This window comes from Serratia sp. CY43202, from assembly GCF_052168755.1.
GTDB classification, from domain to species: Bacteria; Pseudomonadota; Gammaproteobacteria; order Enterobacterales; family Enterobacteriaceae; genus Serratia; species Serratia bockelmannii.
The window spans coordinates 168,803-223,555 of the sequence record NZ_JBJNMB010000009.1 but is presented as its reverse complement, the minus strand read 5'-3'; the positions used below and the strand labels follow the sequence as shown (position 1 = coordinate 223,555).

General features: G+C 60.6%; 56 protein-coding genes and 1 other RNA gene (2 of these 57 only partly in view). 39 read left to right on the top strand and 18 right to left on the bottom strand.

Annotated features, from left to right (window positions below):
* On the bottom strand, positions 1-55 hold the beginning of the coding sequence (locus ACJ8J5_RS19670) for a DoxX family protein (RefSeq protein ID WP_016929826.1). It extends 359 nt beyond the left edge of the window; the window shows 55 of its 414 coding nt (coding positions 1-55); it begins with the start codon at positions 53-55; the stop codon falls past the left edge of the window.
* A gap of 193 nt (positions 56-248) precedes the next feature.
* Between ACJ8J5_RS19670 and ACJ8J5_RS19665 the strand changes: the two genes are divergently transcribed.
* Positions 249-479: a (4Fe-4S)-binding protein gene (locus tag ACJ8J5_RS19665; RefSeq protein WP_115116547.1), complete on the top strand. Its 231-nt coding sequence runs from the start codon at positions 249-251 to the stop codon at positions 477-479.
* 1 nt (position 480) lies between these two features.
* The gene (locus tag ACJ8J5_RS19660) at positions 481-759 is read left to right on the top strand and encodes a GNAT family N-acetyltransferase (RefSeq protein WP_016929824.1); all 279 of its coding nucleotides are present in this window, start codon (positions 481-483) and stop codon (positions 757-759) included.
* A gap of 32 nt (positions 760-791) precedes the next feature.
* On the opposite strand, the gene ACJ8J5_RS19655 is transcribed toward ACJ8J5_RS19660, so the two are convergent.
* Positions 792-974 carry a YodC family protein gene (locus tag ACJ8J5_RS19655; RefSeq protein WP_016929823.1) on the bottom strand — a complete coding sequence of 61 codons (183 nt, stop codon included), beginning with the start codon at positions 972-974 and terminating at the stop codon, positions 792-794.
* Between the two features lie 120 nt (positions 975-1,094).
* Between ACJ8J5_RS19655 and ACJ8J5_RS19650 the strand changes: the two genes are divergently transcribed.
* Positions 1,095-1,610 carry a DUF1543 domain-containing protein gene (locus tag ACJ8J5_RS19650; protein WP_197811342.1) on the top strand — a complete coding sequence of 172 codons (516 nt, stop codon included), beginning with the start codon at positions 1,095-1,097 and terminating at the stop codon, positions 1,608-1,610.
* On the opposite strand, the gene ACJ8J5_RS19645 is transcribed toward ACJ8J5_RS19650, so the two are convergent.
* The gene (locus ACJ8J5_RS19645; RefSeq protein ID WP_060434308.1) at positions 1,605-2,531 is read right to left on the bottom strand and encodes a LysR substrate-binding domain-containing protein; all 927 of its coding nucleotides are present in this window, start codon (positions 2,529-2,531) and stop codon (positions 1,605-1,607) included. The genes ACJ8J5_RS19650 and ACJ8J5_RS19645 overlap by 6 nt on opposite strands.
* An 85-nt stretch (positions 2,532-2,616) precedes the next feature.
* Between ACJ8J5_RS19645 and ACJ8J5_RS19640 the strand changes: the two genes are divergently transcribed.
* Entirely contained in the window at positions 2,617-3,117 is a 501-nt protein-coding gene (locus tag ACJ8J5_RS19640; protein WP_025303970.1) for a GNAT family N-acetyltransferase, read from the top strand.
* 59 nt (positions 3,118-3,176) lie between these two features.
* Here the strand turns inward: ACJ8J5_RS19640 and ACJ8J5_RS19635 are convergent, their stop codons facing one another.
* A complete protein-coding gene (locus tag ACJ8J5_RS19635; protein ID WP_414104909.1) occupies positions 3,177-3,911 on the bottom strand; it encodes a class I SAM-dependent methyltransferase in 735 nt (244 codons plus the stop codon).
* A gap of 98 nt (positions 3,912-4,009) precedes the next feature.
* On the opposite strand from ACJ8J5_RS19635, the gene ACJ8J5_RS19630 reads away from it, so the two are divergent.
* The 4 genes from ACJ8J5_RS19630 (at position 4,010) to ACJ8J5_RS19615 (ending at position 7,175) form a co-directional block, all read left to right on the top strand.
* Positions 4,010-4,462 (top strand): GNAT family N-acetyltransferase, encoded by a 453-nt coding sequence (locus ACJ8J5_RS19630; protein ID WP_060434479.1) that lies wholly within the window; start codon positions 4,010-4,012, stop codon positions 4,460-4,462.
* Positions 4,463-4,574: 112 nt separating this feature from the next.
* Complete coding sequence (locus ACJ8J5_RS19625; RefSeq protein WP_212637294.1) at positions 4,575-4,991, top strand: DUF2946 domain-containing protein; 417 nt, start codon at positions 4,575-4,577, stop codon at positions 4,989-4,991.
* A 71-nt stretch (positions 4,992-5,062) separates the two neighbouring features.
* Entirely contained in the window at positions 5,063-6,724 is a 1,662-nt protein-coding gene (locus ACJ8J5_RS19620) for a DUF2534 family protein (RefSeq protein WP_414104908.1), read from the top strand.
* Positions 6,725-6,827: 103 nt separating this feature from the next.
* Positions 6,828-7,175, top strand: a complete 348-nt coding sequence (locus tag ACJ8J5_RS19615) for a DUF6404 family protein (RefSeq protein ID WP_043138333.1) — start codon at positions 6,828-6,830, stop codon at positions 7,173-7,175.
* Between the two features lie 97 nt (positions 7,176-7,272).
* On the opposite strand, the gene ssrA is transcribed toward ACJ8J5_RS19615, so the two are convergent.
* Together ssrA and smpB are read right to left on the bottom strand one after the other, a co-directional pair.
* Positions 7,273-7,636: a transfer-messenger RNA gene (gene ssrA, locus ACJ8J5_RS19610) on the bottom strand.
* Positions 7,637-7,685: 49 nt separating this feature from the next.
* Positions 7,686-8,168 (bottom strand): SsrA-binding protein SmpB, encoded by a 483-nt coding sequence (gene smpB / locus ACJ8J5_RS19605; RefSeq protein WP_016929804.1) that lies wholly within the window; start codon positions 8,166-8,168, stop codon positions 7,686-7,688.
* Between the two features lie 161 nt (positions 8,169-8,329).
* Here smpB and ACJ8J5_RS19600 point away from each other — a divergent pair, with 161 nt between their 5' ends.
* Both ACJ8J5_RS19600 and ACJ8J5_RS19595 read left to right on the top strand, forming a co-directional pair.
* A complete protein-coding gene (locus tag ACJ8J5_RS19600) occupies positions 8,330-8,764 on the top strand; it encodes a type II toxin-antitoxin system RatA family toxin (protein WP_004929096.1) in 435 nt (144 codons plus the stop codon).
* Positions 8,757-9,041 carry an RnfH family protein gene (locus ACJ8J5_RS19595; protein WP_004929098.1) on the top strand — a complete coding sequence of 95 codons (285 nt, stop codon included), beginning with the start codon at positions 8,757-8,759 and terminating at the stop codon, positions 9,039-9,041. The genes ACJ8J5_RS19600 and ACJ8J5_RS19595 overlap by 8 nt, the downstream gene beginning before the upstream one ends.
* Positions 9,042-9,158: 117 nt before the next feature.
* Here ACJ8J5_RS19595 and bamE read toward each other — a convergent pair whose 3' ends face one another.
* The 3 genes from bamE to nadK all read right to left on the bottom strand — a co-directional run bounded on the left by bamE (position 9,159) and on the right by nadK (position 12,364).
* A complete protein-coding gene (bamE, locus tag ACJ8J5_RS19590; RefSeq protein WP_004929101.1) occupies positions 9,159-9,497 on the bottom strand; it encodes an outer membrane protein assembly factor BamE in 339 nt (112 codons plus the stop codon).
* A gap of 240 nt (positions 9,498-9,737) precedes the next feature.
* Positions 9,738-11,399, bottom strand: coding sequence for a DNA repair protein RecN (recN, locus tag ACJ8J5_RS19585; protein WP_049296131.1), 1,662 nt, complete (start codon positions 11,397-11,399; stop codon positions 9,738-9,740).
* A gap of 86 nt (positions 11,400-11,485) precedes the next feature.
* On the bottom strand, positions 11,486-12,364 hold the full coding sequence (nadK, locus tag ACJ8J5_RS19580) for an NAD(+) kinase (RefSeq protein ID WP_019452304.1): 879 nt from the start codon (positions 12,362-12,364) through the stop codon (positions 11,486-11,488).
* 125 nt (positions 12,365-12,489) lie between these two features.
* Here nadK and grpE point away from each other — a divergent pair, with 125 nt between their 5' ends.
* On the top strand, positions 12,490-13,074 hold the full coding sequence (gene grpE / locus ACJ8J5_RS19575) for a nucleotide exchange factor GrpE (RefSeq protein WP_025303955.1): 585 nt from the start codon (positions 12,490-12,492) through the stop codon (positions 13,072-13,074).
* A 56-nt stretch (positions 13,075-13,130) separates the two neighbouring features.
* Here the strand turns inward: grpE and ung are convergent, their stop codons facing one another.
* Positions 13,131-13,814 (bottom strand): uracil-DNA glycosylase, encoded by a 684-nt coding sequence (gene ung, locus ACJ8J5_RS19570; protein ID WP_033635636.1) that lies wholly within the window; start codon positions 13,812-13,814, stop codon positions 13,131-13,133.
* A gap of 346 nt (positions 13,815-14,160) precedes the next feature.
* On the opposite strand from ung, the gene grcA reads away from it, so the two are divergent.
* From grcA to ACJ8J5_RS19555, 3 genes are all read left to right on the top strand, one after another.
* The gene (gene grcA / locus ACJ8J5_RS19565; RefSeq protein ID WP_004929114.1) at positions 14,161-14,544 is read left to right on the top strand and encodes an autonomous glycyl radical cofactor GrcA; all 384 of its coding nucleotides are present in this window, start codon (positions 14,161-14,163) and stop codon (positions 14,542-14,544) included.
* Between the two features lie 183 nt (positions 14,545-14,727).
* The gene (locus tag ACJ8J5_RS19560) at positions 14,728-15,690 is read left to right on the top strand and encodes a DUF2974 domain-containing protein (protein WP_147824182.1); all 963 of its coding nucleotides are present in this window, start codon (positions 14,728-14,730) and stop codon (positions 15,688-15,690) included.
* Complete coding sequence (locus tag ACJ8J5_RS19555; RefSeq protein WP_414104907.1) at positions 15,683-16,438, top strand: ankyrin repeat domain-containing protein; 756 nt, start codon at positions 15,683-15,685, stop codon at positions 16,436-16,438. The genes ACJ8J5_RS19560 and ACJ8J5_RS19555 overlap by 8 nt, the downstream gene beginning before the upstream one ends.
* A 52-nt stretch (positions 16,439-16,490) precedes the next feature.
* Here ACJ8J5_RS19555 and srmB read toward each other — a convergent pair whose 3' ends face one another.
* Positions 16,491-17,813 (bottom strand): ATP-dependent RNA helicase SrmB, encoded by a 1,323-nt coding sequence (gene srmB / locus ACJ8J5_RS19550; protein WP_025303951.1) that lies wholly within the window; start codon positions 17,811-17,813, stop codon positions 16,491-16,493.
* Between the two features lie 99 nt (positions 17,814-17,912).
* Here srmB and trmN point away from each other — a divergent pair, with 99 nt between their 5' ends.
* Positions 17,913-18,692 carry a tRNA(1)(Val) (adenine(37)-N(6))-methyltransferase TrmN gene (gene trmN, locus ACJ8J5_RS19545; RefSeq protein ID WP_025303950.1) on the top strand — a complete coding sequence of 260 codons (780 nt, stop codon included), beginning with the start codon at positions 17,913-17,915 and terminating at the stop codon, positions 18,690-18,692.
* Between the two features lie 38 nt (positions 18,693-18,730).
* Here trmN and nadB read toward each other — a convergent pair whose 3' ends face one another.
* The gene (nadB, locus tag ACJ8J5_RS19540; RefSeq protein ID WP_025303949.1) at positions 18,731-20,332 is read right to left on the bottom strand and encodes an L-aspartate oxidase; all 1,602 of its coding nucleotides are present in this window, start codon (positions 20,330-20,332) and stop codon (positions 18,731-18,733) included.
* Between the two features lie 214 nt (positions 20,333-20,546).
* Between nadB and rpoE the strand changes: the two genes are divergently transcribed.
* The 4 genes from rpoE to rseC are packed head-to-tail and all read left to right on the top strand — an operon-like array spanning position 20,547 to position 23,238.
* Positions 20,547-21,122 (top strand): RNA polymerase sigma factor RpoE, encoded by a 576-nt coding sequence (rpoE, locus tag ACJ8J5_RS19535; RefSeq protein ID WP_004929136.1) that lies wholly within the window; start codon positions 20,547-20,549, stop codon positions 21,120-21,122.
* 30 nt (positions 21,123-21,152) lie between these two features.
* Entirely contained in the window at positions 21,153-21,806 is a 654-nt protein-coding gene (gene rseA / locus ACJ8J5_RS19530; protein ID WP_016929795.1) for an anti-sigma-E factor RseA, read from the top strand.
* The gene (gene rseB, locus ACJ8J5_RS19525) at positions 21,806-22,762 is read left to right on the top strand and encodes a sigma-E factor regulatory protein RseB (RefSeq protein WP_141967088.1); all 957 of its coding nucleotides are present in this window, start codon (positions 21,806-21,808) and stop codon (positions 22,760-22,762) included. Before rseA ends, rseB begins: the two co-directional genes overlap by 1 nt.
* Complete coding sequence (gene rseC, locus ACJ8J5_RS19520) at positions 22,762-23,238, top strand: SoxR-reducing system protein RseC (protein ID WP_025303947.1); 477 nt, start codon at positions 22,762-22,764, stop codon at positions 23,236-23,238. The genes rseB and rseC overlap by 1 nt, the downstream gene beginning before the upstream one ends.
* Here rseC and ACJ8J5_RS19515 read toward each other — a convergent pair.
* Complete coding sequence (locus ACJ8J5_RS19515; RefSeq protein ID WP_025303946.1) at positions 23,235-24,071, bottom strand: hypothetical protein; 837 nt, start codon at positions 24,069-24,071, stop codon at positions 23,235-23,237. The two genes, rseC and ACJ8J5_RS19515, sit on opposite strands and share 4 nt — an antisense overlap.
* A gap of 519 nt (positions 24,072-24,590) precedes the next feature.
* On the opposite strand from ACJ8J5_RS19515, the gene lepA reads away from it, so the two are divergent.
* From lepA to acpS, 7 genes are all read left to right on the top strand, one after another.
* A complete protein-coding gene (lepA, locus tag ACJ8J5_RS19510; RefSeq protein ID WP_025303945.1) occupies positions 24,591-26,390 on the top strand; it encodes a translation elongation factor 4 in 1,800 nt (599 codons plus the stop codon).
* 32 nt (positions 26,391-26,422) lie between these two features.
* Entirely contained in the window at positions 26,423-27,400 is a 978-nt protein-coding gene (gene lepB / locus ACJ8J5_RS19505; RefSeq protein ID WP_442520488.1) for a signal peptidase I, read from the top strand.
* A gap of 235 nt (positions 27,401-27,635) precedes the next feature.
* On the top strand, positions 27,636-28,316 hold the full coding sequence (gene rnc, locus ACJ8J5_RS19500; RefSeq protein WP_004929158.1) for a ribonuclease III: 681 nt from the start codon (positions 27,636-27,638) through the stop codon (positions 28,314-28,316).
* Positions 28,313-29,221, top strand: a complete 909-nt coding sequence (era, locus tag ACJ8J5_RS19495) for a GTPase Era (RefSeq protein WP_025303944.1) — start codon at positions 28,313-28,315, stop codon at positions 29,219-29,221. Before rnc ends, era begins: the two co-directional genes overlap by 4 nt.
* Before the next feature lie 6 nt (positions 29,222-29,227).
* On the top strand, positions 29,228-29,959 hold the full coding sequence (recO, locus tag ACJ8J5_RS19490) for a DNA repair protein RecO (RefSeq protein WP_004929165.1): 732 nt from the start codon (positions 29,228-29,230) through the stop codon (positions 29,957-29,959).
* Positions 29,960-30,030: 71 nt separating this feature from the next.
* Positions 30,031-30,762: a pyridoxine 5'-phosphate synthase gene (pdxJ, locus tag ACJ8J5_RS19485; protein WP_025303943.1), complete on the top strand. Its 732-nt coding sequence runs from the start codon at positions 30,031-30,033 to the stop codon at positions 30,760-30,762.
* Entirely contained in the window at positions 30,762-31,142 is a 381-nt protein-coding gene (gene acpS / locus ACJ8J5_RS19480; protein ID WP_004929169.1) for a holo-ACP synthase, read from the top strand. Before pdxJ ends, acpS begins: the two co-directional genes overlap by 1 nt.
* Before the next feature lie 44 nt (positions 31,143-31,186).
* Here acpS and ACJ8J5_RS19475 read toward each other — a convergent pair whose 3' ends face one another.
* From ACJ8J5_RS19475 to ACJ8J5_RS19465, 3 genes are all read right to left on the bottom strand, one after another.
* Positions 31,187-31,447: a YfhL family 4Fe-4S dicluster ferredoxin gene (locus ACJ8J5_RS19475; protein WP_025303942.1), complete on the bottom strand. Its 261-nt coding sequence runs from the start codon at positions 31,445-31,447 to the stop codon at positions 31,187-31,189.
* 91 nt (positions 31,448-31,538) lie between these two features.
* Entirely contained in the window at positions 31,539-33,083 is a 1,545-nt protein-coding gene (locus tag ACJ8J5_RS19470) for a phosphoethanolamine transferase (protein ID WP_414104906.1), read from the bottom strand.
* A 143-nt stretch (positions 33,084-33,226) separates the two neighbouring features.
* A complete protein-coding gene (locus ACJ8J5_RS19465; RefSeq protein ID WP_016929788.1) occupies positions 33,227-34,075 on the bottom strand; it encodes a MurR/RpiR family transcriptional regulator in 849 nt (282 codons plus the stop codon).
* 167 nt (positions 34,076-34,242) lie between these two features.
* Between ACJ8J5_RS19465 and murQ the strand changes: the two genes are divergently transcribed.
* Genes murQ through yfhb form a run of 3 tightly spaced genes read left to right on the top strand, consistent with a single transcriptional unit; the run spans position 34,243 to position 37,182 of the window.
* A complete protein-coding gene (gene murQ, locus ACJ8J5_RS19460) occupies positions 34,243-35,136 on the top strand; it encodes an N-acetylmuramic acid 6-phosphate etherase (RefSeq protein ID WP_025303940.1) in 894 nt (297 codons plus the stop codon).
* A gap of 18 nt (positions 35,137-35,154) precedes the next feature.
* Positions 35,155-36,522 carry a PTS transporter subunit EIIC gene (locus ACJ8J5_RS19455; protein WP_164067822.1) on the top strand — a complete coding sequence of 456 codons (1,368 nt, stop codon included), beginning with the start codon at positions 35,155-35,157 and terminating at the stop codon, positions 36,520-36,522.
* Between the two features lie 3 nt (positions 36,523-36,525).
* Complete coding sequence (gene yfhb / locus ACJ8J5_RS19450) at positions 36,526-37,182, top strand: phosphatidylglycerophosphatase C (protein ID WP_197781154.1); 657 nt, start codon at positions 36,526-36,528, stop codon at positions 37,180-37,182.
* A 45-nt stretch (positions 37,183-37,227) separates the two neighbouring features.
* Here the strand turns inward: yfhb and ACJ8J5_RS19445 are convergent, their stop codons facing one another.
* Positions 37,228-38,280, bottom strand: a complete 1,053-nt coding sequence (locus ACJ8J5_RS19445) for a DUF2157 domain-containing protein (protein ID WP_414104905.1) — start codon at positions 38,278-38,280, stop codon at positions 37,228-37,230.
* 117 nt (positions 38,281-38,397) lie between these two features.
* On the opposite strand from ACJ8J5_RS19445, the gene tadA reads away from it, so the two are divergent.
* A complete protein-coding gene (gene tadA / locus ACJ8J5_RS19440; RefSeq protein ID WP_015378796.1) occupies positions 38,398-38,904 on the top strand; it encodes a tRNA adenosine(34) deaminase TadA in 507 nt (168 codons plus the stop codon).
* On the opposite strand, the gene mltF is transcribed toward tadA, so the two are convergent.
* Positions 38,905-40,365: a membrane-bound lytic murein transglycosylase MltF gene (gene mltF / locus ACJ8J5_RS19435; RefSeq protein ID WP_025303935.1), complete on the bottom strand. Its 1,461-nt coding sequence runs from the start codon at positions 40,363-40,365 to the stop codon at positions 38,905-38,907.
* A gap of 275 nt (positions 40,366-40,640) precedes the next feature.
* Here mltF and purL point away from each other — a divergent pair, with 275 nt between their 5' ends.
* From purL to ydcS, 9 genes are all read left to right on the top strand, one after another.
* Positions 40,641-44,534, top strand: a complete 3,894-nt coding sequence (gene purL, locus ACJ8J5_RS19430; RefSeq protein ID WP_169541087.1) for a phosphoribosylformylglycinamidine synthase — start codon at positions 40,641-40,643, stop codon at positions 44,532-44,534.
* Between the two features lie 885 nt (positions 44,535-45,419).
* Complete coding sequence (locus tag ACJ8J5_RS19425; RefSeq protein ID WP_025303933.1) at positions 45,420-46,856, top strand: sensor histidine kinase; 1,437 nt, start codon at positions 45,420-45,422, stop codon at positions 46,854-46,856.
* Between the two features lie 3 nt (positions 46,857-46,859).
* A complete protein-coding gene (gene qseG / locus ACJ8J5_RS19420; RefSeq protein WP_197811325.1) occupies positions 46,860-47,732 on the top strand; it encodes a two-component system QseEF-associated lipoprotein QseG in 873 nt (290 codons plus the stop codon).
* Positions 47,729-49,069 carry a two-component system response regulator GlrR gene (gene glrR / locus ACJ8J5_RS19415; protein ID WP_025303931.1) on the top strand — a complete coding sequence of 447 codons (1,341 nt, stop codon included), beginning with the start codon at positions 47,729-47,731 and terminating at the stop codon, positions 49,067-49,069. The genes qseG and glrR overlap by 4 nt, the downstream gene beginning before the upstream one ends.
* Before the next feature lie 130 nt (positions 49,070-49,199).
* Positions 49,200-50,822 (top strand): NAD+ synthase, encoded by a 1,623-nt coding sequence (locus tag ACJ8J5_RS19410; RefSeq protein WP_049204912.1) that lies wholly within the window; start codon positions 49,200-49,202, stop codon positions 50,820-50,822.
* An 11-nt stretch (positions 50,823-50,833) separates the two neighbouring features.
* Positions 50,834-51,172, top strand: a complete 339-nt coding sequence (gene glnB / locus ACJ8J5_RS19405; RefSeq protein ID WP_004847623.1) for a nitrogen regulatory protein P-II — start codon at positions 50,834-50,836, stop codon at positions 51,170-51,172.
* A 204-nt stretch (positions 51,173-51,376) separates the two neighbouring features.
* Positions 51,377-52,300 carry a LysR substrate-binding domain-containing protein gene (locus ACJ8J5_RS19400; protein WP_038874511.1) on the top strand — a complete coding sequence of 308 codons (924 nt, stop codon included), beginning with the start codon at positions 51,377-51,379 and terminating at the stop codon, positions 52,298-52,300.
* 115 nt (positions 52,301-52,415) lie between these two features.
* Positions 52,416-53,879, top strand: coding sequence for a gamma-aminobutyraldehyde dehydrogenase (locus tag ACJ8J5_RS19395; protein WP_141967186.1), 1,464 nt, complete (start codon positions 52,416-52,418; stop codon positions 53,877-53,879).
* Between the two features lie 73 nt (positions 53,880-53,952).
* Positions 53,953-54,753, top strand: the 5' portion of a protein-coding gene (gene ydcS, locus ACJ8J5_RS19390) for a putative ABC transporter substrate-binding protein YdcS (RefSeq protein ID WP_025303928.1). The gene runs 354 nt beyond the window's last position; 801 of the gene's 1,155 nt are visible here — the first part of the coding sequence; the start codon lies at positions 53,953-53,955; its stop codon lies off the right edge, out of view.

Here is a 54,753-nt window from a genome sequence, read left to right as displayed (position 1 = left end):
CCATCAGTAGAATACGGGACAGCAGAATTACGCCGTCTTTTGAGCTATCACCCATTTCGAACTCCTTAGCCACTGTCGGAATTATGTTGTCTTGCTGATTAAAGATTAGAACAATTTACGTTTTTTTCTAGCGGCGACGGGCGGTTGCGCCACTTTTTTCGTTGGGTGAGACGCGTGGTGAAGCCGACGGCATTGCCTATACTTGAGCCTGGAGCAAAAACAATTAAAACAGGCAATGTGAGGCCAAGATGGATGAGGAATTGACCGCCGACGGTTACCGCCGTTATTCCGGCGACAAGATTGACGTTTATTTTAACAGCGCGATATGCCGCCATTCCGCCAACTGCGTGCGTGGCAACGCGGCTATTTTTACCCTGAACCGCCGGCCGTGGATTATGCCGGACAATGCCGACGCGGCCGAAGTGAAACGCGTTATCGACACTTGCCCCAGCGGCGCACTGAAATATAGGGAGAAATAATATGGAACATAAAATACTGGCAGACGAGAAGCGTTTTTATATCAATGACGAGCATGGCAAGCTGATCGCCGAGATCTCTTTCGTGCCGAGCGGCGACAAGCTGACCATTATCGATCACACCTGGGTGGATGAGTCATTGAAGGGGCAGGGCGTCGGCAAAAAGCTGGTGGCGCTGGTGGTGGAGAAAATGCGCGCGGAGCAGCGTAAAATCATTCCGCTATGCCCGTTCGCCAAGCATGAGTTCGATACCACCCCAGCCTATCAGGACATTCGCGCCTGAGGCGATAACGGGGCGCGGCGCGCCCCGATCATTCAGCAGACGCCGAAATCGCCGTCCTCGTGGTACAGCGCCACCTCGTTGGCCTGCACCTCCGTACGCTGCTCTTTACCCAGTTCATTCCAGCTGCAAACCAGGGTTTCGCCGTCGATCGCCACCACGGTCATCTTCGGGCCGCCGGTGGTGCGTTGTACAAAATCACCGATATTGAATGCCATGCGTTCCTCCACAACAGATTAAACCTCATCTATTGATAACACAGAATGGCGCCGCCGTTGGCAGGTGTTTCGTTATGCATTAGATTATATAGCGATTATCACCAAGGAGAGCAGACTAACATGCCGGGATTATTGATGTTTTATGTGGGCGGTACGGCGCCGGGCGCCAATATTGAGTTGCACGACGTGCAGTTTGCGGCGGCGGATCGGCCGGAAGAGGCGTATCCGCTGCTGCGTGAAAAGTGGTTCGGCGATAAGCGCAAGGTGCATGTCGACGGCTATGCGCGCATCGACTGGGCGGACGGTTACGACGTGAGCCTGGAGCCCGCGCTGTTCGCCGGTGAAGAGAAGCTGTTTTTCGTCAACGTGGGCGGCTACCGCAGCGATGAGCTGGCGGAACTGCACCAGTTCGGCCTGTTCGTGGCGCGCTCCGCCGACGAGGCGAAAGACAAAGCCAAACGGGTACTGCTGACTGACAGCGCGCAGCAGCACAAGGATGACCTGGCCGAAGTGGACGACTGCCTGCTGCTGCAGGCGCTGCAGGGCTACCACGTTCATTTGCGCGCCAACCCGCACGGCAAACCGGCCCGGCCGCTGTGGCAGGGGTATCTGCCAATCGGCGAACCCGCGTTATAACGCCGCCAGCGCCTGCAGCTGTTGCCGCAACCAGCGGCAGGCCTCCGGCCGGCCGTTCTTGCGGTGCAGGTAGATTTTGATCTGATACGGCGGCACCGGAAACGGCAGGGGATGGATATCCAGCGCCGCCGCCTGCCGCAATTTTTGCGCGGCGTAACGCGGCATGCTCATCACCAGTTTGCTGTCGGCGACGATGAACGGCGCGCCCAGCAGCGAAGGCGTGCGGATGGCGATATCGCGCTGCAGCCCCAGTTTGTCGAGCTGGTAGTCAATGACGCCACGCTGTTCGTTCCACGGCGTCACCACCAGATGACGCGCCTGCAGGTAGTTTTCCAGCGTCAGCTCGCCGTATTTCGCGCTGAACGCGGGCGAACAGATCGCCACATACTCATCCTCTAGCCAGCTCACCTCGTCGATCTCCGGGTAGCTTTCGCCATCGGTTTCGGTAAAGCCCAGCGCGAAGTCGATGCGCCCCGCCAGCAGATCGTTCAGCGCCACCTTGCGCTCGGAATAGCGCAGCTGAAACGATAACCCCGGCGCCAGGCGCTGCATCTGCGCCATCAGCGCGGGAAACACCGCGAAAGCGGTGTAATCGGTAATGGCGAAGGTGAAGCTCTCCCGGCTTTCGGCGGGGACGAAGCGCGGGCGCGGATGCAGCCCTTTGGCCAGCAGCGCCAGACTTTCGCTGACGGTCGGGGCCAGGCTGTCGGCATACACCGTCGGGTGCATGTCGTTGCCGACCCGGTAGAACAGCTCGTCTGCCAGCGCCTTGCGCAGCCGGATCAGCGCGTGGCTCAACGCCGACGCACTGAGGGCCAGCTCTGCTGCGGCGCGCGTCACCGATCGCAGCCGATAGACCGCTTCGAACACCAGCAGCAGGTTGAGATCGAGGCGTTTCAAATCCAGATGCATGATATTCATTACCTGTTGATGAAAATGCAGTTCATACAGTATTGGAGGCGCGATATGCTGGCAAGCACAGTCATTAACACACTCAGGATTTGCCATGACCATTGAGATTTACCCGGCGCAAAAAAGCGACGCCAAACTGATTCTGGATATGATTATCGAGCTGGCGGTGTACGAAAAGGCGCGCGAGCAGGTGCTGGCCAGCGTGGAAGACATCGAACGCAGCCTGTTTGGGCCGGGCGCCTGTTCCGAAGCGCTGATTTGTACGGTGAACGGCGAGCCGGCGGGTTATGCGGTGTTCTTTATGAGTTACTCCACCTGGCTGGGTAAAAATGGCATCTATCTGGAAGACCTGTACGTGGCGCCGAAGCATCGCGGCGCGGGCGCCGGTAAAAAGCTGCTGCGACACATCGCCCAGTTGGCGTGCGAACGGCAGTGCGGCCGCCTGGAGTGGAGCGTGCTGGACTGGAACCAACCGGCCATCGATTTCTACCTCAGCATCGGCGCGCAGCCGCAGGGCGAGTGGGTGCGCTATCGTATGGAAGGCGAGGCGCTGACGCACTTCGCGGCGCACGGGGCGGCGTTACCGGCACAATAGCCGTTGGGGGGAGGCGGCCTCCCCAACTGTGGTGATGTGAACGGTTTACTGCGGATCAATCAGGCGGGTTTGCGGGCGGCGAGAATAAAGATCATCGGGCGCTCCTGCTCTTCGTCCAGCGCCGGATTAGCGGCAATTTGCTGCGCGCTGGGGCCCCATTCGTTCAAATGCTGGATGATAAACCCTTGCTGCGCCAGCGGGTTGATATAGCCGCCGAGCGTGCGGTGCTGCTTGATGACGCCTTCCGCCAGCCAGTTGGAAACGCGCTGGCCTTCTCGCTGGTAGCCGTTCACCGGCCAGGATTTCTGCCCGTTGCCGTCGGTCAGCCAGCCCTGCTGCGCCGGGGCGGTGTAGATCGGGTGCTCGGCGGTGAAGATGAACTGTCCGCCGGGTTTCAACGCGGCGTAAACCGTGGCGAACAGGGCGGGCAAATCCTCGAGGTAGTGCAGCGTCAGCGAGCTGTAGACCAGATCGTAACGGTTTACAGGCAGCTGCAGCTGCGCCAAATCCTGCCGACGATACTCAATGCCCGCGTCGGCGGTCATCTCCCGCGCCTTGGCCAGCATCTTTTCCGAGACGTCCAATCCCAGCACGTCGGCGGCGCCCTGTTCGCGCGCGCTGCGGCAAAACCAGCCGTAGCCGCAGCCGAGATCGACCACGCTTTTGCCCTGCAAATCCGGCAGGATGCGGCGGATGGCGGCCCATTCCGGCGCGCCGTCCAGGCCGTGCTGCGAGCGGCTGAGCTGCGCATAGCCGTCGAAGAAAGCCTGATTGTCATAGATGTTTTGCGTCATGATGACTCCTTAGTGAATGACGGCGGCGGAATGCCGCTGCCATACCCTGCATATTGCTGCATAATTCTACGCTGACAACATGAATAACGGGAATGACGATGGACATGATTTCGGTGCGGCAAGCGCCCGAGCTGGCGCCGCGCGCCATTGCGTATTTTCAGCGGCACTGGGCCACGGCAGAGACGCTGATGATGTATGAAGACGCCATCAACTGCAGCCTCGGCGCCGCCAACCCGCTGCCGCAGTGGTACCTGCTGATGGAAAATGACCAGATCCTCGGCTGTGCGGGGCTCATCACCAACGACTTTATCAGCCGTGGGGAGTTGTATCCCTGGCTGTGCGCGCTCTACGTAGAAGAGACGCAGCGCGGCAGGGGCTACGGCGCCAAACTGATTGAGCATGTAGCTGCGGAAACCCGCCGGCTGGGCTTCCCGCAGCTGCACCTGTGCACCGATCTGGAAGGGTATTACGAACGCAGCGGCTTCGTTTATAACGGGCTCGGGTATCACCCCTGGGGCGAAGCCTCACGGGTCTATTCACGGGCGCTGTGATCGCCCTCGCCGGGGGCGTGTAAGACAAACCTGACTTTTCTTTCACCTCATCGCGCAACGCGGGTTACACTGGCCGCTTGTTCGCCACCGACCGGGTTAATTCGCCGCCGCGATGAGAGTGCCACGTCAGCTACAGCAACGCGTTACCGCCTGCATCGCCATTATGGCGGTGCTGTTGCTGTTTGTGGCGCCGGTGGTGTCGAAATCGCTGATGCACCACCCGATGATGGGCGGCATGATGCAAACGGACGCCGCTATGCCGCACGACATGCACGGGATGGCGATGCCCGCCGCCGAGCATGCCGGCCACCACGGCATGGACCCGGCGGAGATGATTTTCTGCGGCTATTGCGAGCTGCTGATCCACGTGCCGCTGCTGCTGTGGGCATTCGTCCCGCTGCTGTGGCTGATGGCGCGCATCGCGCGCCTGCCTTGCGCGCCGCGCATCGTTTCTCCGCCCCTTCGGCGCCTGACTCTGCGGCCGAGCCCGCGCGGGCCGCCCGGCCAACCGTTTTTCCCTATTGCTTGATCATGGGTAACGCCGTCCGTATCGCTGCGGACGGTTTGCCTGCGCGCACAGTTTGAAAAACGAGAAAGGCCATGTCTTCAATAACCAAAACTCCACCTGCCGCATCGCCGCGTGGCGCGATGCTGAACCTGATCAGACGGCTGCATTTTTATATCGGCCTGCTGGTCGCTCCTTTTATTCTGGTCGCTGCACTGACCGGCACGCTGTATGTGCTGACGCCGCAGCTTGAAGAGGCGCTGTATCGCGATGCGCTTTTCACCGAACCGCACGGGCAGGCGAGATCGCTGGCTGACCAGATCGCCGCCGCCCGCCGCGCGGTGGGTGACGAGGCGCGCATTTACGCCGTGCGTCCGGCGCCCGGCGCAATGGACACCACGCGCGTACAGTTCGCGGGCGCCGATCTGGGCGCTTCTGAGTCGCGCGCGCTGTTTGTCGACCCTTATACCCTGGCGATCAAGGGCGATATGACGGTGTACGGCACCTCCGGCGTGCTGCCGCTGCGCACCTGGCTGGATAAGTTGCACAGCAGCCTGCTGCTCGGCGATCTGGGCCGCAATTACAGCGAGCTGGCGGCCTCCTGGCTGTGGGTGGCCGCGCTGGGCGGCGTGGCGCTGTGGCTGGCGACGCGGCCGAAGCGCAAGCTGAAAAGGGTGAAAGGAGGCTTTGCCGCCAGCCGCCATTGGCATATCACGCTGGGCGTGGCGCTGCTGGCCGGGCTGCTGTTCTTCTCGGCTACCGGGTTGACCTGGTCGCAGTGGGCCGGCGGCAACATCGACGCGCTGCGAGCCAACCTGGGCTGGTTGACGCCGCAGGTCAACACCAGCCTGCAGGCCGATGCGCCGCAGACGCCGGCCGATCCGCACGCTGAGCACCGCGGGATGATGCCGGGCATGAAGATGAACCCTGCCGCGCAAAGCAATGCGCTGAACGGTGATTGGGATCGGGCGCTGCACGCTGCGCGCGCCGCCGGAATAGACGCCGCCAAGGTCGAGCTGCGCCAGCCGAAAGGCGAGGGCAAAGCCTGGACGGTAACCGAAGTGGATCGCAGCTGGCCGACGCAGGTGGACGCGGTTGCCATCGCGCCGCAAAGCTTCGCCGTCATCGATCAGGTGCGGTTCGACACCTTCCCACTCATCGCCAAGCTGACCCGCTGGGGCATCGACGCCCACATGGGCATTCTGTTCGGCTTGCCGAATCAGCTGCTGCTGGCGGCGTTCGGCCTCGGGCTGTGTCTGATGATTGCGCTGGGTTACCGCATGTGGTGGAGTCGCCGCCCGGCGGCGGGTGCGCAGCATCCGGTGCATACGCTGGTTGCCGCCTGGCTGGCGCTTCCCCTGCCGGCACGCGCCGTCACGCTGCTGGTTGCAGCCGTACTGGGTTATTGCCTGCCGGTAATGGGCGTGAGCCTCGCGGCGTTGCTGCTGGTGGACGTATGGCGCTGGCGCGGCCAGCGGCAAGGCCTTCAGGACGAAACGCCGGAAGCGGCCGCCCGCCGCGCCGAAGTGCGCAAGTTCCGCGCGGCGGTGGCGACAGTGGCGGTGGCGGTCGGTTGCGTGATGGGCCGGGCGATCCTCGGCGGCACCGTAGAGCAGTTTCAGCTGCCGATCGGTGACTGGAGCGCACAGATGGTGATCATGCAGAGCCTGATGGTGCTGCTGTATACGCTGGTGTTTACCCTGCTGCTTTCCATTCCGCTGTGGTATTTCTTCCTGGGGGAGAAAGAGGGGCGGTGAGGTAGCGTCCGGCATGCCTGCGGGCATGCCGGATATTTGGGAATAGGGCTTAAGCGCGTATCATCTCACCAGATAGGCAATTTCCACTGAAAGGAAGCGAACGATGACGTTTGAACAACGAAGGGACAAGGCGATAGCGCTGATGGAGGAAAAGAAGATGTGGCGGAGCAACTATGCGCCGCCAATCTTGCGCCTGCTGTGGCGAATGGATGTGAATATGCCACCGCCGCCGTTTGCGCCTTTCTGGCTGAATATGCTGTTCTTCGGCATTTGGTTTGGCCCGCTGTGGGGCGTGCTGATGTGGTTCATGGTATGGAAAAATCAGGGATATACCGGTGAAGAGGCCCTGACATTAAGCCTCGCCGCCGGCCTGTTGTTTGGCTTTTTTATGGCGCTTTTCCACTACAGGCGGAAAAAGGCGAACAGGCTGCCGGACTGGAACTCGCTTTGACACGTTGGTGACGAACAGACACAAAAAAGCCCGCAACCGAAGTTGCGGGCTTTTTCGCTATTATCGCCGGGTCTATCTGGTTCACTGGCAACGTATTTGGTGGAGCTGGGGGGATTTGAACCCCCGTCCGAAATTACTACACCGTCGGCACTACATGCTTAGTCCAATCTTTACATTCGCCGGCCAGCTGCGGATGGACACGCTACTGACAGACTAGCCTGATTGAGTTTAACGCTTCAGCCCCAGGCAGGACATCCACGCGATCTCTTTTGGGTTTGACCTCTCTTGATCCCCGTCCTAAGAGCGGAGGCTAGGGAGAGAGGGCTCTAAGCAGGGTATTAAGCTGCTAAAGCGTAGTTTTCGTCGTTTGCGACTATTTTTTTGCGGCTTTTTACGAGGCCAACCGCCCCTCGGCATGCTCCTAGGGCTTCGCAAATCCCGTCGAATCCAGAATCAGCCCCAAGTAACTTTGTGCAGTATACCAGAAGTTTACCTCGATAAGCCAGCGGCTTAACGATTGGCGTGCTTCATGATACGGGCTTTCGCCGTCTGCCATTCGCGATCTTTGATGTCATCGCGTTTGTCGTGCTCTTTCTTGCCTTTGGCTACGCCGATCTTGATCTTGCTCCAGGCATTTTTCCAATACAGGGACAAGGCCACCACGGTGTAACCGTCGCGGTTGACGCGGCCGAGCAGGGTGTCCAGCTCGCGTCGGTTCAGCAGCAGTTTACGGGTACGCGTCGGATCGCACACCACATGCGACGAAGCCACGTTAAGCGGGGTGATGGTGGCGCCAAACAGGTAGGCTTCACCGTCACGGAACGTCACGTAGCTGTCGCTGAGGTTGGCTTTGCCTGCACGCAGCGATTTAACTTCCCACCCTTGCAGCGACAGGCCCGCCTCGAACTCTTCTTCAATGAAGTATTCGAAACGCGCGCGCTTGTTTTGGGCAATGGTGGCGGAACCGGGTTTGTGTGCTTTTTTCTTTGTCATAGTGCGTTCATTATACTGGATGCTTCAGCGAAAGAAATCCTTTCCCGTTCAGCACCTGCGCAATTTTTCGCATTTTTGGTTCCCTCATCCCGTAGCAGATTTTTTGTTTGCCGCCAGATAAATGGTATTATCTGTACGTTTTATGTCTTACAGGAAATGATATGCCCCAGATCAGTCGGTCTGCATTAGTGCCGTTCAGCGCCGAGCAGATGTATCAGTTGGTTAACGATGTTCATTCTTACCCCGATTTTCTGCCAGGCTGCACCGGCAGCCGGGTGCTTAATGCTACCTCCAACGAGATGACCGCCGCGGTGGACGTCGCCAAGGCTGGTATTAGCAAGACCTTCACCACCCGCAATACGCTGCTGGATAACCAGAGCATCAATATGCAACTGGTCGATGGTCCGTTCCGCAAGCTGATGGGCGGCTGGCAGTTCACGCCGCTGAGCGAAGAGGCCTGCAAGGTGGAGCTGCACCTGGACTTCGAGTTCACCAACAAACTGATTGAGCTGGCGTTCGGCAAGGTGTTCAAAGAGCTGGCGGGCAGCATGGTGCAGGCATTCACCCAGCGGGCGAAAGAGGTCTACAGTGTCTGACATCCAGGTCGAGGTGGTGTACGCCTTGCCGGAGCGGCAGTACCTGCGCAAGGTGAAGCTGGCCGAGGGCAGCAGCGTCGAGCAGGCGATCCAGGCTTCAGGCCTGCTGGAGCTGCGCCAGGATATCGATCTCAAGAGCAACAAAATCGGCATCTACAGCCGCCCGGCCAAGCTGGGCGATACGCTGAACGACGGCGACCGGGTGGAGATCTACCGGCCGCTGATAGCCGATCCGAAAGAGCTGCGCCGGCAACGGGCAGAAAAGGCAAAAAAATAAGGCGCTATGAGCGCCTTATTTTTTTATCTGAAACTGATTTCTCTTCCGCGTTGCAGCCTGCGACTGTCATGAGGAACATCATGCCCCCTCATGGGCCGGAAGAGCGGGCGGCGCCGATTACTTGGTCAGCGCCGGTTTGTTCTGGATATCGGTCAACACGCCTGCGCTGTCGAAGGTCAGCGTCAGCGTCTGCTGGGTGATGTCTTCATGGCCAGGCTGCTGGCGGAACACATAGAACCACGTCTGAGTCCCGAACGGGTCTTGCAGCATTGGGGTGCCCAATGTGTAAGCGACCTGTTGTTGGGTCATCCCTTTCTGAATTTTCGCCACGTCGGTCGACGTCAGGTAGTTCCCCTGGTTGATGTCAGGACGATAAACCACCTTTTCAAAAGTAGAACAGCCTGCAGTCAGCATCACAAGAACTACAGCGGCGGCAGTCAGCGTTTTACAGCGCATAGTAATCACATTCCTTTAGGGCATAGGATGCCGATGATAATAGACCTTGCGGCAGTTGGAAACCTTTATACCCTTCATCTTTCACGTTGCGACGCGTTGGCTTTCCTTTAGCACCTCAAGCGCTTGGCCTGTTTCAGGCCGTTGAGGGGGCTTAAGATCACCGCCGCGCCGCACTTTAGATATATTTCGGGTCAACAGCGTCACTGTCAGACCGCAGGAAAGTGAAAAAGTTGAGCTTTTTTATGCCGCCAGCAGTTCTTTGGCGTTCGCCAACGTATTGCGGGTGACTTCGCTGCCGCCGAGCAGGCGCGCCAGCTCCTGCAGCCGGGCGCGTTTATCCAGCGGCGCCATCTGGGTTTCGGTGACCGTGCCGTCGGTCTGCTTGCTGACGAACAGGTGCTGATGCCCGCATCCGGCCACCTGCGGCAGGTGGGTGACGCACATCACCTGGGTGGATTCGCCGAGCTGGCGCAGCAGACGGCCGACGATGGCGGCGGTCGGGCCGCTGATGCCCACGTCCACCTCATCGAAGATCAGCGCCGGAGTTTCCATCTTGCGGGCGGTGATCACCTGAATGGCCAGCGCGATGCGCGACAGCTCACCGCCGGAGGCGACCTTCGCCAGCGGCTGCAGCGGCTGCCCCGGGTTGGTGGAGACGCAGAACTCGGTGCGGCTGGCCCCTTCGGCGCTAAGGTGCTGCGGTTCGAAGCGCACGTCGATGTTGAATTTGCCGTGCGGCATGGAGAGCGCTTGCATGCTGTCGGTGATGAGCGTGGTCAGCTCGGCGGCGTAGTGCAGGCGTTTCTGGTGCAGCTCTTCCGCCAGCGCCAGCGCCTGCTGGTGATGCAGGATGACCGCCTCGTTCAGGTGCTCATGGTCGCTTTCCTGCTGCGACAGCAACTGCTGTTCATCCAGCAACTGCTGATGCAGCTGCGGCAGCTCTTCCGGCGCAACCTGGTGTTTGCGCGCCAGGCTGATTTGACGCGACAGGCGCTGTTCCAGCTCGTGCAGGCGATTGGGATCGAGATCCATGCGATCGGCGTAATGGCGCAGTTCGTCGCTGGCTTCGCTGATCTGGATAGAGGCCTCTTCCAGCATGTCCAGCAGGCCGCCGAGCTTGTCGTCCAGCCCGGCCAGCTCAAGCAGCAGGTGTTTGGCGCTGTAGAGCTGGCTGAGCATGTTGTTCTCGTCGCTGTCGGCCAGCAGCTGCAGCGTCTGCTGGCTGAGGGTCAGCAGCTGGCCGCTGTTGGCCAGGCGCTTGTACTCGGCGTCAGTCTGTTCGAACTCGCCGGTCTGCGGCGCGAATTCGTTCAGCTCTTTCAACTGGTATTGCAGCAGCTGCTTGCGCGCTTCGCGCTCGATGGACTGCTGCTGATGATGCGCCAGCTCGCGGCAGCTCTGGTGCCATCGTTGGTAGGCCTGGCTCATCGCCGCCAGCAGGGCGGGTTCGTCGGCGTAGGCGTCGAGCAGCGCTTTTTGGTGCTCCGGCTTGAGCAGCAGCTGATGGGCGTGTTGGCCGTGGATTTGGATCAGGCGTTGCCCCAGTTCGCGCAGCTGCGACAGCGGCACGGCGGTGCCGTTGATAAAGCCGCGCGAACGGCCGTCGGCGTTGATCACCCGGCGCAGCAGGCATTCGTTGCTGTCGTCCAACTGGTTCTGTTCCAGCCACTCGCGCGCAGACGGGGTGTCCGCCAGCGAGAAGCGGGCGCAGAGGTCGGCGCGGGCGGCTCCCAGGCGCACCACGTTGCCGTCAGCGCGGTTGCCGAGGCACAGCCCCAGCGCATCGATGGCGATGGATTTGCCGGCGCCGGTTTCACCGGTGATCGCCGTCATACCCGGTTGAAAATCGATTTCCAACTCACGAACGATAGCAAAGTTGCTGATGGTTAATTGCGCCAGCATGGGAACCTTCCTGTGTATAAACACATAACTGTAATTTCATACAGTATAAACTGGTTTTATATACAGTAAAGTGGCCGGCGCAGATTTTAGAACAATTTTTTCGACCAGCCCAGCTTGGTGCTTAACGTGTTGAAATAGCTGTAGTCCTTCGGGTGAATCAAATTCAGGTGGAAATCGCTGCGGCGGATCAGCACTTCTTCGCCTTCCTGGATAGGCAGCGCGATCTGGCTGTCGCAGCTGATCTCCAGATCGCTGCCGATCTGCGAAAACTTCAGGCGGATGGTGCTGTCGCCGTTGATCACCAGCGGCCGGGCGGAAAGGGTGTGCGGGAACATCGGCACCAGCGCGATCGCCTCCAGCGACGGGGTGAGGATCGGCCCACCGGCAGAGAGCGAGTAGGCGGTGGAGCCGGTCGGCGTGGCGATGATCAGGCCGTCGGAGCGCTGTGAGAAGGCGAAGCGATCGTCGATGTACACTTCGAATTCGATCATGTGCGCCACTTTGCCGGGGTGCAGCACCACTTCGTTGATGGCGGTGCTGATGCGGCACTGCTGGTGCTCTTTATGCACGATGGTTTCCAGCAGGAAACGCTGTTCGTCGATGTACTCGCCTTCCAGCACGTCCGCCAGCTGCTGCAGGGCGTTGTCGGGATCGAGATCGGTGAGGAAACCGAGGTTGCCGCGGTTGACTCCGATTACCTTGATGTCGTAGCGCGCCAGCACGCGCGCTGCGCCGAGCATGTTGCCGTCGCCGCCGACCACCACCGCCAGATCGGCGCGCTGGCCGATATCCGCCAGGCTGCCGGTGACGGCGTCTTTCAGCCCCAAATCATGGGCGATTTGGCGTTCGACCATCACCGAATAGCCACGGGCGACCAGCCAGTGGAACAGCATCTCGTGGGTTGCCAGCGCTGAAGGGTGACGCGGGTGGCCAACAATGCCAATACAGGCGAATTTTTTATTCATTTGTTGTGATTTTCCTCACCGGGACCCGTTTATGCCCCACATTGTGACCGGTTGACTTGAAACCCCGGTTTTGATCCCCATAATAAGCCAAGTTGCGAGATTAATGCTAAAACGCGGAGATATTCATGAGTAGTAAAGAACAGAAGACGCCAAACGAGCAAGTCTCGGAAGAAATGGAACAACACGCTCATCACGATGATACGCTGCCGGAAGCGGCGGAAGGCGTCGATCTGCGCGATGCGCGTATCGCCGAACTGGAAGCCCAACTGGCGGAAGCGCAGCAGCACGAGCGCGACAGCCTGCTGCGCGCCAAAGCGGAAGCGGAAAACATCCGCCGCCGCGCTGAACTGGACGTCGAGAAAGCGCACAAGTTCGCCCTGGAGAAATTCTCCGGCGATCTGCTGCCGGTGATCGACAACCTGGAGCGCGCGCTGGATCTGGCGGATAAAAACAATCCTGAACTGGCCGCGATGATCGAAGGCATCGAGCTGACGCTGAAATCGCTGCTGGACGTGGTGCGCAAGTATGGCATCGAAATCGTCGGCGACGTCAACGTGCCGTTCAACCCGGAAGTGCATCAGGCGATGAGCATGATGGAATCCGCCGATCACCAGCCGAACCACGTGATGATGGTGATGCAGAAAGGTTATACGCTGAACGGCCGCCTGCTGCGTCCGGCGATGGTCGCGGTCTCCAAAGCCAAGGCGTAATCGCCCCGGCAACGGTATAAAGAAAGGCACCCGAGGGTGCCTTTTTTGTCTCTGGACTATGCCTGCGGCAGGCGCGGCATCCAATCGATCGGCGTGAGTCCTTGCTGCTCCAGCAGCTGATTGGCCTGCGAGAAGTGGCGGCAGCCGAGGAAACCGCGGTGCGCGGAGAGCGGCGACGGGTGCGGCGCCTTCAGCACATGGTGGCGGTTGCGGTCGATAAAGTTGCCTTTCTTCTGCGCGTGCGAGCCCCACAGCAGGAACACCACGCCTTCGCGGTTCTCATTCAGGGCGGCGATCACCTTATCGGTAAAGGTTTCCCAGCCCAGGTTGGCGTGCGAGTGCGCGCGGCCGCCTTCCACCGTCAGCACGGTGTTGAGCAGCAGCACCCCCTGTTCGGCCCAGCTTTGCAGGTAGCCGTGATCCGGGCGTTCGAAGCCGGGAATGTCGGTCGCCAGCTCTTTATACATGTTCACCAGCGACGGCGGCGCCGGCACGCCGGGGCGCACCGAGAAAGAGAGGCCGTGCGCCTGATTGGGGCCGTGATACGGATCCTGGCCGAGAATGACGACCTTGACGTCCGCCAGCTCGGTATAGCGGAAAGCGTTGAACACGTCCTTCTGCGGTGGATAAATGGTCTTACCGGCCTGGCGCTCAGCGGCAACAAAGGCGAGCGTTTCAACAAAATAGGGCTGCTCTTTCTCTTTGCCGATCACGTCATGCCAGGTGAGGGAGGTGGCCATAAACGCTCTCCTTTGTTTTCTTTAGCAATTCATGGGCTATAGCTTACCGTTTCGGCACGCGCAGCGAAACCCGCTTTTCATTTCTCACTGTCACGCGTAATGCAATTATTTTTGAAAATTTACAAAAATAATTGGTTTTTGCCGCAGTGGGAAAATTGATATAAAACATAAATTTGCCCCTTCATGCCCTGTGCCTACCCGGTAAAAATTGACTTTAATCAAGGAACTGGCCCGGTCAGGCTGGTATACAGAACAACAAGACAACAATGGTTTTACCAAATGGCCGAAACCAGAATTGGGTTTTCTCACGACGTGAATTTTTACGCCCTTGTACGGAGGCAACATAATGATTACCGGTATTCAAATTACCAAAGCGAACGACCAGGCGCTGGTGAATTCTTTCTGGCTGCTGGATGATGAAAAAGCGGAAGCTCGCTGCGTGTGCGCCAAGGCCAACTACGCGGAAGATCAGGTTGTCGCAGTGAGCGACCTGGGCCAGATCGAATACCGTGAAGTGCCGCTGGAAATGCAGCCGACCGTGCGCGTGGAAGGCGGTCAGCACCTGAACGTCAACGTGCTGCGTCGCGAAACCCTGGAAGACGCGGTCAAGCACCCGGAAAAATACCCGCAGCTGACCATCCGCGTGTCCGGTTATGCGGTACGCTTCAACTCTCTGACGCCGGAACAGCAGCGCGACGTTATCGCCCGCACCTTTACCGAAAGCCTGTAATTTGCGGCGCAGTCAATCAGGGAGCTTCGGCTCCCTTTTCTGCGTTTGGTGGCCGAAAACCGAACGCGGATCACATTCTGTACAAAGATAAGCATTTCTAATACAGAACTCATCCGACCTGCCGATAGCTAAATCAGCACCTATTCAGGTGCTCAATAAAAAGTCTATCGACAAGGAGTCGGCATGAGTATGCCTTTAAGTTTTACCTCTGCAGTATCCCCGGTGGCCGCGATCCCTACACCTCGCGCCGCTGCCGAGACGGCGACGGCGGCGCAGCCTGCGGCAGCGCCGGCAAATCCAGCGCCGGTGGCCACCCCTTCGCAGAACACGCTCAATGCGCAGAACCTGTTGAATACGCTGGTCGGCGATATCTCCGCGGCGGCCCCGACGGCGGCGGCAGCGCCGGGCGTGACACGGGGGCAACAATCGCAGGAAGGTGATTATACGTTAGCGCTGTTGGCCAAGGACGTTTATTCACTGAACGGCCAGGGCGCTGCCGGGTTCAATCGCCTGAGCGACAGCGCACTGCTCGGTTTTGGCATCGATCCCGCCAGCCTGCACGACGCGGGCAGCGGTTTCCAGGCCGGGGTTTACAGCAACGACAAGCAGTATGTGTTGGCGTTCGCCGGCACCAACGACTGGCGCGACTGGCTGAGCAACGTGCGGCAGGCGACGGGCTATGACGATGTGCAGTACAATCAGGCGGTTGCCGCTGCCAAAAGCGCCAAGGCGGCCTTTGGCGATGCGCTGGTGATCGCCGGTCATTCGCTTGGCGGTGGCCTGGCGGCCACGGCTGCGCTGGCGACCGGTACCGTCGCGGTCACCTTCAACGCGGCTGGGGTTTCGGATTACACCCTGAATCGCCTGGGTATCGATCCGGCGGCGGCGAAGAAAGATGCCGAAGCCGGCGGCATTCGCCGCTACAGCGAACAATATGACATGCTGACCAGCACCCAGGAGTCGACTTCGCTGATCCCTGACGCCATCGGCCATAACATCACCTTGGCCAACAACGATACCCTGACCGGCATCGATGACTGGCGGCCGAGCAAGCATCTGGATCGCAGCCTGACGGCGCACGGCATCGACAAGGTGATAAGCTCGATGGCGGAACAAAAGCCGTGGGAGGCGAAGGCCAATGCCTGAAGGGCGTCGCTTGCGGCGGGCGCTGGCGATAGCCTTACTGGCGCTGGTCGCGGTGACCGGTTTACTGATGATGGCTAAGGAGCAACAGATGGGGCAGGAGATTTCGCCGTTTGACGGTCGCAGCAATCTGGCGCTGGCTCAGGCGGTGGCGCGTGGCGATACGCAGGGTATCCGTGCACAGGCCACGCAGGATCGCTTGCGCGAACGGGGCGATCGGCAGGTCACGCTGTTGCAGTGGGCGGTGCTTTCGCAGCAGCCGGCCAGCGTGCAGACGCTGCTGGCGCTCGGGGCAGACCCGGCGGCAGCGGGGCTGGACGGCAACAGCGCGTTGCACACCGCGGCGATGTTGCAAGATGCGCAGTACCTGCGGCTGTTGCTGGCCGAAGGGGCACAGGTGAACGTGCGTAATGCCGTTACCGGCGCCACGCCGCTTGCGGCGGCGGTGCTGGCCGGGCGCGAAGAGCAACTGCGGCTGTTGCTGGCGGCCGGAGCGGACACCACGTTGAGCGATCGGCTGGGAGATACTCCGCTGCATCTGGCGGCGAAGATTAACGCGCCGCACCTGGCGCTGCTGCTGTTGCAGGCCGGGGCCGATGCCCGGGCACGCAACCAGCAGGGCGTCGTGTTCCAGTTTTACTTCTCGCAAACGCCGGCGCATTTGCAGAATGACGAGCTGAAGGCGCAGTTCCGCGAACTGGATAAATGGCTGCAGGGGCACCGTCTGGCCACGCACTACGCGCAGCAGTAAACGCCCATAAAAAAACCGCCTGTACAGGCGGTTTTTTCTTAGGCAGCGGTGGTTATTCCGCGTCGCCGGCCGGTTTGGCCTTCGCCTGACGGCGTTTGCCGACGTTTTTGGCGTCGCGATGGCGCACTTTCACCTTGGCCTTTTCTTTGTTCTTCGCCTTGTCTTCCGCGCGCTTGGCCAGCACTTTCTTCGACGGTTTACCGTTGCTCTTCTCGTTCGGCACCTTGGTTTTCGGCCGCAGTTCGTCGATCACGCGCGCTTTCAGCGGCTCGTTCAGGTAACGGCCCACTTTGCCCAGCAGCAGATGGTCGTGCGCTTCCACCAGCGAAATGGCGGTGCCTTTGCGCCCGGCGCGGCCGGTACGCCCGATGCGGTGCAGGTAGGTATCCGCCGTGCGCGGCATGTCGAAGTTGAACACGTGGGTGATATCGAGGATATCCAGGCCACGTGCGGCAACGTCGGTGGCGACCAGCACGTTAACCCGGCCATCCATCATGCGTTTGACCGCCTCGTTGCGTTTGGCCTGCACCATTTCGCCTTCGAGATAGCAGGTGTTGATGCCCGCTTCGCGCAGCCAGGTGGCCAGCTCATGCACGCGCTCGCGCTTGCGCACGAAGATCACCGATTTCTGCACGTCTGGCTGCTGCAGCAGGTGGATTAGCAGCGCGGTTTTGTGCTGCACGTCATCGGCGCGGTAGTACCACTGCAGGATCTTTTTGCGTTCACGGCGCGACGGATCGGCCTCCACTTCCACCGGCTCTTTCAGGATGCGCTCGGCGAATTCGCGGATCGCTTCGCCTTCCAGCGTGGCGGAGAACAGCAGCGTTTGGTTGCGCCAGCGGGTTTCGGCGGAGATGGTTTCGATGTCCTGCGCGAAGCCCATGTCGAGCATGCGGTCGGCTTCGTCGAGGATCAGGGTTTCCACCGCGCGGCAGTCGAAGTTCTCTTCTTTAATGTATTGCAGCAAGCGGCCGGTGGTGGCGACCACCACGTCCTGGTTTTCGCTGAACACTTCCGCGTGGTTCATGTAAGCGACGCCGCCGGTGATGGTGGCGATATCCAGCGAGGTATGAGCAGCCAATTCACGCGCCTGGTCGGCGACCTGCATCGCCAGTTCACGCGTTGGCGTCAGGATCAGCACGCGCGGCGGGCCAGATTTTTTGCGTGGAAAGTCCAGCAGGTGCTGCAAAACGGGCAGCAGGAAGGCGGCGGTTTTGCCGGTGCCGGTCGGAGCCGAACCTAAGACGTCGCGCCCGTCCATCGCCGGCGGGATCGCTGCGGCCTGAATGGCGGTGGGGCGATCGTAGCCTTTGTCGCGCAGCGCGTCGATCAGGCGGTCATCGAGTTCGAGTTCGGAAAAAGTGGTTGCTGTCATGGTCTACCTCTACTTGGGGCGCCGATTATAGACGGGTTGGCCGCGATCTTCACCTATTTAAGCGGAAAGCCGCTCTTTTCCCGCCGATCAGATTGCCTTATGCTACGCCAGTTTTATAGCCAGGTGGTGAGTGTGAGCAAGCGATCGAAAGCCGATTTTACCCCGCGCCGCGGGGGTTTTACCTTTAAACAATTCTTTGTCGCCCACGATCGTTGCGCCATGAAAGTGGGCACCGACGGGGTGCTGCTCGGCGCCTGGGCACCGCTGGGGCAGGCGCGCCGGGTGCTGGACATCGGCTGCGGCAGCGGGCTGATCGCGTTGATGCTGGCGCAGCGCAGCGGCGACGAAGTGACCATCGACGCGGTGGAACTGGATGAAGCCGCCGCCGGTCAGGCGCGCGAAAATGCGGCGGAATCGCCGTGGCCACAGCGCATCCGCGTGCATGCGCAGGATATTCATCATTATGCGCAGCGGCATGCCGCTGAGTATGATCTGATCGTCAGTAATCCGCCGTATTTCGAGCCGGCGGTGGCCTGCCGCGACCAGGCGCGCCACAACGCGCGCTACACCGAAACCCTGACGCACGGCGCGCTGTTGGCCTGCGCGGCGCAGCTGCTGGCGGAACAGGGGACGTTCTGCGTGGTGCTGCCGCACGACGTTGGCGCCGAATTCGAACGCCTGGCGCTGCAAAGCGGCTGGCATACGGCAGTGAAAGTGAACGTCAGCGACCGGGCCGATACGCCGCTGCACCGGGTGCTGCTGGCGCTGACACGGCGGGAAACGCCGCTGCAGGCGCAGGCGCTGGCGATCAAACAGGCCGATGGCAGCTACACCGACGATTTCCGCCGATTGATCACCGACTTCTACCTGTTCTACTGAAAAGAAAAGGGCGCCGATAAGGCGCCCTGTCGCAGAGTTTAAGGCTGCAAAATGGTCGGCAGCGCTTCCGGCAGCAAATCCGGGTAATCCAGCGTGTAGTGCAGGCCGCGGCTCTCTTTGCGTGCCATGGCGCTGCGCACGATAAGCTCGGCCACCTGCACCAGATTGCGCAGCTCCAGCAGGTTGTTGGAGATGCGGAAGTGCGCGTAGTACTCGTCGATTTCCGCCTGCAGCGTGTTGATGCGGCGCAGGGCGCGCTCCAGCCGCTTGGTGGTGCGCACGATGCCGACGTAATCCCACATGAACAGCCGCAGCTCGTGCCAGTTGTGCTGAATCACCACCCGTTCGTCCGCATCGTCCACCCGGCTTTCATCCCAGTGCGGCACCTGTTTGGCCTGCTGGATGAACGGCAGGCGCTGCAGAATGTCTTCCGCCGCCGACCAACCGTAAACTAGGCATTCCAACAGCGAGTTCGACGCCATGCGGTTGGCGCCGTGCAGGCCGGTGTAGCTGACTTCGCCGATGGCGTACAGCCCGTCGAGATCGGTGCGGCCGTGCTGATCGACCATCACGCCGCCGCAGGTGTAGTGCGCCGCCGGGACGATGGGGATCGGTTGCCGAGTCAGATCGAAGCCCAGCGTCAGCAGCTTTTCGTGGATCATTGGGAAGTGCTGGGTGATGAACTCCGCCGGCTTGTGGCTGATGTCCAGGTACATGCAGTCGGCGCCCAGGCGCTTCATTTCATGGTCGATGGCGCGGGCGACGATATCGCGCGGGGCCAGTTCGCCGCGCGGGTCGACATCCGGCATAAAGCGGCTGCCGTCCGGGCGCTTCAGGTAAGCACCTTCGCCGCGCAGCGCTTCGGTCAGCAGGAAGTTGCGCGCCTGCGGGTGGAACAGGCAGGTTGGGTGGAACTGGTTGAACTCCAGGTTGGCGACCCGGCAGCCGGCGCGCCAGGCCATGGCGATGCCGTCGCCGGAGGAGATATCGGGGTTGGTGGTGTATTGGTACACCTTGGCCGCGCCGCCTGTCGCCAACACCACCGTTTTGGCGCGGTAGGTTTCCACCTGCTCCAGCTCGCGGTTCCAGACGTAAGCGCCCACGACTCGGCGGGTGCCCGGCAGGCCGATTTTATTCGAGGTGATAAGGTCAACCGCGTTGCGGCGCTCCATCACGCAAATATTGGGGTGAGCGCTTGCTTTCCCCACCAGCGTGGTCTCTACTTCCTTACCGGTCGCGTCCGCGGCGTGCAGGATGCGGCGATGGCTGTGGCCGCCTTCGCGCGTGAGGTGATAATGCGCCTCGCCCTGCGCGTTGATCTCGGTGTCGAACAGCACGCCCTGATCGATCAGCCACTGCACGCAGTGGCGCGCGTTGCCGGCGATGAATTCGACGGCCTCTTTGTCACACAGGCCGGCACCGGCAATCAAAGTGTCATCAACGTGTGAGGCAATGCTGTCCGTCTCATCGAACACCGCGGCGATCCCGCCCTGGGCGTAAAAGGTGGCCCCCTCGCTGAGCGGCCCCTTGCTGAGAACGGTAACCTTACAATGCTGCGCCAGGCGCAGCGCCAGTGACAGGCCCGCAGCACCGCTGCCGACGATCAGGACATCGCTAACATGTTCAGATGATGGTTGCATAACGTATGATGTGTGCAGAAGAAGAGTGAATTTCATGTTAGCCTAACTGTCCGGGCAAAAGCCACGGATAGGGTGACATCAACAGAAAAAACAATGGCGATATGGAACTTCGTGTTCTATATGAACTCCAAGCGAGTGCTTGCTCAGGAAAATAATGTATGGCTGGCAGTACAATTTTACGCGTGGAGACGGATTTGGGGAGAGTTTACCTCGGATGAGCGAGCAGTTAACGGATCAAGTTCTGGTCGAGCGGGTCCAAAAGGGCGATCAGAAGTCGTTTAACCTACTGGTAGTGCGCTATCAGCATAAGGTGGCGAGTCTCGTTTCCCGCTATGTGCCGCAGGGCGATGTGCCCGATGTGGTGCAGGAGTCGTTTATCAAGGCCTATCGCGCACTGGAATCGTTCCGTGGCGACAGCGCTTTTTATACCTGGTTGTATCGAATCGCCGTGAACACGGCAAAGAATTATCTGGTTGCTCAGGGGCGCCGTCCGCCATCCAGTGATGTGGACGCCAACGATGCGGAAAATTACGAAAGTGCGGGCGCACTGAAAGAAATTTCGAACCCTGAGAACTTAATGTTGTCAGAAGAGCTGAGACAGATAGTTTTCCGTACCATTGAGTCTCTCCCTGAGGATCTTCGCATGGCGATTACCTTGCGGGAGTTGGATGGGCTAAGCTACGAAGAGATAGCCGCCATCATGGATTGCCCGGTCGGAACCGTACGTTCGCGTATTTTCCGCGCCCGGGAAGCTATCGATAATAAAGTTCAACCGCTGATCCAGCGTTAGCAATGGCGGGCACAGGAAGGGTACTTAGGCATGCAGAAAGAAAAGCTTTCCGCTCTGATGGATGGTGAATCGTTCGACAGCGAGCTGTTGAGTTCTCTGTCGCAAGATCGAACGCTTCAACAAAGCTGGCAGAGCTATCACCTGATACGTGACACACTGCGAGGTGATGTCGGACAAGTGATGCATCTCGACATCGCCGATCGCGTAGCCGCTGCACTTGAGAAAGAACCCGCCCGGCTGGTACCTTCCGCCGTTCAGGAATCTCAGCCGCAGCCTCACACCTGGCAGAAAATGCCGTTCTGGGACAAAGTGCGTCCTTGGGCGAGCCAGATTACGCAAATCGGTATGGCGGCCTGCGTGTCTCTGGCGGTGATCGTCGGCGTGCAGCAGTACAACCAGCCTTCTGCGCCATCGAACGCGTCCGAATCGCCGGCCTTCACCACGCTGCCGATCATGGGCCAGGCCTCGCCGGTCAGCCTGGGCGTGCCTGCCGACAGTTTCTCTACCGGCAGCGGTCAACAGCAGCAGGTGCAGGAACAGCGTAAGCGTATCAACGCCATGCTGCAGGACTATGAGCTGCAACGTCGCCTACATTCGGATCAGCTGCAGCTTGAGCAAGGCAACCCACAACAGGCTGCCATTCAGGTTCCCGGAACTCAGTCTTTAGGAATGCAACAGCAGTAATGAAGCCAATCTGGTTCTCCGTTTGTTTATTGACGGGCAGCCTGCTCTATTCCAGCATCGCCCCGGCGCAGCCAACTGCGTCCGGGGCGTTATTGCAACAGATGAGCAGCGCCAGCCGTTCTCTCAATTACGAGCTCGCCTACATCAGCATCAGCAAGCAGGGAATCGAGTCGTTGCGCTATCGCCATGCGGTGATCGGCAACGTGCCGCTCGGCCAGCTGCTGCATATGGATGGCCCGCGTCGCGAAGTGTTGCAGCGCGGCGGCGGGATCAGCTACTTCGAACCCGGTCTGGAACCGTTCACGCTCACCGGCGATCACATCGTCGATGCGCTGCCGGCGATCGTCTATGCCGATTTCACTCGTCTGGCCAAGTATTACGACTTCATCTCCGTGGGCAGCACCCGCATCGCCGATCGGCCGTGTGAAGTGCTGCGCGTAGTGGCGCGCGACGGTTCCCGCTACAGTTACATCGTCTGGATGGACGAAGACACCAAGCTGCCGCTGCGGGTGGATTTGCTCGATCGCGACGGCGAAACGCTGGAGCAATATCGGGTGATCTCCTTCGCGGTCGGCGCCGACGTGCAGGGCGCGATGCAGGGGCTGCTCAAAGCCAACCTGCCGCCGCTGCTGTCGCTGCCGGCGGTGGAAAACGTCCAGCTGAGCTGGAGCACCGGCTGGTTGCCGGCCGGCGTGGACGAGGTGGCGCGCAATCGCCGCAAATTGCCGAATGTCGCCGTGCCGGTTGAATCCCGGCTCTACAGCGACGGCCTGTTCAGCTTCTCGGTCAACGTCAGCCCAGCGGGCAGCGGAGCCGGGCAGCAGTACTACCGTCAGGGGCGCCGCACCATTCAGACCGAAGTGCGCGCGGGCAACGAAATCACGATTGTGGGCGAATTGCCGCCGGCGACGGCCAAGCGCATCGCCGACAGCATTTCTTTCAAGGTATCGCCGTAATGATGAAAGAGTGGGCCACGGTGGTTTCGTGGCAACAGGGCGTAGCGCTGCTGCGCTGTGAACCCAAGGCCGGCTGCGGCAGCTGCACCGCGCGCTCCGGCTGTGGCGCGCGTGCGCTGAACGAGCTGGTGCCGGAAACCGAGCATCAGCTGCAGGTGCATATCGAGCAGCCGCTCGAACCGGGGCAGCGCGTCGAGGTCGGCATCGCGGAAGGCAGCCTGCTGCGCTCCGCCATGCTGGTTTACCTGACGCCGCTGCTGGGCATGATGTTGGGCGGCACGTTGCTGCAATATTGTTTCGGCAGCGACGCCTCGGCGGCAGTCGGCGCCGTACTGGGCGGCGGGGCGGCCTTTATGCTGGCTCGCCGCTTGGCTCGACGTCTGGGTGAGCAGGCCGATTACCAGCCGGTGGTGCTGCAGATTGGGTTGCCGCCTACCGCGATGCGCATGCAGGCGGAAAACTCCCCGCTGATTTAAACCGACGGTCGCGTCATCGCCGGGTTGTGATAGGCGGTGATGCGGTTGTGGATCATATGCTCCAACAGCGCGATGAACAGATCGGCGCTGAGCAGCGAATCGTAGTTAATCGCGAACAGCAGATTTCCCTGGCCGTCGAGCAAGCGGATGCCGCGCTGCGGATGGTTTTCCAAGGTGCGGATCTGCTCGATCGGCACGTTTCCCCGTTCAGTCGTCAGCAAGGTGGCGCTCAGCCGCAGCGTTTCGGTCGGCGTGCCTTGCCGCTTGCCGAGCAGCAGCTGCCACAGCCAGCGCGCGTCGCCCTCAACGGTGTGAAACGACACCGTCTCCCCTTGATAGAGCGCATTCAACGCCAGCGGCCCGCGCTGCTGCAGCTGTTGGTCGACGATCACGTCCGCCAACCGCCACGAATGGGCGATATTGCTGAAAACCGTGCACCAGGGCTGATCCGCACCGGTGCGAAACGCCGTGACGTCAAACAGCCCGCCAAAAGCCTTGCCGCCGCGAAAGCGATAGATATCACCGATCTTCTCAAACGGGATGAAACGCTCTTTGTGATGGTGGTCGTCAAAGACCCGCACGCCGTGCTCGTACAGGCGATAGGTTAGCGTTGGGCGCAGATAATGCCGCAGCGCCAGCAGCGTACAGCCGAGTAAAATCGTGCCCGCGCCGGCCTGCAACAGCGTGATGACCTCGCTCTCGTCAATGCTGCTCAGCAGCGGCAGCACCAACAGCGCCGCCCCCACGCTAAACAGCAGCGCCGCCGCTGCCAGAATGCCCCAGTTGACCTTCGAAAAATCGTGCCGGCTCAGCATTTGCCCTTTATCGATCATAATGCACCTTCCAATCAACGTACGCAGATATGCTGGTGAACCCCGGTGGGCTGCCGATGTTGTGCCCTGAATAATGTTTTGTCGCGGAGTTCATGTCCTTTCTATCCGAGGCGAGGTGGTGGCGTATATGGGGTTTTTCCTAAAGGAAGTGAGGCAAAATTGAATTCTAAGAGGTTGATCCAAATATTCTTTTTCGATAATTTCAGAAGGGGTTTATTGCGCTGCGGCCGGTTATGTATTAGCACCGGAGTTTGATGGCCACGGAGCACCGGCAAGCCTCGGGTTCAGGCTGTATTGTCCGCGTTAACATCTGTTTTCACCCGCCGGGGCGACCTGTAACATTTAGCGGCGCATAATAGAATGCCTTCACTGCACCGATCGCTAGGTTTTCAGTGGTGTGGCATGTAGAATGCAGCGATTCAGGTGCAAGACGGCCTCACCCATTCACTGTCGCTTTAGGTCCATGCGGGTTTCTATAGGCGAGTAATTCAGAAATACCAAGGCAGAAAAACTTTTATAATGAAGCATATACGAAATTTCTCCATTATTGCCCATATTGACCACGGTAAGTCGACGCTGTCTGACCGCATTATCCAAATCTGCGGTGGCTTGTCCGACCGTGAAATGGCTGCGCAGGTGCTCGATTCCATGGATCTGGAGCGCGAGCGCGGCATCACCATCAAGGCGCAGAGCGTAACGCTGGATTATAAAGCGCTGGATGGGCAGACCTATCAGCTTAACTTTATCGACACCCCTGGCCACGTTGACTTCTCCTATGAAGTCTCCCGCTCGCTGGCGGCCTGCGAAGGCGCGCTGCTGGTGGTGGACGCCGGTCAGGGCGTAGAAGCCCAGACGCTGGCCAACTGCTACACCGCGATCGAAATGGATCTGGAAGTGGTGCCGGTGTTGAACAAAATCGACCTGCCGGCCGCCGATCCGGATCGCGCCGCGCAGGAAATTGAAGACATCGTCGGCATCGACGCTACCGATGCGGTGCGCTGCTCGGCCAAAACCGGCGTCGGTGTGCCTGAGGTACTGGAGCGTCTGGTGCGCGACATTCCTGCGCCGCAGGGCGATCCGGATGCGCCGCTGCAGGCGTTGATCATCGACTCCTGGTTCGATAACTACCTGGGCGTCGTGTCTCTGGTGCGCGTCAAGAACGGCACGCTGCGCAAGGGCGACAAGATCAAGGTCATGAGCACCGGCCAGGTGTATAACGCCGATCGTTTGGGTATCTTCACGCCGAAGCAGGTCGATCGCGACGTGCTGAACTGCGGCGAAGTGGGCTGGCTGGTCTGTGCGATCAAAGACATCCTCGGCGCGCCGGTGGGCGATACCCTGACGCAGGCGCGTCAGCCGGCGGATAAAGCGCTGCCGGGCTTCAAGAAAGTGAAGCCGCAGGTGTACGCCGGTCTGTTCCCAATCAGCTCCGACGACTATGAATCTTTCCGTGATGCGCTGGGCAAGCTGAGCCTTAACGACGCGTCCCTGTTCTACGAGCCGGAAAGCTCCACCGCGTTGGGCTTCGGCTTCCGCTGCGGCTTCCTCGGTCTGCTGCACATGGAGATCATTCAGGAACGTCTGGAGCGTGAATACGATCTGGATCTGATCACCACCGCGCCGACGGTAGTCTACGAAGTGGAAACCACCGGCAAAGAAGTGATCTACGTCGACAGCCCGTCCAAGCTGCCGCCGCTGAACAACATCCAGGAACTGCGCGAGCCGATCGCCGAATGTCACATGCTGATGCCGCAGGAATACCTGGGCAACGTCATCACCCTGTGCGTTGAGAAACGCGGCGTGCAGACCAACATGGTTTACCACGGCAACCAAGTGGCGTTGACCTATGAAATCCCGATGGCGGAAGTGGTGCTCGACTTCTTCGACCGCCTGAAGTCCACGTCGCGCGGTTATGCGTCGCTGGATTACAACTTCAAGCGTTTCCAGGCCTCCGACATGGTGCGCGTGGACGTGCTGATCAACAACGAGCGCGTGGATGCGCTGGCGCTGATCACCCACCGCGACAACTCGCAGTACCGCGGCCGTGAACTGGTGGAGAAGATGAAAGAGTTGATCCCGCGTCAGCAGTTCGACATTGCGATTCAGGCGGCGATCGGCACGCACATCATCGCGCGCTCCACCGTGAAGCAGCTGCGTAAAAACGTGCTGGCGAAATGCTACGGCGGTGACGTCAGCCGTAAGAAAAAGCTGCTGCAGAAACAGAAAGACGGTAAGAAGCGCATGAAGCAGGTCGGCAACGTCGAGCTGCCGCAGGAAGCGTTCCTGGCCATTCTGCACGTCGGTAAAGACGGCAAGTAACCGCGACGAGTTCGCGAAACGAGGGAGTTTGCATGGCGAATATGTTTGCCCTGATCCTGGCGTTGGCCACCCTGGTCACTGGGATCATCTGGTGCTTCGAGCGCTTTAAATGGGCGCCGGCCCGCCGCGCGAAGATTGCGGCGGTCAACGAGCAGACCGCGGGCGCAGTAGACGATAAAACGCTGGCGAAAGTGGCGAAGCAGCCAGGCTGGGTAGAGACCGGGGCATCGGTCTTCCCGGTGTTGCTGCTGGTCTTTGTGGTGCGCTCGTTTATTTACGAACCGTTCCAGATCCCGTCCGGATCAATGATGCCGACGCTGTTGATTGGCGATTTCATTCTGGTGGAGAAATATGCCTACGGCATTAAAGATCCGATTACCCAGACTACGTTCATTGAAACCGGCCATCCGAAGCGTGGCGATATTGCGGTATTTAAATATCCGCTGGATCCGAAGCTGGATTATATCAAGCGCGTGATTGGCCTGCCGGGCGACCGTATTACTTACGATCCGGTGAATAAGCGCGTCACGGTGCAGCCGTCCTGCAACAGCGGGCAGTCCTGCGATACCGCGCTGGCCGTGACCTACGCCGATGCGCAGCCGAGCGACTTCGTGCAGCTGTTCAGCCGCAGCGGCATGGGCGAGGCCAGCAACGGCTTCTATCAGATCCCGCTGAACGATAACGTGCCGTCGGGCGGCATTCGCATGCGTGAGCGCCAGGAAAGCCTCGGCAACGTCACGCATCGCATCCTGACCGTGCCGGACGCGCAGGATCGGGTGGGCGCTTACTACCAACAGCCGGGTAAACCGCTGGCGGAGTGGGTGGTGCCAGCCGGGCATTACTTCATGATGGGCGACAACCGCGATAACAGCGCGGACAGCCGTTACTGGGGCTTTGTGCCGGAGAAGAATCTGGTGGGTAAAGCCACGGCCATCTGGATGAGCTTTGAAAAACAGGAAGGTGAGTGGCCTACCGGCGTGCGTTTCAGCCGGATCGGCGGTATTCATTAATCGCTGACTGATTCCCTGTTAATTTCACGTCGCAGCTTGCTGCGGCGTGAAAGATTAAGGGGATATAAACACAGCATTATGTTTCCACTCGTTGTAGAATACTTTCTCGAGCGATAAAAAGTTGGCCCCTGCTGGGAGCCACTGCAAACGAAACAGCTTTGGATCGGCTTTCGGCGAAGCAGGCCTGTTCCGTATGCTGCAAGTTTTTGACGCATTCTTGATCTATTGGTAACTCATGAACCCCATCGTAATAAACAGGCTGCAGCGGAAGCTGGGCTACACTTTTCAACAGCAGGAGCTTTTACTGCAGGCTTTGACTCACCGCAGCGCCAGCAGTAAACACAATGAACGTCTTGAGTTTCTGGGTGACTCGATTCTGAGCTTTGTCATCGCCAATGCGCTCTATCATCGCTTTCCTCGCGTAGACGAGGGCGACATGAGCCGCATGCGCGCCACGCTGGTGCGCGGCAATACGCTGGCGGAGATGGCACGCGAGTTTGACCTGGGCGAATGTCTGCGGCTTGGGCCGGGCGAATTGAAAAGTGGTGGGTTCCGCCGCGAGTCAATCCTGGCGGATACGGTGGAGGCATTGATCGGCGGCGTGTTCCTGGACAGCGACATCCAGACCGTCGAGCGCCTGATTTTGGACTGGTATCGCAGCCGGTTGGACGAAATCAGCCCCGGTGATAAGCAGAAAGACCCGAAAACCCGTTTGCAGGAATTTTTGCAGGGGCGTCATCTGCCGTTGCCTTCTTATTTGGTGGTGCAGGTTCGCGGTGAAGCGCACGACCAAGAGTTTACCATCCACTGCCAGGTGAGTGGTTTGAGCGAGCCCGTGGTGGGCACCGGCTCAAGCCGCCGTAAAGCCGAGCAGGCGGCAGCGGAACAAGCGCTGAAAAAGCTGGAGCTTGAATGAGTGAAGTAAAACAACACTGCGGTTTTATCGCCATCGTCGGCCGCCCGAACGTGGGCAAATCGACGTTGCTGAACCAACTGCTGGGGCAGAAGGTTTCCATTACGTCGCGTAAGCCGCAGACGACCCGTCACCGCATCATGGGCATCGACACCGATGGCGCCTATCAGGCGATCTACGTCGATACCCCTGGGCTGCACATCGAAGAAAAACGTGCCATCAACCGTTTGATGAACCGCGCGGCCAGCAGCTCGATCGGCGACGTCGAACTGGTGATTTTCGTGGTCGAAGGCACCAACTGGACCGCCGACGACGAAATGGTGGTCAACAAGCTGCGCAGCCTACGCTGCCCGGTATTGCTGGCGATCAACAAGGTCGATAACGTCACTGACAAATCCAAGCTGTTGCCGCACATCGCCTTCCTCAGCCAGCAGATGAATTTCCTCGATGTGGTGCCTATCTCCGCCGAGAAAGGGATGAACGTCGACACCATCGCCGGCATCGTGCGCAAGCTGCTGCCGGAAGCGGAACACCACTTCCCGGAAGACTACATCACCGATCGCTCCCAGCGCTTTATGGCGTCCGAGATCATCCGTGAGAAGCTGATGCGTTTCCTGGGCGAAGAGCTGCCCTATTCGGTGACGGTAGAGATCGAACAGTTCGTGGCCAACGATCGCGGCGGTTACGATGTGCACGGCCTGATCCTGGTCGAGCGCGAAGGCCAGAAGAAAATGGTCATCGGCAACAAAGGCGCCAAGATCAAAACCATCGGCATCGAAGCGCGCCAGGACATGGAAAAGATGTTCGACGCCAAAGTGCATCTGGAGCTGTGGGTGAAAGTGAAATCCGGTTGGGCGGACGACGAACGTGCGCTGCGCAGCCTGGGCTATGTTGACGATCTGAAGTAACGACCCGTGGACGGCTGGGAGCGCGCTTTCGTCCTGCATGGGCGGCCGTACAGTGAAACCAGTCTGATGCTGGATCTGTTTACCGAAGGTCATGGGCGGGTGCGCTTGCTGGCGAAAGGCGCGCGCAGCCGCCGCTCCAATCTGAAGGGTTGCCTGCAGCCCTTTACCCCCCTGTTAGTGCGCTGGGGCGGGCGTGGCGAAGTGAAAACGCTGCGCAACGCCGAAGCGGTCTCCCTTGGTTTACCCCTCAGCGGCATGATGCTCTACAGCGGCCTGTATGTGAACGAGCTGCTGGCGCGCGTGCTGGAGCAGGAAACCAACTACTCGGTGCTGTTCTTCGACTACCTGCAATGCCTGCAGGCGCTGGCGGCGGAAGACAGTTCGCCGGAACAGGCGCTGCGTCAGTTCGAGCTGGCCCTGTTGCACCACCTGGGTTACGGCCTCGATTTCCTGCACTGCGCCGGCAGCGGCCTGCCGGTGGATGATGCCATGACCTACCGCTACCGCGAAGAGAAGGGCTTTATCGCCAGCCTGGTGGTGGATCACTACAGCTTCACCGGGCGCGAACTGCGCGCGTTGGCGGAGCGTCAGTTTCCCGATGCCGAGACGCTGCGCGCCGCCAAGCGTTTCACCCGCATGGCGCTGAAACCCTACCTCGGCGGCAAGCCGTTGAAGAGCCGCGAACTGTTCCGTCAGTTTGTGCGCAAACAGCCGAATACGCCGGTCGACGACGCCTGACCTTTTCCCCTTTTGCCGCCCTGCGCCCGCGTGTAAACTGCTGACACTGAAAATCGTATTTAGAGGTTGTCATGGCTGATTTGCTGCTGGGCGTCAATATCGATCACATCGCCACGTTACGTAACGCGCGCGGAACCCAATACCCGGATCCGGTTCAGGCGGCATTCATTGCCGAACAGGCGGGGGCCGACGGCATTACCGTGCATCTGCGCGAAGACCGCCGCCACATCACCGACCGCGACGTGCGCTTGCTGCGCCAGACCATCCAGACGCGCATGAATCTGGAGATGGCGGTGACCGACGAGATGCTGGATATCGCCATTGAGCTGAAGCCGCATTTCTGCTGCCTGGTGCCGGAAAAACGCGAAGAAGTGACCACCGAAGGCGGCCTGGACGTCGCCGGCCAGCTGGACAAAATGAGCGTGGCGGTTGAGCGCCTGGCGCAGGCGGGCATTTTGGTCTCGCTGTTCATCGATCCCGATCATCGCCAAATCGACGCGGCGGTGGCGGTGGGCGCCCCGTATATCGAAATCCACACCGGTGCCTACGCCGAAGCGCAGGGCGAGCTGGCGGTACAGGCCGAGCTGCGCCGCATCGCGGTCGCCGCCGCCTACGCGGCCGAGAAGGGGCTGAAGGTCAACGCCGGCCACGGCCTGACCTATCACAACGTGCAGCCGATCGCCGCGCTGCCGGAAATGCACGAGCTGAACATCGGCCATGCGATTATCGGCCAGGCGGTGATGAGCGGGCTGCCGGCCGCGGTTGCCGACATGAAAGTGCTGATGCGGGAAGCGCGCCGGTAATGGCGGTGCTCGGGCTGGGTACCGACATCGTCGAGATGGCGCGTATCGAAGCGGTGGTGGAGCGCAGCGGCGATCGTCTGGCGCGCCGCGTGCTGAGCGATGCCGAGTGGGCGCTGTATCAGCAGCACCAGCAGCCGATTCGCTTTCTGGCCAAACGTTTCGCCGTGAAAGAGGCCGCTGCCAAGGCGTTCGGCACCGGCATTCGCAACGGCCTGGCGTTCAATCAGTTCGAAGTGTTCAACGATGCGCTGGGCAAGCCGAATATTCGTTTGCACGGCCGCGCCGCCGAGCTGGCGGGGGAGATGGGGGTCACCGCGATCCACGTTTCGCTGGCCGACGAACGGCGTTATGCCTGCGCGACGGTGATCGTCGAAAGCTGAAAAGAGAAAGGGCGCCTATGGCGCCCTTGTCAGTCCTGCGGCGATTAAATGCGATCGGCGTGGTGCAACACCACGAACTTGTCCCACAGCTGTTCGTTGCTCTCGCGGTGCTGCGGATCGGTAATGATGGTGTTGTCGATCGGGCAGACCTGCTGACAGGTCGGCGTATCGTAATGGCCGACGCACTCGGTGCAGCGGTCGGTATCTATCTGATAAATTTCATCGCCCATCGAAATTGCCTGGTTCGGGCATTCCGGCTCGCACATGTCGCAGTTGATGCATTTCTTGGTAATCAGCAGTGCCATTGTCAGTTATCTTTCCATCGGTGTGCTCGGGCTGGCGCGCAATCTATCATAGAATCGCCGCGCAACGGGCACTTTTTCGTCATCTTACCGCTTAGGGTAACTCAGGCGGATCGTCAGCCAACTGATCGAAATCAACCATTCTCTGCCCGTCAAACACCCAGCGTTTATCTGCATCTGCGATACGTATCGTAGGCATCACTTCGGGATGGGCAATCCGTATTCCCGCCTCTTGGGCAAACAACCCGATAAAATCGAACGCGCTTAAGGGATCATCAATGATCTGGTGCTGTTGGTCGCGATCGCTCAGCACCAGCAACGGCACCTGGTAATTCTGCCGGGTATCGCCGCTGTGGCGTAAAGAACGCCCACCGCCGATATCCTTGTGGGAAAGGCCGTGATCGGAGAAATAGAACAGTTTAAACGGTGTGCCACTCTGTTTCAGGCTGTGATAAACCTGCTCGATAAAACGGTCGGTCTTGCGGTAGGTAGAGAGATAGCAGGCCAGTTCCTTATTCGGCGACTCGACGCTCGGCGGTTCGCCGTTAAGCCGCTCGCAAAAGTCGGCGTGCGAGCCCATCAGATGCAGCACATACAGATTGCCTTGTCCCTGGCGACGCAATAATGGGTCAAATATCGGCAGCAGCGCATCGTCATCGGTATTGCGCGATTGGAAGTCGCCTTTCTTCAGGAAATAATGGCTATCGCTGAACATGGCGATTTTTGATACCGGCGTATCGAATTGTCCGAACATGCCCTGATTGGACAGCCAGTGGGTTTTGAGACCGGCGGCTTTTGCCAGGGTGATGATATTATCTCCGATGGCAATGTTGTGGCCGTTGCTCAAAGCCAGCGTGCGAGGAAGCGATTCGAACGTATTTGGCGCAGTGGAAATATAATTGCTGTAAAATCGTCCATTGGCATTATCCAGAAACGGCGTAGTGGACACCGGATAACCAAATAATGACATATGATCTTTGCGCATACTTTCGCCGACGATAATGACATAGTTTTCATTCGTCGGTGCGCCTGCGGTTATTGACCAGGTACCCGGTGTTGTAGCACCGGCACTTAATTCATCAACCTGCTGCTGGTATTGTTGGTAAGCCGAGTAGAGGGATAAAAAGAAGTCAGGCAATTTAAGATTCGCCACACCGCCATTGAAGGCTCTGGCGATAATGATAACCATCAGCAGGGCTAGCAAGGGAAGTATAGTTTTTTTTGAAATGGCTTGCCGCCAAATAAATAGGCCGAGAATGGCCAGCATAACCAGAATGGCGGCGGGCAGCAGATAACAACTGGCCGGCAGGGTCTGCAAAAACTCCCTCGCTTCTATGAGGTTGGTTTGTAACAGGGCGGACATCACGGCAGCGGAAGGGGTACCGTAAATGGCCCCGACCGGCGCATACAGCGCGCACAGCAGAATAAACGGAATAATCAGGCCGTATCGGGTAAGTGAATGAATAGATAATAATAGCAAAGTAAGCGCAATAAAAAGAATATCAATACCTTTTCCACCGCTGTATCCCATCGCCTTGATTAGAATCAATGCAGTAATGACATAGAGCAAAAAGGTACGCAGAATCGGATGCGTCACGGAATGCCGCAACTTATCTAAAATAACAGTGTGTGTATTCATAATGGTATCGTTAAATAATGCTGTCCATGCACGCTCAATTATTGATCGATAATTGAGCAGGTCACCGCCCGCACATTATTTTTCGAATGCAGAGAAGGGAAATAATTGAACTGGCGGCGTTTTATCGGCCGCCATTATACGCGTCAAACCAACTTTTTCATTAACTGTTCGCTGTGCTTGATGCGATCGCGGGCATGATCGAGATCGTGCTGGATCAATGCCATAAACAGCAGGTCGGTGAGGGCGAACTGGGCGGTGCTGGAGGAGATGGCCGCGCTGCGGGTATGGGGCTCTTCGGCGATGGTATAGAGACAGTGGTCCGCGCGCTGCTGCAGACCATTGGGCGAGAAGCTGGTCAACGCCAACACCCTGGCGCCGGCCTGGCGCGCCTCTTCCGCTGCCAGATTGATTTCACGCCGTTCACCGCTGAAGGAGATCGCCAGCAGCAGATCGCGCTTGTCCAGCGCCTGCACCGCTGCCAGCTGAACGTGCATGTCCGCTTCGGCCACCGCCATCACGCCGATTTTCAGCAGCTTGAAGGAAAAATCCTTGGCCACCAGCCCGGAGGCGCCGATGCCGATCAGCATCACCCGGCGCGCCTGGCGCAGCATGTCCAGCGCCTGATGCAGCCGCTCTTCGCTGTTGATGTCCAGCGTCGCGCGCAGCGCCGCCTGCTTTTCCGCCAATAGCTTTTCACCGACGGTTTTCAGCGTGTCGCTGCTGAGGATGTGGTTGTGGACGGTCACTACCGGTTCTGCCTGCGGCTGGGCCAGCGTTTCGCTCAGCGCCAGCTTCAGCGCCGGGAAACCTTTATAGCCCAGTTTTTGGGCGAACTTGACCACGCTCGACTGGCTGATGCCGGCCAACTGGGCCAGCTTTTGCGAGCTGAGATGGCGCGCCTGCTCGGCGTTATTCAGCAGAAAGTCCGCCAGCTTGCGGTCGTTTTGCGCCAGTGTCGGATACATCTGGCGAATGCGCAGAAGGGTACTCATTGTTCTTTCCCTGGAAACCAGCGGCCATTTTGCCATGCAGAGGGCGAAAACGCGCGGTGAAAATTTTTGTGAGCTCACCGTTAAAATAGCAAATAGCGCTCGCTTTGTTGAATAAAATATTCAAATATTGATTTAATTTTGTGAATTAAAAATTCAAAGGTGAACAGATGAACTTAGGCGCACTGGTATCGGAAACCCGCAACCCGGCCACCATGGGGCTGGATGAGATGTCGACGTTGGACATGGTCCGCTGCTTTAACCAGGAAGACCGCAAGGTGCCGGAGGCGATTGAAAAGGTGCTGCCGGCGATTGCGCAGGCGGTCGATTTGGCTGCGGCGGCGCTGAAGGCCGGCGGCCGGCTGATTTATTTGGGCGCCGGCACCAGCGGCCGCCTGGGCGTATTGGATGCCTCCGAGTGCCCGCCGACCTTCGGCGTGCCGCACGGCGTGGTGGTGGGGCTGATCGCCGGCGGGCCGGGCGCGCTGCTCAAAGCGGTGGAGGGGGCGGAAGACGACGAGGCCCTGGGCGAAGCCGATCTCCGGGCGCTGAACCTCACCGCCGTCGATATGGTGGTGGGGTTGGCGGCCTCCGGGCGCACGCCCTACGTGATCGGCGCCCTGCGCTATGCGCGCGGGCTGGGCTGCCCGACGGCGGCCATCTCCTGCAACCCGGATTCGCCGATTGCGCACGAAGCGCAGGTGGCGATTTCGCCGGTGGTGGGGCCAGAGGCGCTGACCGGTTCGACGCGCCTGAAATCCGGCACCGCGCAGAAACTGGTGCTCAACATGCTGTCGACCGGCGCGATGGTCAAACTGGGCAAGGTTTACCAGAACCTGATGGTGGACGTGAAGGCCACCAACGTCAAACTGGTGGATCGCGCCTGCCGCATCGTGGTGGAGGCCACCGGTGCAGAACGCGCTCAGGCGGAGGCGGCGCTGGCGCAGACCGGTTTTGAGGTTAAACCGGCGATCCTGATGATCTTGGCCGGCGTCAGCGCCGAAGAGGCGCAGCAGCGGCTGCAGCGGCACGACGGCTACCTGCGCGCGGCGTTGGTGCGTTAATTGACGGTGGGGGTGGCGATGGACAAGACAACGGCATTGGCGACACAGATCTTGGCGGGCGTGGGGGGCGAGGGCAATATCCTCAAACTGGAGAACTGCATGACGCGGGTGCGCATCGAGGTCAGCGACGAGCAGCGTCTGGATCTGGCCGCCCTCAAGCAGTTGCCCGGCGTGAAGGGCTATATCAAACAGGGTGAGCAGCATCAGTTTATCGTCGGCCCGGGCGCCGCCGCCAAGGTGGTGGACGCCATGCGCGGGCTGTTGAGCGGCAATGCACAGCCCGCTGCCGCCGTCGGTGACGCCGCCCGCACCAAGGCGCAGGCTAAGCAAAAATACGCTGCGCCGATGAGTGGCGCGCTGAAAAAGCTGGCCGACGTTTTTATTCCGCTGATCCCGGCGTTTATCGCCTCGGGGCTGATCACCGGCATCATCAACCTGCTGAAACGGCCCGACATCGCCGGTCAGTTGGCCGTGGACTACCCGAACGTGCTGGGGCTGCTGGCGATATTCGGCAGCGCGGTATTCGCCATCATGAACATTCTGGTTGGGGTGAACGCCGCGCGGGTGTTCGGCGGCTCACAGGCGATGGGCGGCGTGATGGCCGGCATTCTCTCCAGCCCTGCGCTGGCGCAGATCACGTTGTTCGGCGAGGCGCTGCAGCCGGGGCGCGGCGGGGTGATCGCCGTGCTGCTGGTGGTGGCGTTGATGTGCTGGGTGGAGAAACGCCTGCGTACGCTGTTGCCGGAGTCGGTCGAACTGATCCTTAACCCACTGCTGACCACGCTGGTCACCGCCTCGTTGGCGATCCTGATCCTGCAGCCGGTCGGGGGGGTTATTTCCGATGCCATCGCCCACGGCGCCAATCTGGCGATCGACAAGGGCGGGCTGCTTGTCGGGGCGCTGCTCTCGGGGCTGTTCCTGCCGCTGGTGCTCTCCGGCCTGCATCAGGGGCTGGTGCCGATCCACGTCGAGCTGGTGCAGGCGCACGGTTCCAACCCGCTGCTGCCGATCCTGGCGATGGCCGGCGTCGGTCAGGTGGGGGCGGCGCTGGCGGTGCTGTTGAAAACCCGCAATGCGCGGCTGAAGAAGGTGATCAAAGGGGCGTTGCCGGTCGGCATTCTCGGCATCGGCGAGCCGCTGATCTTCGGGGTGACGCTGCCGCTGGGGCGGCCGTTTATCGGCGCCTGCCTCGGCGGTGCGGTCGGCGGCGCGCTGATCAGCTACTGGAAGGTGGCGACGGTCATCACCTTCGGCATTTCGGGGCTGCCTTTGGCGTTGACCATCGTCTCAGGTAAGGTGATGTTGTATCTGGCGGGGATGCTGATTACGATTATCGCCGGTTTTCTCTTCACCTGGATGATGGGGTTCAACGATCCCGAGGAGTAGCGTTTGAGCGACAAGCAGCAACCAACGGCCGCAGAAGGGCGCCGCGTGGTCTTTTTCGATCTGGACGGCACTCTGCATCAGGAGGATATGTTCGGCAGTTTCTTGCGCTTCCTGCTGCGCCGTTTACCGCTGAATCTGCTGCTGGTGATACCGCTGTTGCCATTGATTGGCCTGGCGCTGTTGCTGCTGGGGCGCGCCGCGCGCTGGCCGATGAGCCTGTTGCTGTGGGCGATCACCTTCGGGCGCTCCGAAGCGACGCTGAAGGCGTTGGAGCGGCAGTTTATCGAGGTTTTCCGCCAGAAGGTGACCGCGTTTCCGGTGGTGCAAATGCGCTTGCGGCAGTATTTGGATGAGCACGATGCCGAGGTGTGGCTGATTACCGGCTCGCCGGAGCAACTGGTGGCGCAGGTCTATCGGGATTCGGCGTTTCTGCCGCGGGTGCGATTGGTCGGCAGCCGCATCGCGCGCCGCTATGGCGGCTGGGTGCTGACCTTGCGCTGTCTGGGCGTACAAAAAGTGGTGCAGCTGGAGCAACGGCTCGGTGCGCCGCTGAAGCTGTACAGCGGTTACAGCGACAGCAAGCAGGATAACCCGCTGCTGTTTTTTTGCGAACACCGCTGGCGGGTAAGCAAGCAGGGCGAGCTGCAGCAGCTGGAATAAACAAAGGGCGGAGAATTCCGCCCTTTGCTGTTATCGCTACCGCGATCAGTCGTCGGTTACGTCGTGCGGTTTGCGCCCCAGTTGCCAAATCTTCTCCGCATAATGCCCCAACGCCCACAGACTCAGACCGAGCAGCGCGAAGAAAATCGCCTTCGGCATGCTGTCCCAGAAAAACTCGAACAGGCGGGTATAGAGGTTGATGCCGAGGAATGTCAGCCCGAAACCGCGCAGCATGGCGTCGTCATGCTTCAACCCCAGCCAGATGGCGGCGAGGGCGGCCAGCCCGAACAGCAGGCTCCAGTGCAACAGCTCAATCTGGCGCGCGCGGTACCAGCTGTCGAGATCGCCGTAGTTGCCAAAGATGGATAGCAGCCACAGCGCGATGAACAGGTACAGCAGGCCCATCGCCAGCGACACCCGCTGCAGGCCGCGCTGCGCCAACAGCGGCCGCAGCAGCAATGCGGCGGCGATCAGCACCGCGCCGAAGGCGATAAAGCGAATCGGGTAGCTCATGCCGAGCCAGTAGGCGCCCCAGCCGGACAGGTAGCCGGTTTCGGCGCCGAAGGCATTGCCGAGCGACAGCAGGGCGAACCACCACACCAGCCCGGAGCGGCTGAACCAGCCGATCGCGCCGTACAGCAGCGCGGCGACCAGCAGCAGTACGGAAACCCGGCCGCTGCCGTTATCCAGCCAGACCCCCAACTGCCATAAGGCGCAGGCGGTGAGCAACACGGCGACAAACAGCGCCGCCTCATTGCCGTAGCGTTTTTCCGGGTGCTGTTGGCGGCGGCGCAGCGCCCAGACGTAGGCCAGCGCCGCCAGTACGCCGGCGATCGCCATGCGCACTGGCGCGTCGAAGCGGAACAGTTCGCTCAGCCATTCAAGCAGTGCGCTGTCGGCGAACAGGCTGGTGACGGCGATCAGCAACGAGGCCAGCGCGGCGAGAAACGCATAGCGCGCCAGCCGCCGCCAGTCGAAAGGCTGCACGTCCACATGCTGCAGCAGTTGCTGCCGTTGTTCGGGCGTCAAGGCGCCTTCCCCAACCCAGCCGTCCAGCGCCTTGCGCACCACGGTGGCGTTCTTTTTACTGAGTTTCATGTTTCTTGTCCCTGAATCACACGCTGATTTGGCCAGTATAGCCATTGGCGGGCGGCTACGACAAAGGGAGGCTAGTGTGTATAATGCCCGCCGCAAAAGCGCACGAGGAATTATGCGATGACTGAATATAATGATGAGTACTGGATGCGTCAGGCATTGCAGCTGGCCCTGCGCGCGCAGGAAGAGGGCGAGGTGCCGGTGGGTGCGCTGCTGGTGCTGGACAATCAGGTCATCGGCGAGGGCTGGAACCGCCCGATCGGCCGACACGATCCTACCGCACACGCCGAGATCATGGCGCTGCGCCAGGGCGGCGCGGTGCTGCAAAATTACCGCCTGCTGAACGCCACGCTGTACGTCACGCTGGAGCCCTGCGTGATGTGCGCCGGTGCGATGGTGCACAGCCGTATCCGTAGGTTGGTGTATGGCGCCGCCGACGAGAAAACCGGTGCGGCCGGTTCGCTGGTGGACATTTTGCGCCATCCGGGTATGAACCATCAGGTGGAGATCGTCTCGGGCGTGTTGGCGGACGAATGCGCCGCCACCCTGAGCAATTTCTTCCGCCTGCGCCGCGAACAAAAAAAAGCGCTCAGGCTGGCGCAGCGGGCGGCGGATAAGCCGGAATAATCAGTAGTTGAGCGCCAGTTCCGGCATCACCGTCGGATAGCCTTTCCCCAACGCTTCCTGCTCGGCGGCCGCTTGCGCCGCCTTTCTCTCTTTTTCCTGCAGATAACCCACCAGGCTGACCTGGTAGCGGCGGATGTTCTCTACATAGTTGTAGGCTTCACGCCCGCGCGCATAGCCGTAGGTCAGCTGCGGGTAGTAGCGCTTTTGGCTGAGCATCGGCAGGCGCTGTTTGACGTCGACCCAGCTGTCCGGATTGCCTTTTTGCGTTTTGGTCAGCTTGCGTGCGTCCAGCATATGGCCCCAGCCCATGTTGTAGGCCGCCAGCGAGAACCAGATGCGCTCGTCTTCCGGCACGCTGTCCGGCACCTTGGCCATCAGTCGCTGCAGGTAGAGCGCGCCGCCCTGAATGCTCTCTTCCGGATCGAGGCGGTCGTTGACCCCCAGGCCGTCGGCGGTAGCGCGGGTCAGCATCATCAGGCCGCGCACGCCGGTGGGGGAGGTGGCCTGCGGATTCCAGTGCGATTCCTGATAGGCGATGGCCGCCAGCAGCTTCCAGTCGATCTCGTTGGCGTGCTTCTCGAACAGCGGGCGGAAGTTGGGCAGCACCGAGTCGATGGCCGACAGGAAGGTTTTGGTGTCCACATAGTCGAAGCTGCCGACGTGGCCGAGGTATTTCTCCTCCAGCCGCGCCAGGGTGCCGTCGTCCACCATTTGACTGTAGAAATCCAGCATCGCTGCGTACAGGCTGTCGTCGCCGTCACGTTTGAGATACCAGGTGACCGGCTCTTCGTCGGTGACGTCGAACGCCACCGCCAGCTGCGGATGGATGCGCTGCAGCAGCGCGATGGTCACCGAATCGCCGAGGGTGTAGTCCAGCTTGCCGTCGGCAACCCGCTCCAGCAGCTCTTTGGAGGTGAGATCGCTGGAGGACTCCCAGGTGAGATCCGGGTATTTATCCTGCTTGAGCTGTTTTAGCGTGCTGACGTGCGCGGAACCGGAGGCGACCGCCAGCTTGCCTTTGATGTCGGCGAAGCTTTTCGGCCGCGGGGTGCCCAGTCGGTACACCAGCTGTTGGGAAACAGAGTAGTAGGCCGGGCCAGTGCGTGCGCGGCTGAGGCGTTCCTGGTTGTAGATAAGGCCCGCCGCCAGCAGGTCGGCGTCGTCGTCGTCCAGATCGTCGAACAGGTCATTGATGTTCTGATGGGGGATCACCACCAGCTTCACCCCGAGGTAGTTGGCGAAGCGCTTGGCCAGTTCGTAGTCGAGCCCACCCGGCCCTTGCTTGGTGTTGAAATAGGTCAGCGGTGAATTCAGCGTGCTGATACGCAACTCGCCGCGGGAGATGATCTCCTGGAGTTGCCCGCCCTGGCCGCTGCGCCAGGTAATATTGGGCCACAGCGCGAGAGCCAGAAGCAGGGTGACAACGCCGATGAGGATGTAGTTTATTTTAAGACGTTTCAAATAGTTATCCAGTGGTGGCACAGGTACACCGGCGACGACAACCGCGACTTTTCTCATGGTTAAATCACCAGTGCGGGGGGCATTTTGCGCAACAAAACGCCAGTGTGCAACTTTATTGACACGTTATGACAATTCGTCGGTGCGGCACGCTTTTATCAATAATCCCTACGCAAACGGTTTCGTCGGCGGCGAGGATTCTCTATAATGACGCGCGTTTTCCCCTGTTGCGCCCAATGAAGCGTCTTATCCGTCGCTTCGAAGACGAGAGAACTTTGATTATGGAAATTCTGCGTGGTTCGCCCGCTTTATCGGCTTTTCGCATTACCAAACTGCTGTCCCGCTGCCAGGACGCTCACCTGCCCGTCAGTGATATCTACGCCGAGTACGTCCACTTTGCCGATGTTAGTGCACCGCTAAGTGCCGAAGAACACGCCAAGCTTCAGCGTCTGCTCAAGTACGGTCCTTCTCTCGCCGAACACGCTCCCGAAGGCCGGTTGCTGCTGGTTACGCCGCGTCCGGGCACCATTTCTCCCTGGTCTTCCAAAGCCACCGATATTGCCCACAACTGCGGTTTGCAACAGGTGCTGCGGTTGGAGCGCGGCCTGGCGTTCTACGTCAAGGCGCCCGAGCTGACGGAAACCCAGTGGCGCCAGCTCGCCGCGCTGCTGCACGATCGCATGATGGAAACCGTCTTCAGCGAGCTGCAACAGGCCGAACAGCTGTTCGCGCACCATCAGCCGGCGCCGTATCAGTCGGTCGACGTGCTGGGCGCAGGGCGCACCGCGCTGGAGCAGGCCAACGTCCGGCTCGGCCTGGCGCTGGCGCAGGACGAGATCGACTACCTGCTGAATGCCTTTACCGGTTTGGGGCGCAACCCGACGGATATCGAACTCTATATGTTCGCGCAGGCCAACTCCGAGCACTGCCGCCACAAGATTTTCAACGCCGACTGGATCATCGACGGCGAACAGCAGCCTAAATCGTTGTTCAAGATGATCAAGAACACCTATGAGCAGACGCCGGACTATGTGCTGTCGGCGTATAAAGACAACGCCGCCGTGATGGAAGGCTCGCAGGTCGGTCGCTTCTTCGCCGCGCCGGAGAACGGCACGTACGATTACCATCAGGAAGACGCGCACATCCTGATGAAGGTAGAAACCCACAACCACCCGACGGCGATCTCACCGTGGCCGGGCGCCGCGACCGGCTCCGGCGGCGAGATCCGCGACGAGGGCGCCACCGGCCGCGGCGCCAAGCCGAAGGCCGGCCTGGTGGGCTTCTCGGTGTCCAACCTGCGCATTCCCGGCTTTGAACAGCCGTGGGAGCAGGATTTCGGCAAGCCGGAACGCATCGTCACCGCGCTGGATATCATGACCGAAGGCCCGCTGGGCGGCGCGGCGTTCAACAATGAATTCGGTCGTCCGGCGCTGCTGGGCTACTTCCGTACCTATGAAGAGCGCGTCAACAGCCACAACGGCGTTGAGCTGCGCGGCTACCACAAACCGATCATGCTGGCGGGCGGCATCGGCAACATCCGTGCCGATCACGTGCAGAAAGGGGAAATCACCGTCGGCGCCAAGCTGGTGGTGCTGGGCGGCCCGGCGATGAATATCGGCCTGGGCGGCGGCGCGGCCTCGTCGATGGCGTCAGGCCAGTCCGATGCCGATCTGGACTTCGCTTCGGTGCAGCGCGACAACCCGGAAATGGAGCGCCGCTGTCAGGAAGTGATCGACCGCTGCTGGCAGCTGGGTGACCAGAACCCGATCCTGTTTATCCATGACGTCGGCGCTGGCGGCCTGTCCAACGCCATGCCGGAGCTGGTGAGCGACGGCGGCCGCGGCGGCCGCTTCGAGCTGCGCGATATCCTCAACGACGAGCCGGGCATGAGCCCGCTGGAAGTGTGGTGCAACGAATCGCAGGAACGTTACGTGATGGCGATTGCCCCGGCGCAGATGGCGCAGTTCGACGAGATTTGCCGCCGCGAGCGCGCACCTTATGCGGTGATCGGCGAAGCGACCGAAGAACAGCACCTGACGCTGAACGACCGCCACTTCGACAACCAGCCGATCGACATGCCGCTGGACGTGCTGCTCGGCAAGACGCCGAAAATGACCCGCGACGTTACCCGCCTGCAGGCGCATGGCGAGGCGGTGCAGCGTGAGAACATCACGCTGGCCGACGCGGTGAAACGCGTGCTGCATTTGCCGGCCGTTGCGGAGAAAACCTTCCTGATCACCATCGGCGATCGCACCGTTACCGGCATGGTGGCGCGTGACCAGATGGTCGGCCCGTGGCAGATCCCGGTAGCCGACTGCGCGGTGACCACCGCCAGCCTGGACAGCTACTACGGCGAAGCGATGTCGCTCGGCGAACGTGCGCCGGTGGCGCTGCTGGACTTCGCCGCCTCCGGCCGCCTGGCGGTTGGGGAAGCGCTGACCAACCTGGCCGCCACGGAAATCGGCAGCCTGAAGCGCGTGAAGCTGTCCGCCAACTGGATGGCCGCCGCCGGCCACCCGGGCGAAGACGCCGGCCTGTACGAAGCGGTGAAAGCGGTGGGCGAAGAGCTGTGCCCGGCGCTGGGCATCACCATTCCGGTGGGCAAAGACTCCATGTCGATGAAAACCCGCTGGCAGGAAGGCAATGAACAGCGTGAAATGACCTCGCCGCTGTCGCTGGTCATCACCGCCTTCGCCCGCGTGGAAGACGTGCGCCACACCGTGACGCCACAATTGCGCACCGATAAGGGCGACAGCGCGCTGCTGTTGATCGACCTGGGCAACGGCCATAACGCGCTGGGCGCCACCGCGCTGGCGCAGGTTTACCGCCAACTGGGCGACAAACCTGCCGACGTGCGCAACGTTGCGCAGCTGGCGGGCTTCTTCAACGCCATGCAGCAGCTGGTGGCCGATCGCGCGCTGCTGGCTTACCACGATCGCGCCGACGGCGGCCTGCTGGTGACGCTGGCGGAGATGGCCTTCGCCGGTCACTGCGGCGTAGAGGTTAACCTCGATGGCCTCGGCGACGATGCGCTGGCGGTACTGTTCAACGAAGAGCTGGGCGCGGTGATCCAGGTGAGCGCCGAACGCCTCGACGACGTGAAGCGGGCGTTCGCGCAGCACGGTCTGACCGACAACGTGCATCACATCGGCAGCGTGCAGGCCGGCGATCGTTTCGTCATCACCCAGCACGGCAAGGCGCTGTACAGCGAAAGCCGCAATACGCTGCGCACCTGGTGGGCGGAAACCACCTGGCAGATGCAGCGCCTGCGCGATAACCCAGCGTGCGCCGATCAGGAACATCAGGCCAAGCAGGATGAACAAGATCCTGGCCTGAACGTGAAACTGACCTTCGCCCCCGAGGAAGACATCGCCGCGCCGTACATCGCCAAGGGCGCTCGCCCGAAAGTAGCGGTGCTGCGCGAGCAGGGGGTGAACTCCCACGTTGAAATGGCGGCGGCGTTCCACCGCGCCGGCTTTGACGCGGTGGACGTGCACATGAGCGATCTGCTGGCCGGGCGCCGCGATCTGCAGGACTTCCACACGCTGGTGGCCTGCGGCGGCTTCTCTTACGGCGACGTACTGGGCGCCGGCGAAGGCTGGGCGAAGTCTATCCTGTTCAACGAGCGGGTGCGTGACGAGTTTGAGGCGTTCTTCCACCGTCCGCAGACGCTGGCGCTGGGCGTATGCAACGGCTGCCAGATGATGTCCAACCTGCGCGAGCTGATCCCGGGCGCCGAACACTGGCCGCGCTTCGTGCGCAACCTGTCGGATCGCTTCGAGGCGCGCTTCAGCCTGGTGGAAGTGGCGGCCAGCCCGTCGCTGTTCATGCAAGGTATGACCGGTTCGCGCATGCCGATCGCCGTTTCCCACGGTGAAGGGCACGTCGAAGTGCGCGATGCGGCGCATCTGGCGGCGCTGGAAAGCCATGGTCTGGTGGCGCTGCGTTTCGTCAACAACGCCGGTCAGGTGACGGAAGCTTACCCGGCTAACCCGAACGGTTCGCCGAACGGCATTACCGCCGTAACCAGCGCCAACGGACGTGCCACGGTGATGATGCCGCACCCGGAACGCGTGTTCCGCACGGTCAGCAACTCCTGGCACCCGGAAGAGTGGGGCGAGGACAGCCCGTGGATGCGCATGTTCCGCAACGCCCGTAAGCAGCTGGGCTAAAAACGGTACCACCGTACAGAGGGCGCAAGCAATTGCGCCCTTTTTTATGGCCGGCGTTCGCCGACTGGCGGCAGTGTCTGCATTTTGCGACAGGCGCCATTTTTCCTGTCGCTAAATGGAGACATTTAACTGTTTGATTTTATTGATGGTAAGCGGGTTTGGCTTTAGTTGTCTGCATTTGGCGACAGCGCGGCGTTTTTTTCATCACTCATCGGGCGTGATGCGCAAAGAAATTTGCTGATATAATTTTATTTTTTAATAAAATCATGTGATTATAATTTTAATTGCAAAGTTGGCACGCAACGTGCATTATTCTCGTCAGTTGCTCATTCAACTTTTTATGACGGCGCCGTCATTAGACGGCAAATCGCCTCATAAGCCTCCGAATGATGCCAAAGAAATGGTGCCTATCGTCCAACTAAACCGATAACAGACCGTGCAAGCGGCTTTATCAAGCATCGGGCGACACGTGGAGTGAGGCACCGCCTGTATCCAACTGTGATGAAGGGTTCATCAATCCTGGATACTTACGGATGCTATTCGTCCTGTTCGATGCCAGCCGCTGCGCTACATCACCCTGGGGACGAGGTTCAAGGGCATCCACACCTTCCTTGCGTTGGGGCAAGTTTCTTGCCCCGATGTCAATTCTCAACGCTGCGCTTATCCCTGTTTCGTTGCCTATGCCCTCGAACGCAGACGCTCTCCCCACACTCTCGTTTTCGCACCGGTTGATATTACCGGGGCCGCATGCCGTCGGCAGGCCAGGCCTATGGGCGCGGTTCACCAATCCCGCGGCTTTTTCCTTGTGCGTTCAGGATTCTCCCTTGCCGGGCTTTTTTCTTTCCGGCGAGTCAGTTAGCATCGTGACAGAGCTGAGAGAATGAGATGATTTCGTTGAAAAAATGGCGTTTATTTCCCCGTTCGCTGCGGCAATTGGTGCTGCTGGCCTTTCTGTTGGTGCTGCTGCCGCTGTTGGTGCTGGCCTATCAAGCCTACCAGAGCCTGGATCACCTCAGCGCGCAGGCGGCGGACATCAACCGCACCACGCTGGTGGACGCGCGGCGCAGTGAGGCGATGACCAGCGTGGCGCTGGAGATGGAGCGCAGCTATCGTCAGTACTGCGTGCTGGTCGATCCTACGCTGCAGAAGCTGTACCAGAACCAGCGCAAGCAATATTCGCAGATGCTGGACGCCCACGCGCCGATTCTGCCGGACGAGCGCTACTACCAAACGCTGCGTCAGTTGCTGACCCAGCTGGCGGCGATCAAATGCCATAACAGCGGGCCGGACCAAGAGGCTTCGGCCTTGCTCGAATCGTTCTCCCGTTCCAACGCCGAAATGGTGCAGGCCACGCGCGCGGTGGTGTTCTCGCGCGGCCAGCAGCTGCAGCAGGCCATCGCCGAGCGTGGCCAGTTCTTCGGCTGGCAGGCGCTGCTGCTGTTCCTGGTCAGCGTGCTGCTGGTGGTGCTGTTTACCCGCATGATCATCGGGCCGGTCAAGGCCGTGGAACGGATGATCAACCGCCTGGGGGAAGGGCGCGCGTTGGGCAGCACTGCATCGTTCAAAGGGCCGCGCGAGCTGCGTTCGCTGGCGCAGCGCATCATCTGGCTGAGCGAGCGGCTGGCGTGGCTGGAATCGCAGCGCCACGAATTCTTGCGCCATATCTCGCACGAGTTGAAAACGCCGCTGGCCAGCATGCGCGAAGGCACCGAGCTGCTGGCCGACGAGGTGGCGGGGCCGCTGACTTCCGATCAGAAAGAGGTGGTGACGATCCTCGACAACAGCAGTCGCCACCTGCAGCAGCTGATTGAACAGCTGCTGGATTACAACCGCAAACTGGCCGATGGCCCGGCGGAACACGAGAACGTCGAGCTGCGCGAGATGGTCGATTTGGTGGTCGCCGCGCACAGTTTGCCGGCGCGGGCGAAGATGATTTCCACCGAAATCGTGCTGGAGGCGGAAATCTGCTGGGCAGAGCCTACGCTATTAATGCGCGTGCTGGATAATCTCTACTCCAATGCGGTGCACTACGGCAAGGAATCCGGTAACATTTGGATCCGCAGCCGTCAGGTTGGACAACGGGTGCAAATCGACGTCGCCAATACCGGCACGCCGATCCCCGAGGCTGAGAGAGCCATGATTTTCGAGCCTTTTTTCCAGGGTAGTCACCAGCGAAAAGGGGCGGTAAAAGGAAGCGGACTGGGGTTGAGCATCGCTCAGGACTGTATCCGTCGCATGCGCGGTGAGCTGCAACTGGCGACGGTCGCCGGTGCAGACGTCTGCTTCCGCATTGAACTGCCGTTAACCGCCGAGAATGAATAAATAATGTACACATGGTCTAAGCGCCTTCGTCTTTCACAGACCGAACGTTCACCGCGTGCCACGCACAGAGCGCCGCTCGGCAAACGCCCGATCAGCTGGTTGGGTGCCGTCTTCTTTATGCCGCTGTTGCTGGCGGGCTGCGTCGATCGCGCCGTCAGCGGCGGCCTGAACGCTCAGCAGCAAGAGGCGATCCCGGATACCAAGGTGATCGATTACCGCACCGCGGCTTGCGATACCCTGTGGCAGTTGGACGACAAGGATGCGCTGGATAATGCGCTCTACTGGCTGCGCGCGATGGACTGCGCCGATCGCATCGGCTCGACCCAGGCGCGCGCGCTGGCGAAAACGGTGCCTGGTGACAGCTGGTCCGGCGTTTTCAAACAGAGCATCCTGCTGGGTAGCGCACAGCCGACCTCCGGCGAACGCCGCCAGATGATCGACAGGATCAACAGCTACCGGATGGAGTTCCCCGGCTCGCTGCGTGCACTGACGCAGCTGTGGCGCCAGCAGCAGATGCTGCAGATCACGCTGTTCGATGAGAAAGCGCGTTATCAGCATCTGCAGGAGAGCAGCGACAGCCAGATCGATTCGCTGCGCCAGAGCCAGGCGCGTTTGCAATCGCAGCTGCAGGACACCTCGCGCAAGCTGGAAAACCTGACCGACATCGAGCGCCAGCTCTCTTCGCGCAAGCAGCTGCAAGGGGAAATCCCGGACAACGGCGCGGGCTCGCAAAAGGGCGAAGCCGCCGGTAAAAACGGCGCGGGCGCCAAAGGGGCTGAGCCGCAGGACGAGCCGGAAAAGGGCACCGCGCTGCCGGTTGAACCGGAAGACACCTATACGCCGCCCCCTGCCAATAAGGAGTCCCACGCGCAATGACCGCACGCAAACCGGCCAACCTGTTATTGGTTGACGACGATCCCAGCCTGCTGAAGCTGCTGGGCATGCGTCTGACCAGCGAAGGTTTTCACGTCACCACCGCCGAAAGCGGCCAGGAAGCGCTGCGCCTGCTGGCGCGCGAACAGATCGATCTGGTGATCAGCGATCTGCGTATGGACGAGATGGACGGCATGGCGCTGTTCGCCGAGATCCAAAAACATCAGCCGGGCATGCCGGTGATCATTCTCACCGCGCACGGTTCGATTCCCGATGCGGTGGCCGCCACCCAGCAAGGGGTGTTCAGCTTCCTCACCAAACCGGTGGATCGCGATGCGCTGTACAAGGCCATCGACGAGGCGCTCGCGCTGTCGGCCACCCCGGCCGGCGACGAGGCCTGGCGGGAAGACATCGTCACCCGCAGCCCGCTGATGCTGCGCCTGCTGGAGCAGGTGAAAATGGTGGCGCAGTCCGACGTCAGCGTGTTGATCAACGGCCAGAGCGGCACCGGCAAAGAGGTGGTGGCGCAGGCGATCCACGCCGCCAGCCCGCGCGCCGGCAAGGCGTTCATCGCCATCAACTGCGGCGCGCTGCCGGAGCAGCTGCTGGAGTCCGAACTGTTCGGCCACGCCAAGGGCGCCTTTACCGGCGCGGTCAGCAGCCGCGAGGGGCTGTTCCAGGCGGCGGCGGGCGGCACGCTGTTCCTCGACGAAATCGGCGATATGCCGCTGTCGCTGCAGGTGAAGTTGCTGCGTGTGCTGCAGGAGCGCAAGGTGCGGCCGCTGGGCAGCAACCGCGATCTGGACATCGACGTGCGCATCATCTCCGCCACCCACCGCGATCTGCAAAAGGCGATGGCGAAGAACGAGTTCCGCGAGGATCTCTACTACCGCCTCAACGTGGTGAACCTGAAGATCCCGGCGCTCAACGAGCGCGCCGAAGACATTCCGCTGCTGGCCAACCACCTGTTGCGCGAAGCGGCTCAGCGGCACAAGCCGTTCGTGCGCAGCTTCTCGACCGACGCCATGAAGCGGCTGATGACCGCCAGCTGGCCGGGCAACGTGCGTCAGCTGGTCAACGTCATCGAGCAGTGCGTGGCGCTGACCTCGGCGCCGGTGATCAGCGAAGCCCTGGTGGAGCAAGCGCTGGAAGGGGAAAACACCGCGCTGCCGACCTTTGCCGAAGCGCGCAACCAGTTTGAGTTGCACTACCTGCGCAAGCTGCTGCAGATCACCAAGGGCAACGTGACCCAGGCCGCACGCATGGCGGGCCGCAACCGCACCGAGTTTTACAAATTGCTGTCGCGCCATGAGCTGGACGCCAACGATTTCAAAGAATGACAGATTCCCGCCGGTGCCTGCCACGCAGGTTCTCAACAAATCCGGCGGAATGATTTACACTCCGTTCTCTTTGCCGCGGCGCGCCCCGGCGTAGAGCACCATGGAACGTATTAAGCGGGATCGTACACAAATGAGCAGATCACTTTCCATCGCCCTGGCCCAGCTGAACCTGCTGGTCGGCGACATTGAAGGCAACACCGAACGCATGTTGCAAATCGTGCAGGAGCAGCAGAAGGCGGGAGCCGATCTGGTCATGTTCAGCGAACTGGCGCTGTCCGGCTACCCGCCGGAAGACCTGCTGTATCGCAATGATTTCTACCAGCGCTGCGACGCGCAGCTGCTGCGCCTGCAGCAGGCCTCCGCCGAGACGGCGATCCTGGTCGGCCACCCGTGGCGCGAAGGCGACAAGCTGTATAACGCGCTGTCGCTGTTTGCCGAAGGCCGCCTGCTGACCCGCTACTTCAAGCAGCAGCTGCCGAACTACGGCGTGTTTGATGAGAAGCGCTATTTCCACGCCGGCAACGACACCTGCGTGGTGGAGTTGAAAGGCTACCGTCTGGGGCTGCTGATTTGCGAAGATCTGTGGTTCCCTGAGCCGATCGACGCCGCCAAGGCGGCCGGCGCGGAGATTATCCTGTCGATCAATGCCTCGCCGTATAACCGCGAAAAACCATATATCCGTAAAACGCTGATGGCCGGCCACTGCCAGCGCACCCAGCTGCCGCTGGTGTACCTCAACCAGGTCGGCGGCCAGGATGAGCTGATCTTCGACGGCTGCTCCAAGGTATTCGACGCCGCCGGCACCATGACCCACCGTCTGGCGGCTTTCGACGAGCAGGTGACTCGTCTGGAATTCAACGAGCTGGCCGTGGTGCCGATGGCCGATCCGGCCGCTGAACTGCCGCAGCTGGCGCAGGTGTATCAGGCGCTGGTGCTGGCGGTGCGCGACTACGTGACCAAAAACGGCTTTAAAGGCGCGGTGCTGGGGCTGTCCGGCGGCATCGACTCGGCGCTGACGCTGGCGATCGCCGTGGATGCGTTGGGTAAAGACAAGGTGCAGGCGCTGATGATGCCGTTCCGCTATACCGCGGATATCAGCATCGCCGACGCCAAGGAAGAGGCGGAAATCCTCGGCGTGGAGTTCGATATCGTCTCCATCGAACCGATGTTCGACGCCTTTATGGGCCAGCTGTCGCCGATGTTCGCCGGCACCGAGCGTGACACCACCGAAGAAAACCTGCAGGCGCGTTGCCGCGGGGTGGTGCTGATGGCGCTGTCCAACAAACGCCGTAGCATCGTGCTGACCACCGGTAACAAGAGCGAAATGGCGGTGGGTTACGCCACGCTGTACGGCGATATGGCCGGCGGTTTCGACGTGCTGAAAGACGTGCCGAAAACGCTGGTGTTCAAGCTGTCCGAATACCGTAATACCGTCTCCTACGTGATCCCGCAGCGGGTGATCGATCGTCCGCCGTCCGCCGAGCTGGCGCCGGATCAGGTCGATCAGGACAGCCTGCCGCCGTACGATATTCTGGATGCGATCCTGGAAGGCTACGTTGAGCGCGACAAGTCGGTTGCCGATCTGGTGGCCGACGGGTTCGACGAAGCGATCGTGCGCAAGGTGATCCGCCTGGTGGACATCAACGAATACAAGCGGCGTCAGGCCGCCGTCGGGCCGCGCATCACCGCCCGTAACTTCGGCAAAGACCGCCGCTACCCCATCACATCCGGTTTTGGCCGCAAAAATTGGTAAAAGGAAAGAAGATGAAAAAGATCGACGCGATTATCAAGCCGTTCAAACTGGATGACGTCCGCGAAGCGCTGGCCGAAGTGGGCATCACCGGCATGACGGTCACCGAAGTGAAAGGCTTCGGCCGCCAGAAGGGCCACACCGAGCTATACCGCGGTGCCGAGTACATGGTCGACTTTTTGCCTAAGGTGAAGATCGAGATCGTGGTTGCCGACGACATCGTTGACACCTGCGTGGAAACCATCATGCAGACCGCGCAGACCGGCAAGATCGGCGACGGAAAAATCTTCGTCTTCGACGTGGCGCGCGTGGTGCGCATCCGTACCGGCGAGCAGGACGAAGAAGCGATCTGATCCTCTGCCATCAAGGGCGCAGCGTGCTGCGCCCTTGTCATTTCTGTCCTCCGCGCATCATGCTTCTTCGCCTCGCCGTTTCCCCCTTTTTGCCTGTCAGCATTCTAAAAAAGCGAACGCTATCGCGTTTTTGATACTTTTCCCGATCGCTTCGTGGCCGGCGTCTACACTCAACGCAATGTTTTTGCTTGAGGAATCCCCCCCATGATGACGTTACGCCAAATCCGCCACTTCATCGCCGTGGCGGAAACCGGGTCGATCTCCGCCGGCGCCCAGGCGGTGTTTGTCTCCCAGTCTTCGCTGACGCTCGCGATCCAGCAGCTGGAAACCGAGATCGGCGTGCGGCTGTTCGATCGCCACGCCAAGGGTATGACGCTGACCCATCAGGGGCATCAGTTTCTGCGCCAGTCGTATCTGATCCTGGCGACGGTGGACAACGCCAAGCGCAGCCTGCAGATCGGCACCGAAAGCCTGACCGGCAAGCTGACCGTCGGCGTCACCAGCCTGGTGGCCGGCTACTTCCTGGTGGAGCTGCTCACGCGCTTTAAATCGGCCTATCCCAACGTCACCGTGCAGGTGGTTGAAGACGAACGCCCGTATATCGAGCATCTGCTGGTCAGCGGCGAGATCGACATCGGCGTGCTGATCCTGTCGAACATCGAAGACCGCGACGCGCTGCAGACCGAGGTGCTGATGCACTCGCCGTATCGCCTGTGGCTGCCGCCGCTGCACCCGCTGCTGGAGCACGAGAGCATCAGCCTGGCGGACGTGGCCAAACAGCCGCTGATCCAGCTCAACGCCGATGAAATGGACGTGCACGCGCGGCGCATTTGGTCGCGCGCCGGGCTGAAACCGGAAATCGCCATGAAGACCGCCTCGACTGAGGCGGTGCGCAGCCTGGTGGCGGCGGGGATGGGGGTGTCTATCCAGCCGGACATGGCGTACCGCGCCTGGTCGCTGGAGGGCAACATGATCGAGGCGCGCAAGCTGGACGATCTGCTGGAGCCGCTGGACATCGGGTTGGCGTGGCGGCGCGGCAGCGCACGGCCGGAGCTGGTGACGCCGTTCCTTACCATCGCGCGCGAGAACGGCAGCAAACACGCCGCCGGGCTTAAGCATTCGATTTAATCGAACGCGGCGTTCAGTATTTAGAATTTGTTGCCCGCCAGAGGCTCGCTTAGGCTGATTAAAACTAACTTATTCACATTTGGTTAACGTTTTTGTCACTTAGGGGCGTCAGGCGATGGCAGATGTGCAGTTTCTCTCGGGTTTGTCCTGTCAGCAGTTCATTAACGGTCAGCTTATCGACGGCGAAGGCCAGCAGGAATGCATCGTCAATCCGGCCAACGGCGAGACGCTGATCGCCCTGACCGAAGCCTCTTCGGCGCAGGTCGGCGGCGCGGTGAAAGCCGCGCAGCAGGCGTTCGGCCACTGGTCGCGCACCACGCCGGCCCAGCGCGCCGCTCTGTTGCTGCGCATCGCCGACGCCATCGAGCGGCAGGCGCCGCAGCTGGCGCAGCTGGAAGCCCTCAACTGCGGAAAACCGCTGCATCAGGCGCTCAATGACGATCTGCCGGCGGCGGTTGACGTGTTCCGCTTCTTCGCCGGCGCGGTGCGCACGCAGCAAGGGCAGCTGGCCGGCGAGTATGTGCCCGGCCACACCTCGATGATCCGCCGCGATCCGATCGGCGTGGTGGCCTCGATCGCCCCCTGGAACTATCCGCTGATGATGGCGGCGTGGAAAATCGCGCCGGCGCTGGCGGCGGGCAATACCGTGGTGTTTAAACCCTCCGAACATACGCCGCTGACCATTCTGGCGCTGGTGCCGGCGCTGCAGGAGATCCTGCCGCCGGGCGTGCTGAATATCGTCTACGGCGGCGGTGAAGGAGTCGGCAGCCAGCTGGTGGGGCACCCGCAGGTGCGGCTGGTGTCGGTCACCGGCGATATCGTCACCGGGCAAAAAATTCTTCAGGCGGCGGCCAAAAGCGTCAAGCGCACCCACCTGGAACTGGGGGGCAAGGCGCCGGTGATCGTCTGCGACGACGCCGATCTCGACGAGGTGGTCAACGGCATTCGCACCTACGGCTATTACAACGCCGGCCAGGACTGCACCGCCGCCTGCCGCATCTACGCGCAGGCGGGTATCTATCCCAAGCTGGTGGACGCGCTGGGCGAGGCGGTCGCCAGCCTGCGCTTCGCCCGCAAGCGCGATCAGGACAACGAGATCGGCCCGTTGATAAGTAGCCGCCAGCGCGATCGCGTCGCCAGCTTCGTCGAGCGCGCGCTCAGCCAACCGCATATCGAATTGATCACCGGCGCCGCGGCCCACTCCGGGCCGGGGTTCTACTACCAGCCGACCCTGCTGGCGGGCTGCCTGCAAAGCGACGAAATCGTGCAGCGCGAGGTGTTCGGCCCGGTGGTCAGCGTCACGCGCTTCGAGCATCTGGAGCAGGCGGTCGAGTGGGCCAACGACTCGGAATACGGGCTGGCTTCGTCGGTGTGGACGCAAAATATCGATCGGGCGCTGCACATTGCCGCCCATCTGCAGTACGGCAGCACCTGGATCAACACCCATTTCACCTTGGCGAGCGAGATGCCGCACGGCGGCCTGAAACGCTCCGGCTACGGCAAGGATCTGTCCAGCGATTCGCTGCAGGATTACAGCGTTGTCAGGCACGTAATGGCGAAGTTCAAAGCCAGCTTCTAGCGGTTCTATAAAGCAAAATCGGGCGGCAGCCGTTCCCTGCCGCACACAGATACGCAACACAGGGGTAATTACGATGAGAAAAACTACCGCAGTCACCACCACCGTCTCCGCGCTCTGTCTCACCGTGCTGTGCGGCCTGGCCCAGGCGGCCGATCTGCCGCAGTCACTGGGCAAAGGCGAAGGCCGGCTGGATATCATCGCCTGGCCCGGTTACATCGAACGCGGCCAGTCCGACAAAAACTACGACTGGGTCACCCAGTTTGAGAAGCAAACCGGCTGCGCGGTGAACGTGAAGACCGCCGCTACCTCCGATGAAATGGTCAGCCTGATGGCCAAAGGCGGCTACGATCTGGTGACCGCCTCCGGCGACGCCTCGCTGCGCCTGATCTTCGGCAAGCGGGTGCAGCCGATCAACACCGCGCTGATCCCGAACTGGAAGAACATCGATCCGCGCCTGCTGAACGGCGCCTGGTACACCGTGGACGGCAAAACCTACGGCACGCCGTACCAGTGGGGGCCAAACCTGCTGATGTACAACACCAAAACCTTCCCGACGCCGCCGGACAGCTGGGCGGTGATCTTCCAGCAGCAGAACCTGCCGGACGGCAAGAGCAACCAGGGGCGGGTGCAGGCTTACGACGGCCCGATCTACATCGCCGACGCGGCGCTGTTCCTGAAGGCCACCCAGCCGCAGCTCGGCATCAGCGATCCTTATCAGCTCAACGAAGAGCAGTATCAGGCGGCGCTGAAGCTGCTGCGCAGCCAGCACGCGCTGATCCACCGCTACTGGCACGATACCTCGGTGCAGATGAGCGACTTTAAAAACGAAGGCGTGGTGGCTTCCAGCGCCTGGCCGTATCAGGCCAACGCCCTG

Excerpts from the sequence above, each read along its gene's own strand:
- ACJ8J5_RS19665 (WP_115116547.1), top strand. The coding sequence starts at position 249 with ATGGATGAGGAATTGACCGCCGACGGTTACCGCCGTTATTCCGGCGAC.
- ACJ8J5_RS19660 (WP_016929824.1), top strand. The coding sequence starts at position 481 with ATGGAACATAAAATACTGGCAGACGAGAAGCGTTTTTATATCAATGAC.
- ACJ8J5_RS19655 (WP_016929823.1), bottom strand. The coding sequence starts at position 974 with ATGGCATTCAATATCGGTGATTTTGTACAACGCACCACCGGCGGCCCG.
- ACJ8J5_RS19650 (WP_197811342.1), top strand. The coding sequence starts at position 1,095 with ATGCCGGGATTATTGATGTTTTATGTGGGCGGTACGGCGCCGGGCGCC.
- ACJ8J5_RS19645 (WP_060434308.1), bottom strand. The coding sequence starts at position 2,531 with ATGAATATCATGCATCTGGATTTGAAACGCCTCGATCTCAACCTGCTG.
- ACJ8J5_RS19640 (WP_025303970.1), top strand. The coding sequence starts at position 2,617 with ATGACCATTGAGATTTACCCGGCGCAAAAAAGCGACGCCAAACTGATT.
- ACJ8J5_RS19635 (WP_414104909.1), bottom strand. The coding sequence starts at position 3,911 with ATGACGCAAAACATCTATGACAATCAGGCTTTCTTCGACGGCTATGCG.
- ACJ8J5_RS19630 (WP_060434479.1), top strand. The coding sequence starts at position 4,010 with ATGGACATGATTTCGGTGCGGCAAGCGCCCGAGCTGGCGCCGCGCGCC.
- ACJ8J5_RS19625 (WP_212637294.1), top strand. The coding sequence starts at position 4,575 with ATGAGAGTGCCACGTCAGCTACAGCAACGCGTTACCGCCTGCATCGCC.
- ACJ8J5_RS19620 (WP_414104908.1), top strand. The coding sequence starts at position 5,063 with ATGTCTTCAATAACCAAAACTCCACCTGCCGCATCGCCGCGTGGCGCG.
- ACJ8J5_RS19615 (WP_043138333.1), top strand. The coding sequence starts at position 6,828 with ATGACGTTTGAACAACGAAGGGACAAGGCGATAGCGCTGATGGAGGAA.
- smpB (WP_016929804.1), bottom strand. The coding sequence starts at position 8,168 with ATGACAAAGAAAAAAGCACACAAACCCGGTTCCGCCACCATTGCCCAA.
- ACJ8J5_RS19600 (WP_004929096.1), top strand. The coding sequence starts at position 8,330 with ATGCCCCAGATCAGTCGGTCTGCATTAGTGCCGTTCAGCGCCGAGCAG.
- bamE (WP_004929101.1), bottom strand. The coding sequence starts at position 9,497 with ATGCGCTGTAAAACGCTGACTGCCGCCGCTGTAGTTCTTGTGATGCTG.
- recN (WP_049296131.1), bottom strand. The coding sequence starts at position 11,399 with ATGCTGGCGCAATTAACCATCAGCAACTTTGCTATCGTTCGTGAGTTG.
- nadK (WP_019452304.1), bottom strand. The coding sequence starts at position 12,364 with ATGAATAAAAAATTCGCCTGTATTGGCATTGTTGGCCACCCGCGTCAC.
- grpE (WP_025303955.1), top strand. The coding sequence starts at position 12,490 with ATGAGTAGTAAAGAACAGAAGACGCCAAACGAGCAAGTCTCGGAAGAA.
- ung (WP_033635636.1), bottom strand. The coding sequence starts at position 13,814 with ATGGCCACCTCCCTCACCTGGCATGACGTGATCGGCAAAGAGAAAGAG.
- grcA (WP_004929114.1), top strand. The coding sequence starts at position 14,161 with ATGATTACCGGTATTCAAATTACCAAAGCGAACGACCAGGCGCTGGTG.
- ACJ8J5_RS19560 (WP_147824182.1), top strand. The coding sequence starts at position 14,728 with ATGAGTATGCCTTTAAGTTTTACCTCTGCAGTATCCCCGGTGGCCGCG.
- ACJ8J5_RS19555 (WP_414104907.1), top strand. The coding sequence starts at position 15,683 with ATGCCTGAAGGGCGTCGCTTGCGGCGGGCGCTGGCGATAGCCTTACTG.
- srmB (WP_025303951.1), bottom strand. The coding sequence starts at position 17,813 with ATGACAGCAACCACTTTTTCCGAACTCGAACTCGATGACCGCCTGATC.
- trmN (WP_025303950.1), top strand. The coding sequence starts at position 17,913 with ATGCTACGCCAGTTTTATAGCCAGGTGGTGAGTGTGAGCAAGCGATCG.
- nadB (WP_025303949.1), bottom strand. The coding sequence starts at position 20,332 with ATGCAACCATCATCTGAACATGTTAGCGATGTCCTGATCGTCGGCAGC.
- rpoE (WP_004929136.1), top strand. The coding sequence starts at position 20,547 with ATGAGCGAGCAGTTAACGGATCAAGTTCTGGTCGAGCGGGTCCAAAAG.
- rseA (WP_016929795.1), top strand. The coding sequence starts at position 21,153 with ATGCAGAAAGAAAAGCTTTCCGCTCTGATGGATGGTGAATCGTTCGAC.
- rseB (WP_141967088.1), top strand. The coding sequence starts at position 21,806 with ATGAAGCCAATCTGGTTCTCCGTTTGTTTATTGACGGGCAGCCTGCTC.
- rseC (WP_025303947.1), top strand. The coding sequence starts at position 22,762 with ATGATGAAAGAGTGGGCCACGGTGGTTTCGTGGCAACAGGGCGTAGCG.
- ACJ8J5_RS19515 (WP_025303946.1), bottom strand. The coding sequence starts at position 24,071 with ATGATCGATAAAGGGCAAATGCTGAGCCGGCACGATTTTTCGAAGGTC.
- lepA (WP_025303945.1), top strand. The coding sequence starts at position 24,591 with ATGAAGCATATACGAAATTTCTCCATTATTGCCCATATTGACCACGGT.
- lepB (WP_442520488.1), top strand. The coding sequence starts at position 26,423 with ATGGCGAATATGTTTGCCCTGATCCTGGCGTTGGCCACCCTGGTCACT.
- rnc (WP_004929158.1), top strand. The coding sequence starts at position 27,636 with ATGAACCCCATCGTAATAAACAGGCTGCAGCGGAAGCTGGGCTACACT.
- era (WP_025303944.1), top strand. The coding sequence starts at position 28,313 with ATGAGTGAAGTAAAACAACACTGCGGTTTTATCGCCATCGTCGGCCGC.
- pdxJ (WP_025303943.1), top strand. The coding sequence starts at position 30,031 with ATGGCTGATTTGCTGCTGGGCGTCAATATCGATCACATCGCCACGTTA.
- acpS (WP_004929169.1), top strand. The coding sequence starts at position 30,762 with ATGGCGGTGCTCGGGCTGGGTACCGACATCGTCGAGATGGCGCGTATC.
- ACJ8J5_RS19475 (WP_025303942.1), bottom strand. The coding sequence starts at position 31,447 with ATGGCACTGCTGATTACCAAGAAATGCATCAACTGCGACATGTGCGAG.
- ACJ8J5_RS19470 (WP_414104906.1), bottom strand. The coding sequence starts at position 33,083 with ATGAATACACACACTGTTATTTTAGATAAGTTGCGGCATTCCGTGACG.
- ACJ8J5_RS19465 (WP_016929788.1), bottom strand. The coding sequence starts at position 34,075 with ATGAGTACCCTTCTGCGCATTCGCCAGATGTATCCGACACTGGCGCAA.
- murQ (WP_025303940.1), top strand. The coding sequence starts at position 34,243 with ATGAACTTAGGCGCACTGGTATCGGAAACCCGCAACCCGGCCACCATG.
- ACJ8J5_RS19455 (WP_164067822.1), top strand. The coding sequence starts at position 35,155 with ATGGACAAGACAACGGCATTGGCGACACAGATCTTGGCGGGCGTGGGG.
- ACJ8J5_RS19445 (WP_414104905.1), bottom strand. The coding sequence starts at position 38,280 with ATGAAACTCAGTAAAAAGAACGCCACCGTGGTGCGCAAGGCGCTGGAC.
- tadA (WP_015378796.1), top strand. The coding sequence starts at position 38,398 with ATGACTGAATATAATGATGAGTACTGGATGCGTCAGGCATTGCAGCTG.
- ACJ8J5_RS19425 (WP_025303933.1), top strand. The coding sequence starts at position 45,420 with ATGATTTCGTTGAAAAAATGGCGTTTATTTCCCCGTTCGCTGCGGCAA.
- qseG (WP_197811325.1), top strand. The coding sequence starts at position 46,860 with ATGTACACATGGTCTAAGCGCCTTCGTCTTTCACAGACCGAACGTTCA.
- glrR (WP_025303931.1), top strand. The coding sequence starts at position 47,729 with ATGACCGCACGCAAACCGGCCAACCTGTTATTGGTTGACGACGATCCC.
- ACJ8J5_RS19410 (WP_049204912.1), top strand. The coding sequence starts at position 49,200 with ATGAGCAGATCACTTTCCATCGCCCTGGCCCAGCTGAACCTGCTGGTC.
- glnB (WP_004847623.1), top strand. The coding sequence starts at position 50,834 with ATGAAAAAGATCGACGCGATTATCAAGCCGTTCAAACTGGATGACGTC.
- ACJ8J5_RS19400 (WP_038874511.1), top strand. The coding sequence starts at position 51,377 with ATGATGACGTTACGCCAAATCCGCCACTTCATCGCCGTGGCGGAAACC.
- ACJ8J5_RS19395 (WP_141967186.1), top strand. The coding sequence starts at position 52,416 with ATGGCAGATGTGCAGTTTCTCTCGGGTTTGTCCTGTCAGCAGTTCATT.